Origin of the sequence: Helicobacter anseris (assembly GCF_003364335.1) — a bacterium.
GTDB lineage: Bacteria > Campylobacterota > Campylobacteria > Campylobacterales > Helicobacteraceae > Helicobacter_H > Helicobacter_H anseris.
The window spans coordinates 1-57,671 of record NZ_NXLX01000005.1; the positions used below are offsets into that span (position 1 = coordinate 1).

A 57,671-nucleotide genomic window follows, 5' to 3' on the forward strand; every position below is an offset into this window, starting at 1 on the left:
ACCTTGAGCATTAGCATTCTCTCTTAATTCACCCATTCTTTTATTTAAGCTATTCATATTAGCTAAATAAAGATCATAATTACTTCCAAGAGCTGCTGCACTTGCTTGTTGGATTGCTTGAGTAACACTTTGAATCTTAGCTGTTCCAATGAAATAAGTAAGATAGCCTCCAGTAGAATTTGTCTTACCATATTGATCTGTTTTATCAGTTACAAGAGAAATATCTACAGCACCAGCTCCTTGAGCACTAATACCTCCAATAAAGCTAATATTAGAACCTTCTTTGATAGTAGCTACTGCAATATTTCCTTCTTTATTAGTGCCATCACCTTGATAATCCATTGCACTAATATCTTTAATATCTAAATCACTATTTGCTTTAAGAGTAATAGTATGAGTTTTAGCATCACTTGCTTGAGTATTATTATTGATAATAATTCTATCAGAGTAAGCATAGCCATAACTATTACTATCACTTTGTTTCTTTCCACCTAAAGTAGATTCTGCAGTATTTGTTTGAGTATTGATACTCATAATAAAATTGATAGCTTCTCCTTTAAGAGAATCTATGGTAAGTAATGAGAAGTTATTAGTAATCTTTGCACTATCATTGCTATCTAAACTAGTATCTCTAGTATTTATTCTTAAACCTTTAGATGATTCTAATTGAGCTAGGATAATACTATTATTACTTCCATTACTACTTAAAGTAGTGATGTGATTGTCTTTAGCTAAAAGAGATAAAGAGGCATTAGAGCTATTGAAAGTAATATTTGTTTGTCCAGAATCTTGTGCAGTAACACTACTATTGATTATACCTTTAGAATCTTCATAAAGATTGATATTAGTAACACCACTATTGCTTGTGCTAATACCACTTGCTAGAGTTCCATTGTGATTAAAGTTGATATTAGTGATTCCACCTGTGGTTTTAATATCACTATTGTTTGTATTTTTTACATCACTATTACTAGCATTACTTCTCCAATTTAATGTAGCACCTGAAGTATTTGCAAAGTTAATGTTATTAGTTCCATTAGAGAATACTAAGCCATCATTATTATTGCCACTACCATATTTAAATGTAGTAGTTTTTGCATTTACATTAAAAGTATTGGTAGCATTAGTATTATTTGTTAGTGTTCCAGTGATTGTAGCTGTAGCGGAATTAGAATCATTGCTTCCTAGATTAAAGATAGTGGTTCCTCCAGTAGTGCTTATATTACCATTTAGTGTTCCACTCTCTCCATTGAAGTTAATAGTGGAAGTTTCAGCGGTAGTAGTGATACCTTCACTTAATACTAAAGTTGCACTATTTGCAATATTAGCTATTGTAGAAGCAGAGTTTGTTACTGCTTTAGAGATAGTTGCTTGAGCATTATCTACTAGATTAATAGTAGAAGTTCCACCTGTAGTATTGATACCACCATTTAAACTTCCACTTGCTTCAAAGTTAATCTTTGTTTCTCCACTATTTGTAGTGATACTGCCATTATTATTGCTATTCATTGTTAGAGTTTTACTTGCTCCAATATTGATAATATTTCCACCATCTCCTGTAACATCACTTCCTGAGAAACTTAAATCATTGCTAATAGTTGCACTCTTAGTTGATAAATCAAAGATGTTTTGTCCTTCTCCTTGAGTAGAGAGCGTTCCAGTGATACTATAAGTTCCATTATCATTTGTAAAGCTAAATGTTGTAGTTCCACCACTTGTGCTTACATTACCACTGAAAGTTCCGCTACTTCCATTAGAATCCCCCAAGAAGTTAATCTCTGTTGCTCCACTATTTGTAGTAAGGGTTTTTGCAGTGCTATTACTATCAGATAGTGTTAGAGATTTAGCATTTGAGATATTAAAGATGTTTTTACCAGTTGCATTCTCTTCACTTCTTTGTGCTATAAGATTTGAAGTAACTTTTGTATCTCCTTGGATATTGAAAGTATTGTTTCCATTACCGCCAATAGAAAGAGTGCTTGAATCTTCAGTCATAGAGAAAGTTGAATCACTTCCAGCAAAGTTAAGAGTATTGCTTCCAGCATTAGCTGTAATATTACCTGAGACACTATGAGTTGCATTTGCACCATTGAAAGTGAGAGTGTTTGCTCCACCATTGTTGGTGATATCACCAGATACTGTTGTATTACTACCCACAATGATAGCGTTTGTCCCACGATTTGTCGTGATGTTGCTTACAGAAAAAGTGCCTGCTGTGGCAAGATTGTTTCGTCCTTCGTTATCAACAGTAGTGTCTGCGATTAGATCTCCTCCAATACTGATCGCACCCACATTGATATAATTTCGTCCTTTTGAAGTGTAGATGTTGTTTGTAACATTAAGTGTAAGCTGACTAGCTTGATAGGTATTATCACTCCAAGTGCTATCAGTAAAGTTTGTGCTAAGGGCTAGAGTTCTACCGCTTGCATCTCCAGTTGTTAAATCTTTTCCAATATAGTTATAGCCTGTTTTGTTGCTACCAATAGTTGTTTGTTTGTTAATATCGGTGATTGTGATTGTAGTGGGAGAAGTTAGATTGTCAAGACTTAAAATATTGGCTGTATTTTTTAGATGATTTTGATCTCCATCTCCACTTGATGCACGAATCTCTATAATTTGTGTGCCACTACTAATAGTATTTAGAGCAAGTATGTTTTTGCCACCACCACTTGCTGTGATAGACGCACCAGTCAAGGTGTTTGATGTAGCACTGCTAGTAGAGATAAGATTACTCCCATTATTTGCTGTAATGTTTCCAGAGATGCTAGTTGTTCCATTGCCTGTGAGTGTAATAGCATTTGATCCTGCATTTATATAGATATTTCCTGTGATAGAGATACTTGTTGATGCACTGATTGTATTTCCTGATCCACTTGCCCATACCCCTCCAGATTGGATTGTGATACTTCCAGCTTGTGCTTCAATCGTGTTACCCTTATAGCCCCCAACAGTATTTGCATGCACACCTTTTGTTACAATAAGGCTCCCAGTAGTTAAGGTAATAGAATTTGTGTTTCTTGTGCCTGAAGCAACGATGCTATAGTCTGAGAAATTGCCTGACAACTCTCCTATATTTAAATCCCCAGAAGTAGCATTTATTGTATTACTAACATCAATCTTTGACATAAATTGATTTGCAAGAACTCCTCCAGTGATAGAATGGCTTGTTCCAGCAAAAGTGATAGAGTTGGTTCCTCCACTAGCTTGAACTACTCCATTGATGGAGTTTGTTCCTTGTGTGAATGCAATAATGTTTTTAGCAACTGTTGCAGCAGAATTGATGTCGGTAGCAGAGGCAGTGATATTGCCATTGATAGTATTGTTTCCTGAACCAGAAAAGGTAACATTGTTTGTTATGGTAGTTGAATAAGATCCTGTTGATGCATTGATTGCCCCAGTTGTGTTGTCTTGAGAGCCCGTGTCAAATAGAATGGTATTTGTAGAGCTTCCTCCATTATTTGCTGAAGTTGCTGTTGCACTGATTGCTCCTACTTGATTGGTTGCGGTGCTAAATGTAACATTATTGCTTCCACCATTTCCACTTACACTAATTCCATTGGTTACCGTGCTTTGAGTTCCTGAGAACTGAACTGTATTGGATCCTGTATTTGCAAAAATTGAACCCTGTACTTCATTTGTGGCTGATGTTCCTTGAAAATAAACTTTGTTTGTTCCAGTATAATCAGCTTGAATATTACCTTTAATTGTGTTTGTTGTCGTTTCAGCTTTAAAATAAATGCTATTTACAACTTGCTTTGCATAAATTTTATTAACGTTGCTTGTTCCAGAGGTAAAGTTTATTGTTGTTCCACCAGTTGCACCCCCTTCTTTTGGATCCCAAGTAAGCGTATTATTTGCCCCATTAAAATTAATCGTTACACCATTTCCTTTGTTGTTTTTGAGAGTGTCAATAGTGAGATTGGCATTATTGCTTGCAATTTTAAAAGTCAAGCCATTGGCATTATATTGAGAAAAAATAGTTCCAAGATGAATAGTTGCATTATCTGTAGCAGTAAAATCAAAAATTGTGCCTCCAGAGGAACTGTTTGGTGTTGTAATATTTCCTTGAATATCAATATTTGTTCCATTAAAAGTTAGTGTATTCCCAGTGCTTTGTATATAGATTCCATGATGGATTGTTAGTGAGTTGCTTCCTGTATAAAAATTAATATTTCCATTATTCCCATTTACATTTACACCATATCCACTTGTAAGGCTAGATCCGATGCTCCCTCCGTTACTAAAAGTCAAATTAAAGCTTCCACTACTGGTCTTGGAGAGATTGCCTGTGATTAATCCACCACTTTCATTAAAGACAACACTTGTATCCTCGTATCCTACACTAAGATTACCTTCTAGCTTTGCACCGTTATTAAAGGTGAGAGCATCAGGGGTGCTATCTGCTCCAGTTGCTTTACCTCCACTATTGAGTGTAATATTCCCCTTAACATTTGCGCCAAAAATGGCTTTGAAATATCTAGTATTGGCATAGTTTGTTCCAGAAGTTGTAATGTTTCCTTTGAAAGCATAGCTTGTGCCATCAGTATTTGTAACTTGGCTTAGATCTAGGAAAAAAGTATTTGCATTTTTTTGACTCCCAAAATTTATGTTGAGAGTTCCTGTGCCACTATCTCCCATTTGTAGAGCTTTCCCATTGCTGTTGAGTGTCAATGATGTTCCAGTTTGTGCTACCTCAACTGTATAGGTACTTCCACTTCCAGAATTTGAAGTAGAACCATTGTAGTTAAAATTCAATGTTTCAATGCTTGTATTTGCATTATATGTGGGTTTATATGCAGTTCCTGGTACAGTTCCAGGATCTACGGCTTGCCAAGTAATTCCATATTGTTGTTCAGAATCACCTAAACATATCAATGGATTTCCATTTGAATTTGTGCATGCTCCGCTTGCCACACTCATTCCAAGAGCTAAAGCTAGAGAACTAGCAACTAAAGGTTTAAAAAATCTTTTTAAATTGTTTGAAGAGAAAGAGGCATTTAAAGAATTATTTGTATCCCCCCCCCCCTAATAGTGAAATATTTCTTTTCATCTTATTAACTCCTTGTTTTTTTTAATGTTTTTTAAAAGAATTTAAAAAATAAAATGCAATGATAATAAAAATAAACTTAAGATTTTCTTATACCCCCCCCCCCAATTTTTTGATTTTTTTGCTTTAAACACTAAAGTTTTGATTCTTCTCAAAATCAAGATACTGATAGATAGTATCTTTTTGGAGTTTTTGTTGAATGCTTTCAAAATATTCTTTGGCACTAGGGATTCTTCCAAGTTTTGCACATACTGCACCAAGCTCCGCACTTCCTAGATAAACTTGAGCATTTTTACCCATACGATTATCAAAATTTCTTGTAGAGGTTGAAAAGACGACTGCATTATCTCTTACTCTTGCTTGATTTCCCATACAAAGACTGCATCCAGCAGGCTCTATTCTTGCTCCTGCAAGCCCAAAGGTCGCAAAATATCCCTCATTGCTTAGTTGTTGCGCATCCATTTTGGTTGGAGGTGCTATCCATATTTGTGTCGGAGAGATTCCATTTTCTTTGATGATTTCACCAAAAGCCCTAAAGTGTCCTATGTTTGTCATACAGCTACCAATAAAAACTTCATCAATATTTTTTGGTCTTTTGTTATCTTGCAAAATTTCTGAGAGTGTTGCGACATCATCAGGGTCATTTGGACAAGCAAGGATAGGTTCTTTTATCTCATCAAGATTGATTTCTAGGATTGCGCTATATTGTGCATCTTTATCTGCTTGTAGTAGTGTGGGGTTTTTTATCCACTCTCTCATCGCATTTGCTCTTTTTTGCAAGGTTTTTGCATCTTTGTAGCCATTGGCAATCATTTTTTCAATTAGAGCAATATTGCTTTGTAGATATTCTATGATAGGTTCTTTATCTAGTTTGATGACACAGGCCGCTGCACTTCTTTCAGCACTTGCATCGCTAAGCTCAAATGCCTGTTCTACTTTGATGTGCTCTAATCCTTCAATCTCTAAGATTCTGCCATTAAAGATATTTTTCTTCCCTTTTTTTTCTGTGGTGAGCAATCCTTGTTTGATAGCATAATAGGGAATAGCATTGACTAAATCCCTTAGAGTGATACCTTGTTGTAAGGAGCCTTTGAATCTTACAAGCACAGATTCTGGCATATTTAAGGGCATAGAGCCTGTAACCGCAGCAAAGGCTACAAGCCCACTTCCTGCAGGAAAACTAATGCCAATAGGGAATCTTGTATGGCTATCTCCCCCTGTGCCTAGAGTATCTGGGAGGCAAAAGCGATTAAGCCAAGAGTGTATCACACCATCTTTGGGTTTAAGCGCTACCCCACCCCTTGAGGTGATAAAATCTGGTAGTGTTGCGTGTAGGCTTACATCAGAGGGTTTTGGATATGCGGCAGTGTGGCAGAAACTTTGCATTACAAAATCTGCACTAAAGCTTAAACTTGCAAGCTCTTTGATTTCATCTCTTGTCATCGCACCTGTGGTATCTTGACTTCCAACAGTGCTTGTTTTTGGCTCACAATAAGTATGCGGTAAGATTCCTTCTACTCCACAGGCTTTGCCTACGATTTTTTGTGCAAGGGTATAGCCTTTTGCTTGTGTATTTGGTGCTTCTATGGTGCTAAAGACATCTGATGGGGGTAATTTTAGAAATGCTCTTGCTTGATTGGTGAGCTTTCTGCCTATGATAAGTGGGATTCTCCCTCCTGCTCTTATCTCATCAAAAAGAGTATTTGGAGTGATTTTAAACTTTGTGATTTCTTGATTATCTTTAGTGATGATGCCCTTGTAGGGATAGAGCTCAATAATATCTCCATTTTGTAATTTTGAAACATCAGCAATAATTGGTAAAGCACCGCTATCTTGGCAAGTATTAAAAAAAATAGGCGCAATCACGCTTCCTATGACAATGCTACCTGTCCTTTTATTGGGAATGTAGGGAATATCCTCTCCAAAATGCCACATAATAGAATTGCACGCAGATTTTCTTGAGCTTCCTGTCCCTACCACATCCCCGACATAAGCAACTTTATAGCCTTTTTGTTTGATAGATTGGATAGCATCTTCAGAATTTGGAATACGATTTTTTAACATTGCTTTTGCATGTAGGGGAATATCACTTCTGCTAAAGGCATCGCTTGCTGGGGAGAGGTCATCTGTATTGGTTTCTCCATCGACCTTAAAGACGCAAAGAGTGATTTTTTCTTCTAGGGGTTGTTTTTGTAAAAACCATTCTGCATCTGCCCAAGATTGCAAGATCTCTTTTGCAAGAGGCAAGGTTTGTGATAGCTTTGCTATGGTATCAAAACTATCATATACTAAAAGAGTGTGTTTGAGAGCTTTGGCACTTTCTTTGGCTACTTCTTGATTGCTAGATTGCAATGCTTTGATGAGATAGGTGACATTGTAACCCCCAAGCATTGTTCCAAGATATTTTGTCGCTTCTTGCGGGGTGAATGTATCGCATTTTATTTCTTCTAGGGCTATTTTTCCTAAAAAATCTGCTTTGATTTTTGCAGAATCATCAACGCCTGCATTGATTCTATGGATAAGCAAGTCTTTTGCAAAGGCTTTTTGCTCTTTATCTTGTGATTGGAGTAGTAGGGTGATGAGTGCTTGGGTTTGTGTGGAATCTAAAGGGAGGGGCGGGATTTTTAATGCTTGTCTTTGTGCTACTTGTTGTTTGTAATCTTGTATAAAATTTTGCATAAGATGTCCTTAGGATTGGGTTAATGCAAGCATTATACTATGAGAGTTTAAAAATAAAATTTATTTTTTATAGCAAGAGGTTTTAGAGATAATCTTGGAGATTTTTAAAAACAAAACCTTGATTTTTTAAAAGAGGAATAAGAGATTTTAATCCTTCATAGGTTTGTGATTTAGGGTGATTGAGATGGAAGATTAGGATAGAGCCATTGCGCACTTTTTTGGCTTGGTGTAAGATTTGCTCCTTGCTAAAAGTAGCTCCAGCATCGCCTATAACATCAAATCCTATGATTTGATATCCTAAATCTTTTGCAATATCTAGGGCAATATCATCATAATATGCAGTTCCTGAACGAAAAAATTTTGGCTTTTTGCCTATAAGTTGTTGGATATTTTGGCTAGTAATGGTAATTTCTTCATAAATTTCTTGAATATTTTTTGTTCCTTGTATGTGATAAATCCCTTTGCCATTACTGCTTAGGGGCTTGTGAGAATTACCGTGATTTTGGATAGAAAAAAGAGAATCTTGAGAGATGTCAAAAAGCTCTTGCGTGTGTGATTGTAGCCATTTTGTAGTGACAAAAATCATCGCAGGAATTTTTTCTTGTTGTAAAAGCTCTATAATTCTTTTGTCATATTTACCACTGCAAGCATCAAGAGTAAGAAAAATAATTGATTCTTGCGTGTGGATTTTAGAGATAATGTTTTTGTGTTTTTCTCCCCAAAAAGAGGGAGTTTTATTTTGGTATTTTTGTTCTAAAAGCTGTAAAGTATCGCTACTTTTTAGTAATGCAAAAAATGCAATACTAAAAAACAACAGTTTTATTGCCATAAACAAAAATCCTATTTTGCAATGCCAAATCAATGGCCTTTGCAAAGACAATTTTTTCTATATCCCTCCCAGCTTTTTGCATATCTTTCCAAGTATATGTATGGTTGATATTGATGACATCTTGAGCGATTATTGGACCTTCATCAAGGTGATTATTTACAAAATGTGCTGTAGCACCGATGATTTTTACTCCTCTCTCAAAGGCTTGCTTGTAAGGATTTGCTCCAATAAATGCAGGCAAAAAGCTATGATGAATATTGATGATTTTTTGTTCAAATTTTTGGACAAAATTTGGAGAGAGAATACGCATATATTTTGCCAAGACAAGATAATCTACCTCATATTTTGCACATTCTTGCAAAATAAGCTCCTCGTGTTTTTCTCTTGTGATGTCAGAATGTGAAATATGCACAAAGTGGATTCCAAATTTTCTTACTAAATCTCCCAAATCAGCATAATTGCTAATCACTGCTTTGATATTGACATCAAGTTCTTTGCTTTCATATCTTAAGAGCAAATCCCCAAGACAATGGTTTTCTTTTGTGCAAAAGATAATGATAGATTTTTTTGTTTGAGGAATAATTTGGATTTGAGAATTTTGAGGCAAAATACTTTTTAGCTTCTGTAAAAGAGTGTCATATTGGAGATCACCACTAACTTCTGTCCGCATAAAAAACATATTTTGATCTTTATCTACAAATTCATCATTTTTTTCAATATTGAGATGAGATTCAAATAAAATTGAGGAGATTTTAAAAATAAGCCCCTGCATATCAGGGGACATTACCAAGATAGTGTGTTTATTTAATGGTGATGTTTTCAAAGGATTCCTTTTCTTGTGCATCAAGATTGAGTGCTTGAGGTTTGATAGTTTCAAAATTGATGGTTTTAAGATCTATTTTTCTAATTTGAGAGTTATACATTGTTTTATAAAAAAACTCTTTATCGCTTTGATTACTTACGGCTGTCCATTGTGTAGCACTTGGTAAATTTGGTATTTTATTTTTATCTTCAAATTCTGTGCCTATTGGTAAATCAAAGAGATTGAGGATGTGAAAAGCTTGTGTTACCCCAGCATAAGAATCTTTTGGTGTTGGTGCTGTGTGTAAAAAGAAAGCAGCACGCACAAATCTTGATGGAGGAGTAAAATCCCCAGGTAGTCCCAGCATACCACTACCAGCCCCAACAGGAAAAATTTCTTGATTTCTTATAGAAAAATTTTTAGCAGAGCCAGCTTTGAGATTGACATAGTTATTGAGGTTTGTAAGTTGCCATTGAAAATCAGGAGAGTTAGTAAGCACTCCTATAGGATTTGTGTGGATTTGAACCTTTCCTTGCATAATCTCAATAACAATACTTTTTCCTTGAGCATCGCTTACTCTCCAGTGTGCTGTTGGAGGTGCTTTTCCATCTTTGAGTAACATAAATGGAACTACAACAATATGCTTAAAGGCTTCTCTCACTTCATCTGTGGTTTCAAAATTTGAGAGAATATAAGTTACTAATTCCATATCAGCAATGGATTGATGTGCTTTTGTGGAATCAAAGCTTGCAAGACTTCCATAGTGTGCAAAGTAAAAAAGCCCCGCATTTAACCCTTTTTCATTCATTCCCTCACCAATGAAATTATCTTGAGCAACACTAATACCTACAAAACCATATTTTGCTTTCCACTTGATTCCATTTCTTCCTTGAGGGGTGAGAGATTGGAACTCTTGATTTCTTGGAGAGATAATAAGTTTGCTTTGCAAGGAAAATTCTCCCCATTCAATCGTGCGTGCTTGGATATATTTGTTGTCTAGTGTATGGATGGCAATTCCTGTGCAGGCAACAAGGGGATTAAAAATCAAGCAAAAGGTGCAACAAAAAAGTATAAGTCTTTTCATTTCTTTCTCCTTAATAAAAATTATTGAAGTTTATATGTAAAATTTTGCAAAATAATTTGTGTGCTTGAATTGATGATTTTTTCAAGATAAGCATCAAATTTGCTTTTTTCAAGCCAAATGGGATTTTCTACTTGTGCTAAATCTTGCAATGTTGCAATTGCATCATCAAGTGTGCCAATTTCATCAATCAATCCTAGTTTTTTTGCATTTCTTGCACTAAAAACTTTTCCTTCAGCAAATTGTTGGTAATTTTTTGCATTTAGATTTCTTGCATCTGCTACATCATCGATAAACATTTTATATTCTTCTTGTAGCAATTCTTTTAAGAATGCTTCTTCTTTTGGATTCCATTTGCGTGTAGGGGTTCCTATTTCTTTATAAGCACCCATTGCAAGAGTTTGTGTTTTTATGCCAATTTTATCCATAAGCTCTGCGAGATTTACGCCATTGAAAATGACACCAATAGAGCCAATCATCGCTCCGCGATTTGCATAAATCTTTGTAGCATACATTCCACCATAATAACTCCCACTAGCCATTGTGCCTTGCACATAGGCTACTACAGGGATTTTTAAGTTGAGGTCTTTTATCATATCACTGATTTCTACACTTGCACTGATTGCTCCACCTGGAGAGTTGATAAGCAATAGGGCACCTTTAATTTTTGGATTTTGATTGATTTTTTTGATTTGCTCATAAATACTTGCAGAATCAAGAATAGGTCCTTGTAGGTAGATTTTTGCTAGATTTGCATCCTTATTGGGTTGCTCTTGATTTTTTGTGCTAATGAGAATAAGCACTACAATGAGTAAAAATACACAAGCCTTAAAATATTTGGTAATAAAGGCAAATGGCGCGATAAGTATAGAGGCGATTTTTTTCATTTTTTCTCCTTTTTTAAAGGTGGATTATATCGATTTGTTTTTATAATTTGCGTGAAAAAACTTGCTTTCTTGAAGTTTTTGTATCATCATAAAAAAATAAAAGGAGTGTGCGGTTTGAGAAAATTAACACAGCAAGAATCTTTTATTCTTTTAGAAAAAGGAACAGAACCACCTTTTAGCGGAGAGTATTGGAATCATTTTGAAAAAGGGGTGTATTGTTGCAAGCAATGTGATAGTATGTTATTTGATTGGCAGTCAAAATTTCATTCAGGTTGTGGATGGCCTAGCTTTGATGATTGTATTCAAGGGGCAATAAAGCAAGTCTTAGATGCAGATGGCAAGAGGATTGAGATTTTATGTGCAAATTGTGGAGGACATTTAGGACATGTATTTTTTAATGAGGGTTATACGCACAAAAATACGCGTCATTGTGTAAATTCTTTGGCATTGCAATTTAAAAAGGTCTAATAATGATAGAGATTTATCGTGATAAAAAAGCATTGGATTGTAGGTGTATCACTCAATTTGAATTAAGTGAAGAAATTTTGATGGAAAATGCGGGTATTGCACTTAAGAATCTTCTCCAAAAACTTACGCATAAAGGCAGTGTAATAAGTATAGTTTGTGGGGGTGGAGATAATGGAGGAGATGGGTATGTCTTAGCAAGACATCTTGTAGGTGATTATAAGGTTAGGGTTTTGGTTGCAAAAGAACCTAAGAGCGATTTGTGCCTTAAGCAATATCATCGTGCTTTGGCAGTGGGTGTGGAGTGTGTAAAAAAACTTTTGCCTTGCGATGTGGTGGTGGATTGCTTTATTGGTAGTGGTATGAAATCGCAATTAAATCAAGAGGCACAAAAGATAATTGCAATGATGCAATCTGTTGGAAGAATTAAAATTGCATGTGATATTCCTAGTGGTATTGATAATAATGGGGTTGTGAGAGATATTGCTTTTTGTGCAGATTATACAGTTGCGATGGGAGGCATACATCTTGGATTATTGAGTGATGTGGCTAAGGATTTTATCGGGGAGATTGTAGTGGGTGATCTTGGTATAAGCTCTCAAAAATATTGTATTCTTTCGCAAATTAAACTTTTGCAAAAAGAAGATTTTATGCCCCCTGATAGAAAGGAGAAAAATTCTCATAAAGGTAGTTTTGGGCATTTGAGTGTTTATGCTGGAGCAAAAAGTGGGGCTGGAAATTTATGCGCTATGGCAGGACTTGGTTTTGGGGTAGGCAGTGTAAGTGTGGTTGGGGATTTGCATCCTTATTTTGCAGAATTGATGTATGAAGAGCAAATACCTAAAAAAACTACGGCATTTTGTATTGGTATGGGAATGGGGAGTGAGATTCCAAAGGAATTTTTCCTATTATCTAAAGATTTGCCTTGTGTTTTAGATGCGGATATTTTGAGAAATCAAAAAATAGTAGAAATTTTACAAGAGGGTAAAAATTTGGTTTTAACGCCTCATTATGGTGAATTTTTAAATCTTTGGGAATTAGTATTTTGTGAGAAGCTAGATAAAGAAAAATTTTTAGAAAATAAAATAGAAATTCTACTTCAATGGAGTGAAAGATTCCCACATATTGTTACTTTGCTAAAGGGTGCAAATGTTTGCATTGCTCAAAAAGGGAAAATTTTTATCAATCCTTTTGGGAATGTGGCTTTAGCAAAAGCAGGGAGCGGAGATGTATTGGCAGGATTGATTGGGGCTTTATTGGCACAAGGAAAACAGCCATTACAAGCCACGATACAAGCAAGCTTAGCGCATAGCTTTTGTGCAAAAGATTTTGAAAGCAGAAACTATGCTTTAAGGCCTTTGGATTTGATAGAGCAACTTGCTTCTTTATAGTTAAAGTGGATAAAATTATATTTTGATGAAATTAAGAATGTGTTTTTAAGGATAAAAAGGATTATTTATGGCAGAAATTAGTCAAAGTTATTATGCAAGTTTGGAACGCACGATTATTGCATCAATTATTTTTGATCCTAGTGGTTTTGATGATATCTTAGATCAATTGCAACCAAAGGATTTTTCTTACCCCTCACATCGTAATATTTTTGAAGTATGTATGCAACTACATCAGCAAGATAATCCTTTGGATGAGGAATTTATCAAAAATAAGATGGATAAAAAGATTGTGAGTGAAGAGGAATTTTTGTTTATTTTAGGGACAAATCCTATTGCAAATATTGAAGCATATATAAAAGAATTGAAAAATGCTTCTTTAAAAAGAGAATTGCATCATCTTGCAAATATGATGCGTGAGCAGTCTTTGAGTAGTGAGTATAGCAGCTCTGATATTTTAGAAGTTGTAGAAAAAAAGATTTATGAAATTTCTACAGAAAGCGTGCAAAGTGAATTTAGGCACGCAAAGGATATTGTGTATTCTACGATTGAGAGAATGCGTGAGCTTAAAGAGCTTGGTAATCAAGAGATTACAGGCATTACCACAGGTTTTGATGAACTCAATAGGGTTACTACAGGATTTAATAAGGGGGATTTGATAATTATTGGTGCAAGACCTGGTATGGGAAAAACTACTCTAGCCTTAAATATCGTGCAACATATTTTAAATCATAATAAAGGAGTAGCATTTTTTAGCTTAGAGATGCCAGCAGAGCAATTGATGCTAAGAATGCTCTCAGCCATCACTTCTATTCCACTCTCTGATTTAAAAATAGGCAAATTAGATGATGAGCAATGGAGTGAATTAAGTAGATCTACAAATTTTATGATGGAAAAAGATTTTTATGTAGATGATGGGAGTTCTTTAAATATAGCACAACTAAGATCTAAATTAAGAAAGCTTAAATCAAGGAATCCAAATATTGAAATAGCGGTGGTAGATTATTTGCAGTTAATGCGAGGTGGTAGCAAGGAGAGACATATAGAAGTAGGGGAAATTTCAAGAGGATTAAAGATTTTAGCAAGGGAATTGCAGATTCCAATCGTTGCTTTATCTCAGTTAAATCGTGGAGTTGAGGGGAGAGATGATAAGCGTCCTTTACTTTCAGATTTAAGGGAATCTGGCTCTATTGAGCAAGATGCAGACATTATTTTATTTGTTTATCGTGAAGATGTTTATAAAGAAAGGGAGCAAAAACAAAAGATTGCAAAACTTGAAAATGATGGCAAAAAGGATGAAGCAAGAAATTTAAAAAAGGCAATGGCAGATGAGTTTATGAAAAATAATGGTGTGTATCCTGTTGAAATCATTGTGGCAAAAAATCGAAATGGTGAAACAAAGGATGTGAATATTCAATTTAATAAGCGTTATACAAGATTTGAAAATAAGGCATCAGCTAGACAAACAGAAGTGGTTTATACCCCCACAAGAGATAATGATTTAGAAAATGTCAGTATGCCTGGAATCATCCAATAAAAGATATGCACCTCTTGCTTTAGCATTATTTGACAACAAGAAGCAAAAAGGAATTTTTGTTTTTTGTTGCATTGTGATATTTTTTCTTAGTCTTTGGAAAATTTATGCAGATTATCAGACTTATTTGAGTAATACAAATTATGAAATCATTGCTCAAGTAAAATCCCAATATACCAAAATCAAAAATCAAAGAGAATATTTTGTCTTGCGTGTGCAAGATACTAAAGGGTATTATTTTTATATCACCTCATTTTTAGATTTAAAATCTTTGGTAAATAGGGAAATTAGAATCTATGGGAAAATGAAGCAGTGCAGCTTTTTTGAGTTTTTAAAAAGTTGTTATTTTTCTGCTTATAATATTGCCTTGATGCCACAAGAAGGCTTTAAGGCAAAACTACAAGATTTTATTGACAAGCAGCATCAGGATATAAGACACTCTATGCTATATCGTGCTTTATTTTTTGCAGATTCTTTGAGTAAGGAATATAGAGATAGAGTAAATGCCTTAGGAATTGCACATCTAGTAGCAATTAGTGGTTTTCATTTAGGGATTTTAAGTGCATTGTTATTCTTTATTTTTCAGCCCATTTATGGATTTTTTCATAAGAGGTATTTTACATATCGCAATAGAATCTATGATTTAAGCGCTATGGTGCTTTTTTGTATGTTTTTGTATCTTATTTTGCTTGATTTTCAAGCCTCTTTTTTGAGAGCTTTTGTTATGAGTGTTTTTGGTTTTTTGCTCTTTTTTGGAAATATGAGGATTTTTTCTTTTGAAATGCTTTTTGTTATTGTGGGGTGTATTCTTGCTGTTTTTCCAAGATTGGTATTTAATGTAGGATTTGTGCTTTCTGTATCTGGTGTTTTTTATATTTTTTTGATTTTAAGACATTTTCCAAAAATGCCTTGGTATCTTTGGATTATAGCTTTTAATAGCAGTATCTTTTTTCTTATGGGAATTATTGTGCATTTTTATTTTCCTTATTTTTCTTTTTATCAATATTTTTCTATGGTTTTATCTGTGTTGTTTGTAGTATTTTTTCCTCTGATGTTGTTTTTGCATACCATTTTTCTAGGAGGTATCTTTGATTCTTTTTTGGATTTATTTTTAATAATGCAATTTAGAGTAATTGAGTTTTATACCCCTTGGTTTTTATTAGTATCTTATGTTTTACTTTCTTTTTTTGCAATTTTTAGTAAAAAATGTTTTTATGTGTTATTGGCTTGTAGTATTTGTTTTTATTGCTATTTGAGTTATTTGTTTTTAGCTTAAAGTGTTTTTGAGCTATAATTTTTGTTTTTTTAAAGGAGTAGGATTTGCAGGGAATTTTTCGTTTATTGGGCAAAGGACTTTTGGTAATCTTGCCTTTTTTGATTTTAGTTTGGATACTTTCATTTTTTTATGGGATTATTCAGCATTTAGTGCAATTTGTTTTCAATACAACAGCAAATAGTATTTTTGCCACTTCAGTTATTTTTGTTATTATATTTTTGATTGTGCTTTATGCGGGATATTTATTTGAGAAAAAGCGTGAATTTATTTTGTTAAAAATTTCAGAGATTTTTATTGCAAAGATTCCTGGTATAGGTTCTATTTATGGAGTTTTGAAAGATGTGGTAAAAATGTTTTCAGGCTCTGGAGGTGAAAGCTATCTAGGGGTTGCTATGATAGATTTGGCAGGAAGTGATGTAATTGGCTTTATGACAAAAGAAGAGGAAGACTTTTTTTGGGTTTTTGTCCCTACTACACCAAATCCTACATCTGGAATTTTACTTAGAGTGCCAAAAGATAAGATACGAAAGACAGATATGAGTGTTTCTGATGGATTGAAAAAAGTAGTTTCATTAGGGATAAAATAAGTTTGGAGCATAAAAGTGTTTAATTTAATAGCAAAAAAAATTAAAAATTTTAGTGAGTTGGTAATGTTTGAACATACCATTTTTTCTGCTTCTTTTAGTTTTATGGCAATTTGTGTTGCCTTGATGTATAAATATTTTGCAAATTCTTTTGATGTATTCTCAGAAATAAAAATTTTTTTCTTATGTATTATTGCTCTTGTGAGTGCGAGAAATTTTGCAATGGGTTTTAATCGATTGTGTGATAGGGATATTGATAGGAAAAATCAAAGAACAAAGAATCGCCCAAGCGTAGATGGTAGAATAAGTCTTTTTACGATGATATTATTTTGTAGTCTCAATGCATTGATCTTTATTGCTGTGAGTTTTTTTATCAATCAATTGGCCTTTTATCTTTCTTTTCCTTTCTTGATAATTTTGGCATTTTATTCTTTTATGAAGCGTTTTAGTGTTTTGGCACATTTTATTTTAGGACTTTCCTTGGGATTGGCTCCTATTGCTGGAGCAGTAGCTATTTTGGGAGCAATACCTTTATGGAGCATTTTTTTGGCATTGGGGGTTTTATTTTGGGTTGCAGGGTTTGATTTATTGTATTCTTTGCAAGATATAGAGTTTGATAAAAAAGAAGGGCTTTTTTCATTTCCTGCAAAATTTGGGATAGAAAAAACATTGTTTTACTCAAGAGTTTCACATTTTTTTGCAGTATTTTTTTGGTTTTGGTTTTTATGGAGTATCAATAGCGGAATTTTTGGATTTCTTGGAATCTTGTGTGCAACAGGAATGCTATGCTATGAGCAATATATCGTTGCAAGGGATTTAAAAAATATTCCCAAAGCTTTTTTTGTGACTAATGGATATTTGGGATTTGTATTTTTGGTATTTATTATTTTAGAAGTTGTAGCAAGGATTTATTATGCATGAACTTTTGAGTGTATGTAGAGATAATGGCATTCAAACAAGGGTTGTGGATTGCTTTTTGGATGTAGATTTTTCATTGTGTGAAAATGAAGAAAAATTTATGGAAGAATTTTATACATTGCATTTAGCCCATCAGAGTTTGCAACAATGGTTTGAGAGATTACAAAATAAAGATAAGGGTGAAAATGCTGCAGTTTTAGAGATACTAATAGAGTTGTATAAAAAAGTTTTAGATTTAGAAAAAAAGATTCAGGGTGATCAAAAAAAGCTGATTGCTTTAGATTCTAAAAGTGTTATTTTAGGTTTAGGGCATGAGGTAATGTGGATAGAGAAAGATGTGCTTGAAGTGGGAAAGAGCTATTATCTGCGTTTTGTTTTGCCAAATTTTTCTGATAGAATAATAGCTATTTTTGCAAAGGCTTTAAGTAAGAATGCATTACGCGTGACAAAAATGCATTCTAGGGATATACAGGATTTTGATAGTTATGTAGTTGCAAAAGAAATGGAAAAAATAAGATGGCAAAAGCATTCCAAGAGGGAAGAAGATGAGTAATGAGGTATTATTTGGCATTTGTGTAGCAAGTATTGTTGTGGCACTTTTTGTGCTTTTTTTTGCTCTTATTAAAATTAAAGAGTTTAATAGACAGCTAAAATTATTAGAGAGTGCTATTGAAAAGGCAACTAATGACAATCACCAATTGCAAAAAATATTGCAAGCTAGCAAGGAAAAAGAGCGTTTTGATACAGCAATGAATGCTGAGGAAATCAATAGTGTATATAGAGAAATAAAAGAAATACGAGAAATGCTAAAAAGTGACCGAACTTATTTTGAAGAAAAGTTTGTGAGATTAGATGGAAAAGTTAGAGATTATGGGCATTTGAGTGGCAGTAGTGATATAGATGAAAAACGCATTATTAGCTTATTCCAAGAGGGGTGGAGCATTGATTCTATTGCAAAAGAATTACGAATAGGTCGTGGCGAAGTGGAATTTACTCTTAAATTGGCAGATATTACTGATTTTTAATCGTTTTGAAACTGATTGAATTTTTTCCACCTGATGCACCTTGTAGTTATTTGGAGGGATATAGGAGTAGTTTTAGGTATTTTTATATTGAAGAGTGTAGTGAGTATTTCTATCAAGGATTATTAGAGAGGGGTTATAGGCGTTTTGGATTGCATTTTTTTGTTCCTATTTGCAAAGGATGTAATGCGTGCAAAACTATTAGGCAAGATGTTGCAAAATTTTCTCCCACAAAAAGCCATAAAAGAGTTTTGCAAAAAAATATGCATATTAGAGTAGAGATAAAAAAACCAACACTTACTCAAGAAAAACTCTTGCTTTATGATAAATATCATAAAAATATGCAGATAAAAAAGGGGTGGAATTATCAAGGTGTTAGCACGGATTATTATAATGAGACTTTTATTTTGGGAAGTTTAAATTTTGGCTATGAATTTGATTATTACCTTGAAGATAGGCTAATTGGCGTAGGCTTTACAGATATCTTAAAAGATTCTATTAGCGCAATTTATTTTTTCTATGATCATGATTTTCAAAAACAAAGTCTTGGAGTATTTAATATTTTGATGCAACTTTATTTTGCAAAACAAAAGCAAATAAAATATTTTTATCCTGGTTATTGGATACCAAATCATCGTAGTCTTGGATATAAATCTCAATTTATGCCTTTTGAAATTTTGTATAATACGCCAGATTTATTTGAAGCCTTAGATTATCGAATTTTTCAAGGAGTATAAGTGACCAATAAAGTTTCAAAGATTTTTGGAAAAGTCGCTTCTTTTGCATTTCCAAGACCTATACAATGCTTTATTAATAAAGTTTATATAAGAATTTTTAATATTGATTTGAGTGATTTTGATGCTATTGAAAATTATAAAACCCTTAATGCCCTTTTTACGCGTGCTCTTAAGAAAAAACGAGTTTTTGATGAGAATCATCAAATAGTTATTGCTCCTACAGATAGTCTTATTACAGAAATAGGTGAGGTTAGAGATGATAGGGCATTGCAAATTAAGGGAATGGAGTATAGTGTAGAGGAATTATTGGGCGAAAAAATTTCCTCTCAATATATTTTTGTAAATTTTTATCTCTCTCCTAGTGATTATCATCGTTATCATAGCCCTTGTGATTTAGAAGTGCTTGAAGTGCGATATTTTGGAGGAGAGTTGCTCCCTGTAAATTTTCCATCTTTAAGAAAAAATAAGAATCTTTTTGTTAAAAATGAGCGTGTAGTTGTTGTGGCAAGGGATAAGAATAATCAGAAATTCTTTTTTGTAGCAATTGGTGCATTAAATGTTGGAAAAATGTCTTTGCATTTTGAAACAAGAGTGCAGACAAATGCCATAGCAAATCAAAAATGTAGTTTTGCTTATAATAATCCCATTAAGATAAAAAAAGGGGAGGAAATGGGAATGTTTGAAATGGGATCTACTGTGGTGCTTTTTGCAAAAGATTTTAAGAGCAATCTGCAAGTGAATCAAAAAGTTAAGTTTGGAGATAGTATAGGAATTTTTTAATGCAAGAGAGAACAAAAGAAAAAATACAAGAATTATTAGAAAAACACAATGCACTATTGGTAGCACATTTTTATCAAAAAGATGAGGTTGTAGAGCTTGCACATTTTTGTGGGGATAGTTTGGAGCTTGCAAGAAAGGCATCTAAGGATTCTAGAAATTTAGTAGTTTTTTGTGGTGTGGGATTTATGGGGGAGAGTGTAAAGATACTTGCACCAAATAAAAGAGTGATTATGCCAAAGATTGCTTGTTGTTCTATGGCAAGAATGATTAGTAGTGATTATTATGATAGATCTATGGAGCTTTTAAAAAGTTATGGCATTGAAGATATTTTCCCTATGACTTATATCAATTCTAGTGCAGAAGTAAAGGCCAAAGTAGGAGCTATGGGTGGAGTGGTCTGCACAAGTGCAAATGCTAAGAAAATTTTTGAATATGCTAGAAGTGCAAACAAGAGGATATTCTTTTTGCCTGATAAATGTTTAGGTGCAAATCTTGCAGATATGTTTAATTTAAAATATAGTATTTTAGGTATGGATTCCAAAGAGGATATTTTGCAATCTGATGTTATTTGTTACAATGGTTTTTGCTCAGTTCATCAGCTTTTTAGTGTAGATGATATTGATTTTTATCGTCAAAAATATGAGGATATCTTGATTGCGGTGCATCCAGAGTGCAAGCCAGAAGTTGTAAAAAAAGCAGATTTTGTGGGTTCTACTAGCCAGATTATTGCGTATGTTAAAGGATTGCCAGATTCTCAGGCTGTTGCAGTTGGAACAGAATTTAATCTTGTCTCAAGATTGCGTCCTCAAAGTAATAATACTTTTGTGCTCTCTAGCACTATTCCAGAGTGTCCAACGATGAATGAAACAAGTCCAGAAGATGTGTTGAAGCTTTTGGAGGCTTATGATCAAGGAAGAGTGCATAATGAAATCTTACTAGATAAAGAAATTGCAGATATGGCCAAAAGGGCTTTGGATAAAATGTTGGAGCTTTCATAATGGATGTTGAAGATTTTGTTAAAGAAATCTACAGAGAGGATATTGGGCGAGGGGATTTATTTGAGCGTTTGATACAAGAAGATTTTCATGTGAAGGCTTTGATAAAGGCTAAGGCTGATGGAGTGCTATCTGGGGTTGTGTATGTAGAGCAAATTTGCAAAACATATGGCATTGAAGCAAAATTTTTTAGAAAAGATAGAGAGAGTTTTAAAAAAGCTGATGGAATTATTGAATTAAGTGGTTCTTATACAAAACTTTTAAAACTTGAGCGTTGTATTTTGAATCTTTTGCAACATTCAAGCGGTATTGCTACATTAACAAGGAATTATGTTGAGCTTTTAAAAGACTATCAAGTGGAACTGCTAGATACTAGAAAAACAAGACCTTTGCTTCGTGTTTTTGAGAAATATTCTGTGCGCAATGGTGGAGGTAAGAATCATCGCTTGGGGTTAGATGATGCGTTGATGTTAAAAGATACGCATCTAAAATATATCACTAATTTAAAGGATTTTTTACAAAAAGCAAGGAAGCAGATGCCTTGGACAAGTAAGATTGAGATTGAGAGTGAGGATATTGCTTTTGCAAAACTAGCAATGGAGTGTGGGGCAGATATTGTAATGTGTGACAATATGGAAATTGAAGACATCAAAGAAGTGGTGGAATTTAGAAATAGTTTTTATCCTCATGTTTTATTAGAAGCTAGTGGAAATATCACAAAAGAGACTTTGATTCAATATGCAGAGACAGGAGTAGATGCTATTAGTTCTGGTGCTTTGATACATCAAGCTACTTGGATTGATATGAGCATGAAAATGCTTTAGATTTAAAGTAGATTTTATAAACAAAAAAAGGAAATTAATGTATCAAACAGAGATTTTAGTTTTAGATTTTGGGAGTCAATATACACAGCTTATTGCAAGGAGATTACGAGAGATAGGAGTTTATACAGAAATTGTTCCTTATTTTGAAAAACTAGATTCTATTAAATCTAAAAATCCTCAAAAAGCAATACAAAACTACAAAACTCACGATCTAAACTCTCCACTTCTTTTAGGTGAGGTTAGAGAAGGGGATACGATCACTCAAGGCGTGCAAAAATCATTTCTCAAACCCAAACAAACTCATTTATTTGATTTGAGAGGGGAGCAATGCTAGAGATAAAAGAGATTCAAACCAAAAGCATACTTTCTCAATCTAACCTCCCTGTATGCGATTACTCAGCAAATCCTTATACAGGTTGCACTTTTGCGTGTAAGTATTGCTATGCGTGTTTTATGAAAAGATTTAGCAATCACCCTGAAGTGTGGGGAGAGTTTTTGGATGTAAAGTATTGGCAACCTTTGAAAAATACTCAAAAATATGCCAACAAAGAGCTTTTCATCGGCTCAGTAACTGATCCTTACAATCCTCAAGAGAGGACATATCAACGCACAAAAGCACTCCTTGAAGAGCTTAAAGATAGTGGGATAAAGCTTAGCATTGCTACAAAGTCAGACTTGATTCTTAGAGATTTAGAGCTGATAAAAAGTTTTAAAAACGCTAGAGTGTCTTTCTCAATCAATACTTTAGATGAGAATTTTAGAAGAGATATGGATAGAGCAGTACCGATAAAAAGGCGACTTGAAGCGATGAGGATACTCTATAATGAAGGAATTACCACAACTTGTTTCATCTCTCCTATCTTCCCACAAATCACTGATGTGGAGGCGATTATCAATGAGGCTCAGAGCTATTGTCATTTTATTTGGCTTGAAAACCTTAATCTTAGAGGAAGCTATAAACCTGTGATTATGGAGTATATTCGCACCAAATACCCCAAACTTCTCCCTCTCTATCAAGAGATTTACACTCAAGGCAAGAAAAACTATTGGCAGTGGCTAGATTCAAAACTCAAAGTATTTGCAGAGGGCAAGGGGATAGAGTATGTCTATAATGATGATACCCTCATCCCACGCTCTAAGCCTATCATAGTCAATTATTTTTATCATGAGCTAATCAAGAAAAATGCCAAAGTGATTAAGAGGGAGAATCAAAAAGAATGGGGGATTTGAGATTGAAATAATATGGAAAATAATCTATAATTTCCCCTTAGAAACTTCCTTTAAGGACTAGAAATGTTACAAACGATCAATCTCACAATGCGTTATGCGACAAAAAAACTCTTTGAACATATCCAAAAAGCTGATAGCAACGAGATTAGAGGCAATCTTTGGAAAAATTCTTTGGCGGAGAGAAACATAGAATGGTACTAAGTAATCCTATGTTTGAGAGTGAAAACTTTTTAGTCCTTGATAAGTTTATCAATCACCTAGATTTTGAGAGTATCATTGCTTGGGTGAAGTGTTGTATAAATTTAGTGGTAATGCGATTTATATAAGTCATAATAGAGGGCTTATTGATGCCATATGCTAACTGAATTATTGAGCTAAGGTTTAAAAAATATAGCAGAGGTAATTGACTTTAGGGGGACTATGAGGAGTATTTGGAGAAAAATAAGTAGGGAAAGCTCCAAATATTCCTTATAATTTGAGTAATTATTTTTTAAAAGGTGTGAAATGTATCAAACAGAGATTTTAGTTTTAGATTTTGGGAGTCAATATACACAGCTTATTGCAAGGAGATTACGAGAAATAGGAGTTTATACAGAAATTGTTCCTTATTTTGAAAAACTAGATTCTATTAAATCTAAAAATCCTAAAGGAATCATTCTTAGTGGAGGTCCTGCAAGTGTATATGAAGAAGGAGCATATAAACCTGATGAAAAAATATTTGATTTAGGTATTCCTATCCTTGGTATTTGCTATGGAATGCAATATATCGCTCATCATTTTGGTGGTTCTGTAATTAGGGCTGAAGCTCAAGAATTTGGTAAGGCCAAGCTAGAGTTGTTGAGAGAAAAATTTATCACTTCTTGTGAGGATTTGGAAGTTTTGCATCAAGTTTGGGAAAAAAGTTTTGTGGCAAGACATGGCTTTATGGATGCTAAGACTATTAAAATGATTGTAAAAAATGTCAAAAATACTTTGCAAAGCGCTCAAAAAATCTATATGCTACAAAAGCAAGATGCTATTTTGGGCTTTTGTATCGTCAATAAAGAGCATTTTGAATGTTATGGTATTGATAAGACACAGAATCTAAAAGATATGTGCGAGGAATTTTTGGATTTTATTATCACTAATAAAATTATTGAGAGTGATGTGATTTTATCAAGATGGGACAAGAATGATAAAAATGGATTAAACGCTTATCAAGAGATCGGCTTTGAGGTTACTGGGCAAAAAGGAGAGTTAGTAGAACTAGCATTGGATATTAAGAAAAAAGCACTAAAGCAAGATCTTTTTATGGGGGTAAAACAAGATTCTATCGTATGGATGAGCCATGCTGATAAAGTAGAGAAAATCCCCGAGGGGTTTGTCGAACTAGCCAAAAGTGGCAATACGCATTATTGTGCGATTGCTGATTTTGAGAGAAAAATTTATGCAATCCAATTTCACCCAGAAGTCGTGCATAGTGAGTGCGGAGGAGAAATGCTTAAAAACTTTGCAGTAAATATCTGTGGAGCAAAGACAAGTTGGAATATGCATAACTTTGCTGAGAGTGAGATTGCCAAACTTCGTGAGATTGCCAAAGATGGCAAGGTGCTTTGTGCTGTGAGTGGGGGAGTGGATAGCTCTGTGGTAGCGACATTGCTCTATCGAGCTATCGGGGAGAGGGTGATCCCTGTCTTTGTAGATCACGGACTTTTGAGGGCTGATGAGAGAGAGGCAGTAGAAGAGATGTTTAGAGAAAATCTAGGTGTGCCACTCATCACCGTGGATGCTAGGGAGATTTTCTTAGGTAAGCTAAAGGGTGTGAGAGATCCTGAAGTGAAGCGAAAAATCATCGGAGAAACATTTATTGAGGTGTTTGAGGCTGAAGCTAAAAAACACAATGCTAATGGAGAGATGAAATTCCTAGCTCAAGGCACACTCTATCCTGATGTGATCGAATCTGTGAGTGTCAAAGGACCAAGCAAGACGATTAAATCTCATCACAATGTAGGTGGATTGCCTGATTGGATGAAGTTTGAACTCATTGAGCCACTCAGAGAGTTATTTAAAGATGAAGTGAGGGCTTTAGGAAGAGAGCTTGGAATGCCTGAATCTATGCTAATGCGACACCCTTTCCCAGGGCCAGGACTCGCTATAAGGATTATGGGAGAGGTGAATGAAGAGGATTTAGAGCTTTTAAGAAAGGCTGATAGAATCTTCCTTCAAGAGCTTCATTCTAGCGGGTATTATGACAAGGTATGGCAAGCGTTTTGTGTGCTTCTCAATGTCAAGAGCGTGGGAGTAATGGGAGATAATCGCACCTATGACAATACAATCTGTGTGAGAGCTGTGGAAGCACTAGATGGAATGACAGCGACTTTTGCTCATCTTCCTCACGACTTGCTAGAGAGGATTTCTAATCGCATTATCAACGAAGTGGAGGGAATCAATCGCGTAGTGTATGACATCACAAGCAAACCACCAGGCACAATTGAGTGGGAGTAAGGGGGTGTATTATGGCAAAAAAAGAAGCGCAAACAGATTTATGGGTATATGAGCTTTTAAAAGAGGCAAAAATTAGATTGACTTATCAGGGTTCGGATATTAAGGAATTGAACGAGGCTTTAAGTAGTGCTTCTAAAAAAGGGACAAATAAACAAGGATATCCTGAATATTGTGGTGTGGTAAAAGATTTTGTTATTGTGATTGAGAATAAGGCTGACATAGATAAGCACATAAAGCTTGATAATAATCATCTTATCTCACAAGAGCAAAAAGATATAGAAAATTATGCACTCAATGGTGCTTTATGGTATGCAAAGCAAATTATTAAAAATCAAAATACTTATAAAAAAGTTTTTGCCATTGCTGTAAGTGGAGATAGTAAAAAACATAGAATCACACCGATATTTGTAGATAATGGAGCATTGATAAAAGAGCCTTTAGAAGACATTGAAACTTTTATGCTTTTAAATGAAGCAAATATTGAGGAATATTATAAAAGAGAAGTACTAAAAGAAGAAACTAGCAGACAAAAAACAAAGGAAGAGATTGAAAAAATTGCTGCTGCCTTACATGAAGATTTAAGAAATTATGGGGCTCTAGATGATAGAAATAAACCATTAGTAGTAGCAGGAATCTTACTTGCATTAGATGAGATGAAAGCTAAAGGTTTGGATTTAGAGTATTTGAACAATGATGAAATTGATACTGATGGAAGTAAGATTTATGAGCTTATTAAATCAAATCTCAAGCGTTCTCATCTTGCACCTCAAATCAAATATGATAAGGTTCTAACACAATTTTCTGTAATTAAAGATACCAAAAAGATTAATGAGCTTTGTGAAATCACTGATAAAAAAGGCTTAAAAATCAACTGCACCCCCTTAAAGCATTATGCAAAATTTATTAAAGAAAATATTTTTGATTCTATTCATACTATAAAGAATTCTAATGATTATTTGGGGATATTTTATAGTGAGTTCATGCGTTTTAGCGGTGGCGATGGACAGACTTTGGGTATTGTGCTTACGCCTACGCATATTACAGAGTTATTTTGTGATTTGATAAATTTAAAAGCTAGCGACAAAGTGCTTGATCCATGTTGTGGAACAGGTAGCTTTTTAATTACTGCTATGGATTATATGTTATTAAAAGCAAAAAATGAAAGACAGAAAGAAGAGATTAAAAAGAATCAGCTTTTTGGCTTTGAATTGCAATCTTTTATGTTTGCTGTTGCTACTGCAAATATGGTTTTAAGAGGAGATGGCAAAAGTAATCTATATGATGAAGATTTTTTAAAGCAAAATCCATTAAACCTCCAAGAAAACTTTATGGCAAATGTAGGTTTTATGAATCCACCTTATTCTCAAGGTAAGATTGATAAAAACTTAACTGAAATTGCATTTACTGAACATCTTTTAAATTCTATTTTAAAAGATGGAAAAGTCGTTGTGATAGTTCCACAATCTGCCATGACAGGTAAAAGCAAAGAAGAAAAAGCTATCAAGGCAAATATTTTAAAGCACCACACCTTAGAGGGTGTAATAACTTTAAATAAAAATACTTTTTATGGTGTAGGGACTAATCCTTGTATAGCTGTCTTTACCACAGGAATGCCTCATAGCAAGGATAAGATTTGCAAGTTTATTAATTTTGAAGATGATGGCTTTGAAGTGCAAAAGCATAAGGGCTTGGTTGAAACTATACATGCCAAAGATAAAAAAGCGTATTTATTAAAGGTTTGGCATGATGAGCTGGAGTCCCCAAGTAAATTTTGCGTAAAAACCACTATAGAAGCAGATGATGAATGGTTGCATAGTTTTTATTATTTTAATGATGAGATTCCAACTCATGAAGAGTTTGAAAAAACAATGGCAGATTATCTTACTTTTGAATTCAATATGATAACACATGGCAGAGGTTATTTGTTTGGATTGGAGGATGAAAAAGATGCAAAATGACTTAACTAGTGTAGAGTGGAGAGAATTTAAGCTTAGTGAGATTTTTATAAATTATCATGGAAAGAGATTGATTGAAAAGCAAAGAGTTAAGGGAAAAATTCCTTTGCTTACGGCTGGAGAGAGCAATAATGGAATTACTTCTTTTATAGGTAATAAAATTGTAAGTTATAAGAATTTTATTTCTATAGATATGTTTGGAAATTCTTTTTACCATCCTTATGAAGCTTGTGGAGATGATAATATATATTTCTTCTTAAATGAGGAAGTATCTAAATATGTAAAAATATTTTTTGTTTGTTGTATTAACAAACAAAAAAGGAAATACTCATATGGTAAACAATTTAGGCAAAAAAATGCTGATAATTGCAAGGTTATGCTTCCCATAGATTCCAAGGGTAATCCAAACTGGCAGTTTATGGAAAACTATATGAAAAATATAGAACAGAAATATATTAACAATATCGTAAATTATTATAATAAAAAATTAGCTAGTAGCTATGGAGAGACAATATCAATTGATGAATATAGAAATTAAGTAAAAAAGTTAAAAGGTATTCAATGGAAAGAATTTAGTTTTGATTTTGTTTTTAAAGAAATAAAGCGAGGAAAAAGATTAATTAAAGACAACCAGTTTCAAGGTAAAACCCCTTATGTTTCTTCAAGTGCTCTTAATAATGGTGTTGATAATTTTATAAACAATAGTGAGAATATAAGAAAATTTAGTAATTGTATTTCTTTGGCAAATAGTGGAAGTGTCGGGAGTGCATTTTTCTATTCTTATGAATTTGTTGCAAGCGATCATGTTGCACAACTTATACAGCCCAAGTTTAGTAAGTATGTTTATTTGTTTTTGCTTCCAATCATTGCTCGTTTAAGCGAAAAATATAGCTTTAATCGTGAAATTAATGATAAAAGAATCAACAGGGAAAAGTTACTACTCCCTATAGATTCTAAAGGCAATCCAGATTATGCATTTATGGAATCCTATATGAGAGTGATAGAAAAAAACATCTAGACAAAATTATAGCTTTTTATTGCTCTAAAATTGCCTAGTTTTATTATTATTTCTTTTTTTATGGTTCTATCAAGTATAATGACATTTAAAGATAGTTAAAAGAGAGAATAATGAAAAGGTTACTCAATCAACCTCTTGATATCTGTGGCTTGGAGCTTCTTTCTCAAGTAAAAAATCAGAGCATTGCCCTAGCATTTTTTGATCCTCAGTATCGAGGAGTGTTAGATAAGATGAAGTATGGCAATGAGGGGGAGAGGCAAAAGGGGAGAAGTGAGCTTTTTCAAATGAGTGAAGAGATGATCATTAAATTTATTTTGCAGATTCACAGGGTATTAAAGCCAAGTGCCTATCTTATGCTTTGGATTGATAAGTTCCATCTCTGTGAGGGAGTGCAAAAATGGCTAGAAAACACTACATTTCAAAGTGTAGATCTTATTACTTGGGATAAGGGAAAAATGGGAATGGGATACCGCACAAGAAGACAAAGTGAATATCTACTTATCTTGCAAAAAAAGCCCATCAAAGCCAAAGGCACTTGGAATCTTCATAATATCCGAGATGTATGGAGTGAAAAACTCTCAAAAGAAGAGTTAAGGGCTCACCCCCACAGCAAACCAAAAGGGCTTCAAAAAGCCTTGATTCTTGCTTGCACACAAGAGGGGGATATCGTGCTAGATCCTGCGGCTGGGAGTTTTAGTGTGTTTGAGTGTTGCAAAGAGCTTAAGCGTAATTTTTTAGGGACTAATTTATCTTAGATCTATTTTCTTTGAAAGTTGGCTTGCTGCTAGCATTGCACCTACATTTTCATGTGCATATGGAGGATTGAGGGCGGTATTGAGATTGGCAAATTTTATGGAGCCTTGAGGATGTCCGATAAGTGCTACAATATTGGAAGCATTGAAAGAAAAATGATTTTCTATATAAACATTTTCCCAAAAATTTACACATTTTAAGGGTTTAGGGCTTGAATAAGAAATGCTATCAAGTGTCAAGAGATATTTTATTGGAGTTTGAGTTTTAAAGAGTGTTTTGATGCTATTGCAAGCACCCCAGCTATGTGCAATGATATATATTTCTAAACCTTGAGTTTCTAATAATTTAAAAATATCCAAGAAATATTCTAATCCATCATAGGTGCTGTAGAATTTGCAGAAATCTTCTTGCTCAAATGTATAAAAATGATTAAAAACTACTTTTGTAAAACTATCACAAAAACCACCAGCAAATATAATTGCTTTTTTACAATCAGAATCTATTGCTTTGACAAAAGATTCTGATTGTGATATTCCATCGCCAAAGCTTTTTACTTTGTTTTTATTAGGGTAGTCAAAATTACTTGGAGTGATGATGATTGGTGGAAAAAGCATAAGATCCCTTTATTTTTTTTAAAACATTTTAGCATTAAAAGTAATTCCAAGGATAATGGTTCCAATATCTTGGGGTTTAAAAGAATTAAGATATGCAATATCTAAAGAGATATTGTCTTTATGGATTAAAAAAGAAGCACCGACTTGATAAAAAGAAGAGTTTAAGAGTATGTGAGGATTATTAGAAGTGCTGATTTCTGAAACAAGCCAAATTTTATCGGTGATATTGCCACTAATGCTTCCACTTAAGGTCAAGAGATGTTGTTGTGTGCTTGTGTGATAAGCCCATCCTATATTTAGAGTAGTGCGCATTTTTGCATCAAACCAATTAAAGCTTAAAGGGATATAGGAATAAAAATTGTTGTTTCTATGAGAAATATCTGTGTTGATGATATTGCCCCCAATAATACCAATATTAAAAAAGTTATCAGGTGTTGTGTAAAATCCTTGTTCTATTTCGATAAATCCTTTATTTTCAAAGCTTTGGGTTGAGGCATTGTTTGCAACCTGTATGGAAGTATATTTTAAAATTACACAATCTCCATAGAAGCCAAGATTTTGTGATTGTTCTGATGTGTTAAGCCAGATATCAAACTCGCAAGTTCCCTTTTCTCCCGTGAAAGTATCTCCAACAATTGTCCATCCTGCGGCAAATGTTTGACAAAAACAAACACAAAATAAACAAATTTTTTTTATCATTTTTTAATTCCAAATTTGAGGGTTTTGGAAAATTATACTAGTTTTTAGGTTTTTGTGATTGGTAGCTTTTAGATTTATTTACTTATTTGTTTTTTGTTTTTGTTTCATTTATTCTCAAGATATTACAAAGCAGGATAACGCAGTTGTTCCTTATAAGAAATTTTTTCTCTCTATCATTACTCAAAATGATTCTTATTTTAATGTGTTTATTGATCGCTATTATACCGCTGGACATGGATTGCTTTTTAGTTCTAAAGAGGGAGAGTATGGGTTTTTAGATTCTTTGGGTTTTATCAAGGGGGCTAGCTCTTTTAGTGTTGCAATCAATCAGAGCATTTATGCACCAAAAGATAGAAGAGCTACTCAGCCATCTTATGGAAGCCATCCTTATGGAGGTTATGCAAATATTGGATTTTTTTGGCACCATAGAACAAGGGATATTTTAGAAAATATTGGTATTAGGGTTGGAATCACTGGAAATGCATCGTTTGCAAGAGAGGCTCAGGATTTTGTGCATAGTGTTATAGGAAGCATTCTTTTAAAAGGATGGGGGACACAAATTAAAAATGAATTTATTTTCAATACTCACTATGACTGGACATATAGGCATAAAATCAGGGATTTTGGTATTTTTTCTATTGATGTTTTGCCAAATTTTGAAATTGCTATGGGAAATGCCAATATTTATACCAAAGGAGGAGCGGTTTTTAGAATAGGCAGAAACTTACAAAGCACTTTTTTGCCACAAGGGATTGCTGGAGAAAATGGAGGACTTAATACAGGCAGGGTTTATGCTGATGGTTTGGGATATTATTTTTTCTTAGGTGTAAATGGTGGATATGTTGCTCGTAAGCTTTTTATTCAAGGTAATACACTAGATGCCTATCGCAGGGCAGATTTGGTGCATTGGGTAGGGAATTTTATCAGTGGATTTGCCATTGTATCTGGAAGAATGTCTTTTACCTATCAAGCAATTTATACATCAAGGGAGTTTGCAAAGCAGGAAAAAGCTCATGGTGTGGGTAGTTTTAATTTTGCGTGGAGTTTTTAATTTAGATTTTTTAGAGCATCAATATCTTGAATTTTAATTTCTTTTCTTAGGTTTTTTACAATCCCTTGTTTTTCTAATTTTTTTAGAAGTCTAGTAAGAGATTCTCGTGTGCTTCCAAGATGATTGGAAAGTTCTTGATGTGTAATATAAAGTGAGTTATTTTGCATATTTTTTAAAGCAAATTGTGAAAATTTATAAGAAAGAGATTTGAAATTCGTAATATTTAATGTAGTGATTGTTTGACTTAATCTTTTTGTTAATAAATGGGTTAAAAAATTTTGAAAAATAATATTATCTTTTAATATATGCAAAATTGAACTAGGGAGTATTGCAGTCTTTGTGTCTTGCATAAATTCCAAAATAATATCCATTTCAACGCTATTATAAACACAATTTGCAGATAAAATGCAACATTCTCCAGCATCAAGATAAAAAAGATCAATTTCTCTTCCTTGCTTTGATAAACTAAAGATTCTAGCTTTTCCATCAAGAATAAAAAGTAATCCTTTGCACATTTGCGTGTCAATATAAAGTCTCTCTTTATTTATAAAATTCTTATTGACTAGAGCCTTAAGAATGTGTTGTTTTAAATCTAAGTCTTTTAACATAAGTGAGTCTATCCAGTGTGCGATAAAAGAATGCATTTCTAATCCTCTATTTGAATTCATATTGTAACAATATCACAAAATAAAAATTTTGAATTTTTTATAATTTTTTATCAAATTTAAGGAAAATAAGGTGAATGAACGAAGAAAATTTTTTAAAAAAGTAGCTTTTGCAACAAGTGTATTAAGTATTGCAAGTGCAGATGCTAGTATTGGTAAGAATGAAGCAAAAGCTAGTTTAATCGATTTAAGTTTGTGTGATGGTTGCAAAGATTATTCTATGCCTTTATGTGTGGCTGGTTGTAGGGAAAAGAATTTACAAAATTATCCAAATCCAATCAAAGAAATACCAGATTATTATCCTAAAAAAATTAAAGAAGATTTTTCGAATAATAAAGATGATATCGGCAAACTTACTCCCTATAACTGGATTTTTATTCAACATATAAAGGTTGAGGATCAAGAGATCTTTATTCCTAGAAGATGTATGCATTGTGATGATGCTAGCTGTCAAAAAGTCTGTCCATTTGGGGTAATTAAAAAGTTTTCAGATGGTGCCGTAAGGATTGATGAAAAATATTGTTTTGGAGGAGCAAAATGCGGGGATATGTGTCCTTGGGGCATTCCACAAAGACAGGCTGGAGTTGGAATTTATCTCAAGCTTGCACCAAAATTTGCTGGAGGCGGAGTGATGTATAAATGTGACATGTGTCATGATATGTTGATAAAAGGGCAAAAACCTATGTGTGAGCAAAGATGTCCAAAACAAGCAATTATTTTTGATGATAGAGAAAAAATTTATCATTTAGCTCATGAAAAAGTAAAAAGGCAAGGAGGTTATATTTATGGAGATATCCAAAATGGGGGAACTTCAACTTTATATTATTCAAAAATACCTTTTGAGAAAATTAATTTGGCATTAGAGGAAAAATATCAAAACAAAAAGGGAACACCACATATGCAAGTAGAAGTAGAAAATAAAGTGTTAAGTCAGGAAAAATTAATAAAAAGTGTCTTAGCTGCTCCATTTATAGGCGCTATTGCAGGGATTATTGCTGTTAAAAGGAGTAAAGATGAGCAAGATAGTTAGACAAAGCTTACTAAATAGGATAATTCATTGGGGAATAGCAATAAATGTTTTTCTTTTGATAATAACAGGAATTTTTCAACTTCCTGTAGCAAAAAGATATGGAATTAATGAAATATTTTTAATGCATTGGAGTGGAGATTATTCTTTTAATCTAGTTTTACACTATATAGCTTCATTTTTTTTGATTGTGTTTGTATTTTTTCATATTGTATTTCATATTGTAAGAAAAGAGTTTGATATTTTTCCTAAAAAAGGAGATTTAAAACAGAGTTTTTTAATTATAAAATCCATGTTACTAAAACAAAAAGAACCACCTAGTGCTAAATATTTAGCAGAACAAAGGATTGCTTACTTTGTGATAGGCAGTACCCTTTTGTTGCTTATTATTACAGGATTGCTTAAGAGCTTGAAAAATTTAGCAGGGTTTAATCTTAATAATGAAATGTATTTTTATGTGGCTACCTTGCATAATATTGGGTTATTTTTAATAATTCTTGCTATTTTTGGACATTTAAGTGCTTTTATTTTTAAAGAGAATCGAAAACTTTTGAGTGCAATGTTTAGTGGCAAAGTTGATGCAAAATATGTATTGCACAGGCATGGCTTGTGGCATAAAGGGATTAAGGAAGCTAAAAAAGTGTTGCAAGAAAGCATAGATAAAAGACCTAAGTAAATATAATAAGGATATTTTTGCTAGAATTGTGCGTTTTATAACTTAAGAAGTTTAGAGGATTAAAATGCTACAAACAATAAATCTTACAATGAATTATGCGACAAAAAAGCTTTTTGAAAATATCAATTTAAAATTAGATTCTGGAAAAAGATACGGATTGATCGGTGCTAATGGCGCTGGAAAATCTACTTTTTTAAAAATTCTTTGTGGAATTTATGAGGCAAGTAGTGGGGAGATTGTTGTCAATCCAAATGCAAAACTTGGAGTTTTAGGGCAAGATCAGTATGCTTTTGAGGATTTGAGTTTAAAAGATGCTGTTTTGATTGGAAATAAAAGACTTTTTGATGCTATCAAAGAGAAAGAAAAACTTTATCTTGAAGGGGATTTAAGTGATGATAAGGTGAATGAGAGACTTGGTGAGCTAGAAATAATATGTGCAGAAGAAGACCCCATGTATGAATATGAGGTTGTGATTGAGAAAATTTTACAAGATTTGGGCTTTCCTACCTCTCAGCATGATGATTTGATGAAAACTTTAACAGGTAGTGATAAATTTAAGATTTTATTAGCACAAGTTTTATTTCCAAAACCTGATATTTTGCTTTTAGATGAGCCTACAAACAATCTTGATTTGCCTGCAATTGCCTGGCTTGAGGAAAATTTAAAGCGTCATGAAGGAACAATGATTGTTATTAGCCATGATAGGCATTTTTTAAATACAGTTTGCACACATATTTTAGATTTAGATTTTAAGACAATTAGAGAATTTGCCGGTAATTATGATGATTGGTATATTGCTGCAACTTTGATTGCAAAGCAACAAGAAATGGAGCGCAATAAAAAATTAAAGGAAAAAGAGGAATTAGAAAATTTTATTGCAAGATTCTCTGCAAATGCAAGTAAAGCAAAACAGGCTACTTCTCGCCAAAAACAATTGGAAAAACTAGATATTAAAGCACTTGAAGTTTCAAGCAGAAGAGATCCTAGCATTGTTTTTAAACCAAAACGCACTATTGGAAATGAGGCTTTAGAGTGTGAGGGGATATCCAAGTCTTATGATGATAAGGTTGTGTTAAAAAATGTGAGTTTAAAGATTTTACCAGGTGATAAAATCGCTCTTATTGGTGGAAATGGTGTTGGCAAAAGCACTTTATGTAAGATTTTGGTAGAAGAAATGCAACCAGATAGTGGGAGTGTAAAATGGGGGGCTACTACAGAGCGTGGATATTTTCCTCAAAATGTTAGCGAAACAATCAAGGGTGAGGAAACGCTTTATGAGTGGTTGAGAGGCTTTGATAAAAAAGCTGATAGCGGGGAGATACGCAATGCATTAGGTAGAATGCTATTTAATGGGGAAGAACAGGAAAAAAGTATCAATGCTCTTAGTGGAGGAGAGAAGCATAGGATGGTTTTATCAAAATTGATGCTTGAGGGAGGAAACTTTTTAGTATTAGATGAGCCAAGTAACCATTTGGACTTGGAATCTATTGTTGCATTGGGGGAAGCATTGTATAAGTTTAATGGAAATGTGATTTGTGTAAGTCATGATAGGGAGTTGATAGGTGCCTTTGCAAATCGTATTATTGAACTTGTTGATGATGGTGATAATGGAGCTAGAGTGATTGATTTTAGAGGGAGTTATGAGGAATACCTTTTGAGTCAAAAGTAGTATAATTGCATAATCAACTTTTTAGAGGAAGTTTTGTGTTAAGAGCGATATTTTTTATTGTAAGTATTTTTCTTTTTGGTTTAACAAAAGATTTAAGTATGCAGGAGGCTTGGCATTATGTTTTAGAACATAATGATGGGATTAAGGCTGAAGAATTAGGAGTGAAAAGACAAGAGAAGCTTACTTTGGGTTCCAAACTTTCTTTTTTGCCAAATATTGATTTTAGTGCTTTTTATATACATTTAGCAGATCCGGTAAATATTGATACCACCGCAACAAAACAAAAAATTGTAAATACGATTTCTAGTGGTAATGGAGCAGGCACAGCACTTGCTCCATTGTTTCAAGGGGCATTGAGTCACATTCCTGATCAAATCAATGTGATTAAACAAGATGTGATTGTAGGTTCGCTTAATATCATTTATCCTCTTTATACTGGTGGTAAAAGAATCTATGCTGCAAAAATTGCTAAATTACAAGAGGTTGATGCAAATGAGGCATTGCGTCTAAAAAAATTAGCCACTTTTGAGGAATTGACAAAAATTTATTATGGTGTATGGCTACAACAGCAAATTTTACAAACCTTGCAAGATATTGAGAGTGGATCAAAAAATCATTATGAAAATGCACAAAAGCTTCAGAAAGCAGGGCAAATTGCAAAGCTTGAAGTTTTGAGTGCGCAAGTAGCTTTAGATAAGGCTAAAAATAAAACAAAAGAAGCTCAAAATGCCCTAGAAGTATCCCAAATGGCTCTTGACCTTGTTTTGGGATTACAGAATGTAAATCCAAGTTCAAAAATTATTATGCCTCATACGGCATTAAAGGAGAGTGAAGGGTATTTTGTCCAAAAAACTTTAGATTCTTATCCCATTTTAAAAAGTCTTGATCAAAAAATTTTAATTACCAAAGAGATGAAGAAAATTGAAATTTCTAAATTTTTACCCGAGGTTACATTGATTGGATCTTATTTTGTTGATAATAATTTTTTATTTAATCAATCCTTGCCCTCATGGTATGCTGGAATTGCAGCACGTATGCCTTTGGTTACAATAGGAGGTAGAATCCCTCAGATTCAGGCAACAAAAATTGCACAAATGCAACTAGATAAGACCAAATCTCAAGTCTCAAAAGATATGGAATTGCTTGTGAAGAGAACTTATAAGGAAATGCAGTTTGCTCAAGAAGAGTATTGGAGTTTGGATTCTAGTATTGATTTAGCAAAAGAGAATCTTAAATTACAAGAAAAAGCTTTTGCACAAGGGCTTGCTACAAGTTTGCAGGTTGTAGATGCGAGAAATGCATTGGCATCAGTTTTGATTGAACAAAAAAGCATTGCTTATAAATACATTGTATTGCTCTCAAAACTTATGGCAGTAAGTGATAGTGTTTCAATGTTTTATGAAATTCAACAATAAGGTAGAAAAATTATGGAAAAAGACAAAAAACAAAATAAAAAAGTAAAAAAAGATAAAAATAAAGAGCAAGCATCACAAACTATAAATAAAAAAAATAATAAAAAGAAACTAGAACTTTTGTTTTTTGGTGCTTTGGTGCTTTGTATTATTGTGTGGCTAGGATTAACTTTTTATAGAGCTTATCAGCCAAAACCAGAATTTATTCAAGGGCAAATACAAGCAAGAGAATATAGTGTAAGCTCAAAATTGGCAGGAAGGGTTGAGGGGATTAGAGTAAAAAAGGGAGATATGGTTAAAAAAGGTGACTTGATCTATCAGATTCATAGTCCTGAGGTCGAGGCAAAATTAACCCAAGCACAAGCAGGATATGAGGCTGCAAAAGCATTGAGTGAGGAGGCAAATAAGGGCTCAAGACAGGAAGCAATAATAGCAGCAAAAGATGTTTGGTCTTCAGCAAAAGCAATGGCAGATTTATCAGAAAAAACCTATAAGAGAATCAAAGAGCTTTATGAAAGTGGTGTTGTGAGTTTGCAAAGAAAAGATGAGGCTTTTGCTGCATTTGAAAGTGCAAAACATAATGAAGATGCGGCTTATCAGCAATATAAGATTGCTTTAGAAGGTATGCGAGATGAAACCAAGCGCGCAGTTTTTGAAAAAGAGAATGCTGCAAAAGGTCAGGTGAGTGAAGTCCAAGCTTATATCAAAGATATCAATGCTTATGCTCCTATCTCTGGAGAAGTGAGTAATGTGTTATTGCATGATGGAGAGCTTAGTCCTAGCGGGTTTCCTGTAGTTTTGCTGATAGACTTGGAGGATTCTTGGCTAAAAATTAGCATTAGCGAACAGCATCTTATGAAATTTCAAAAAGATACTGTGTTTGAAGGATATATTCCTGCATTGCAAAAGAAAGTAAAATTTAAAGTGCATTATATCTCTGTAATGGGTGATTTTGCAACTTGGAAAGCTACTGCAAGTAATAGGGGATATGATATGAAAAGTTATGAGATTGAAGCAAAGCCTTTAGAAAAAATTGAAGGTTTTAGAGTGGGAATGAGTGTGTTGGTTAGGGTAGATTGATGCCTCCATTATTTTGGATACTTGCACGCAATAAATTCCTTTGGATTGTTTATATCTTAATGCCCATTTTGTTGAGCGCAATAATTTATAGTATTTTTGCTGATGCATTACCTAGAAAGCTCCCTGTTGGTGTGGTGGATATGGATAAAAGCACCCTTTCGCAAGAATTGATTTATGATATGCAAGTATCTCCCACTTTTTTGTTAAAGCAACATTATAACTCTATTGCTGAAGCAAAAAAAGATTTAAGCGATGGTAATATTTATGCTCTAGCAGTAATTCCCTATGGACTGCAAAGAGGTGTAAAAATGGGGGTAGAGCAAAAAGTTGCTTTTTATTACAATACGCAGTTTATTTTGATTGGCAAGGCACTGGATAATGCATTTTTACAAATTATGACTATTTTAAATGCAAAGATTCAAACCGGTAACAATCTTGTAAAAACAAAAAATATGAATATGGCACTAGGTCAAAGCGTGCCTATTTTACCCCATATAAATCCATTGTTTAATAGTAAAAGTAGTTATGCGCAATTTTTGGTTACTTTGATATTGCCATGCATGTGGCAAATTTTAGTAGCTTTGGGTTTATTAAATCTATTGAAATATCCCTTAAGAGATTCCTTGGATTTATGGGCAAGATTTTCTTTTAATCTCTTTGTCTTCACATTTTGGGGCATGGCAATGGTTTTTTTCTTTAGTATTTTGGGTTATCCTTTAGTTGGGAATGTTACTTTTTTATTTTTAGGATTCTTAATGCTTGGTATTTGTGTTAGTGGTATTGTCTTAACATTGCAAGGAGCTTATCAGAATGCTACCAAATCCATAGGATTGATTGCAGCTTATACAGCACCTAGTTTAGCATTTGCAGGAGTTACTTATCCACAAAGTGCGATGGATAATTTTGCAATTTTTTGGAGCAATATTCTTCCTATCTCTTATTTTATGAAATTTTATTTTCAACAAGCAAATTATGGAGGCAATATACTTGATGGATTGAAAATTCTCTCACAAATGTTGCCTTTTTTATTATTTATTCCGCTTGGATTTTTGTTTTATAAATTAAAGGGGAAAATTTGAATTTTTTTCGCATTCTTATAGAGGAATTTAAGGCCGTATTTAGCAACGGAACTATTTTGCTTATAGTGCTTGGCGGTTCTTTGATGTATGCTTTTTTATATCCCACACCTTATAAAAAAGATGTGATTAGAAAGCAACAAATTGCAATAATAGATATGGATAAAACAAATACATCAAGAGAATTGATATTTTTTGTAAGCGCCTTACCGCAAGTGAGTATTGAGTATGTTTTAGATTCTCAAAAAGCAGCAAAGGATTTGTTGTTAGAAAATAAGATTTTTGGATATTTGGTAATACCAGAGGGATTTGAATCTAATGTACATAAGGGAATACCTATCTATCTTGGGTATGTTGCAAATGCTTCTTATTTTTCTGTCTATGGAACAATTGTAGAAGGATTAAATAATGCTGCAAACGCGCTAGGGGATCAAATAAAAATTGAAATGAAAATGATTCAAAATCATTATTTGGTGCATGAAGCCAATCTTTTAACAAAGGATTCTATCCCATTATTCAATTCAAGTATCGGATATTTAAATTATGCTTTAGCAGCAGTGCTAATTTTTATTTTACATCAAACTGCTATCGGCGGAACAATGCTAATTGGGGCTTTTCAAAATTATGAAAATAATCCAGATAGCTATTACATCAAAGCATCATCTTTGCAACTGATAATAGCTAGATTTTTGGTGTTTGGAGCAATATACTTTATTTTATTTTTATTATTTTTTGGTTTTTTCTTTCAGATGTATCATGTTAATATTCAAGCAAATTGGCTAGATTTTTGGTGTTTTGCATTTGTATTTATTTTTGCAATTCTTTCTCTTGGAATCTTTTTGGGATTTTTGATTAAAGACACTTCTTTGCCAACCCAAATTGTGCTTGTTTCATCATTGCCCATTGTGTTTGTTTTAGGGTTTATTTGGCCAAGTGATTTGATTCCAGATTTTTTAAAGTATTTGGCAAATTTTATTCCAGCATACCATGGTATCAATGGTTTTTTGAGATTAAATCAAATGGGTGCGCATCTTGAGCAGATTATGCCCCATTTCTTTTGGTTACTTGCTTTAGGGGGAATATTTAGCAGTTTTGCATATTTTTATAGAAATAGAAAAATAAAGCGGATGAAGAATTAGTTATTAAGATTCAGGGTTACTATGATAAAATAGAAATATCATATTAAAAACAAGGAGAATAAAATGTTTCACGAATATAGAGATGAAATTTCAAAATTAAAACAACAAAATGCACATTTTGAGAAGATTTTTAATGAGCATAATGAACTAGATCAAAAGATTACAAATGCAGAAAATGGTATTGAGCCTTTAGGTAATCTTGAAATTGAAACCTTAAAAAAGCAAAAATTGCTTTTAAAAGATCAAGTATATGCAATGATAATGGAGTATAAAAAATCTAATTAGTATTTTTGATAGGGTTTTTGCCCTATCTCATAGAAGTTGTTTCCAAAACAATCAATAGCCACGATAGCAGGAAAGTCTTTTATTGTGAGTTTTGCTATTGCTTCTGGTCCTAATTCTTTGTAAGCAAGTATTTCATATTCTAATATACACTGAGAAATAAGAGCCGCAGCCCCTCCAACAGCTACCATATAAACTACCTGGTTTGCAATCATACAATCAATAACTTCTTGACTTCTATATCCCTTTCCAATCATGCCACTGATTCCATTTTCTATCATCATGGGGGTGTATTTATCCATTCTACCACTTGTTGTAGGTCCTGCTGAACCAATAATTTGATTAGGTTTTGCTGGACTTGGACCTAAGTAATAAATAATTTGATTTTTCAAATCTATGGGAAATTTTTCTTGTCGTTGATAAGCTTCAAATAGTGCTTTATGTGCCGCATCTCTTGCAGCTAGTATATTTCCAGAGATAAGAACTTTATCCCCAGCTTTAAGTTTTTGGCAGACCTGTTTATTAAAAGGTGCTTGTAAATGTATAGTTTGCATACATGACTCCTAGATTATCGCATGTGCATGCCGTGCTGCATGACAATTTATATTGATGGCAACAGGAAGACCTGCAATGTGCGTAGGATACCACTCAATATTTACTCCAAAAGCGGTGGTATTGCCTCCTAAACCTTGTGGCCCAATACCTGTTTGATTTGCCAATAGGAGTAAATCCTCTTCAAGTTGCGCATACAAAGGATGAGGATTTTTGGAATCTATTGGGCGTATAGCAGCTTGTTTTGCTAGGATGGCTGCTTTTTCTATTGTTCCTCCAATGCCCACCCCAATCACCATAGGAGGGCAGGCATTTGGTCCTGCTAGTTTTATGGCTTCTAAAAATATTTTTTTAACACCATCTATCCCATCTGCAGGGACAAGCATTTTTAAAATACTTTTATTTTCACTACCAAAACCCTTTGCCGCAACAATAAAATCTATATTATTACCCCTTACTATTTGTGTGTAAATAACTGCAGGAGTATTATCTTTTGTATTTTTTCTTTCAAACAATGGCTCATTGACTACAGATTTTCTCAAAAAACCATCAGTATATCCCAAAGCCACACCCTTTTGTATCGCTTCTTCAAAATCCCCATCAATAATTCTAACATCTTGTCCTACTTTAGCAAAAATAACACACATACCTGTATCTTGGCAAATTGGCATCATTTTATTTTTTGCAATTTTTGCATTTTCAATCAAGGTGTCTATGATATTTTTTCCAAGAGGAGAAGTTTCTGTGTGTTGTGCAAGTAAAAAGGCATTTTTAATATCAGGGGTTTGGATACAACAAGCATCTATGCATAGTTTTTTAATCGTTTGTGTAATAAGTGTGCAAGAGATTTCTTTCATTAAAATCCTTTTTGGGGATTATATAGCATTTTTGAAAAATGTATCAAATAATGTTATAAAATACTAAAAAGATATTTTACTTTATTTTTTAAAGTAGGGATTTGGAGTTTAATTTCTATGTTTGGTTTTAGCATTTTTGAAGTTTTAGTTGTTTTGGTTGTGGCAATTATTTTTCTTGGGCCAGATAAATTACCAAAACTTATTGTAGATATCGTAAAATTTTTTAAGGTAGTGAAAAAAACACTTAATGAAGCTAAAGAAACTTTTGATAAAGAATTGCAGATTAGTGAAATCAAAAAAGAAGCCCTAGAATATAAAAAGCAGTTTGAAGATAGTGTTGATTCTGTGACAAAAGATGTGCAACTTTCAGACATTGATACAATGTTTGATGAATATAAAAGCAAAGAGAATCTAGAAGTAGAGCAAAAATCCAATAACAATGAAGTGCAGATAGAATCACATGCTCAAGAAGCAAAACAAAATCCAAAGAATAAAAAAACAACAGTTAAACCAAAAATAGGTAAAACTACAAGTTTTAAAAAGAAAGAGGCAAAAGATGTTTGAAGATTTAAAGCCACATATTCAAGATTTGCGTAAGCGTTTAGTAATTTCTGTGGGAACATTAGTGGTATTTTTTATTTTATGTTTTAGTTTTTGGCGTGAGGTTTTTGAATTTATTAAAAAGCCCCTTGAATTAGCATTTGAACATCAAATTCAAGGTATGTTAATACAGACTGCTCCAGCAGAGGGAATTATTGTAGCAATGAAAGTAAGTTTTTTTGCTGCACTTGGAATTTCTATACCTGTTATTTTTTGGCAAATCTGGGAATTTGTAGCCCCAGGTCTTTATAAGCACGAGAAGAAAGTGGTATTGCCATTTGTCTTTTTTGGTAGTTCTATGTTTGCAATAGGGGTTGTTTTTTCTTATTTTGTTGCCTTTCCTTATGCTTTAAAATATATCTTGATGTTTGGTAATGATGAATTTGTTGCAAATATTACAGCTGCTAATTATGTAACTTTTTTTACGCGTTTTGTATTGGGTTTTGGGATTGCTTTTGAATTGCCTGTTTTGGCGTTCTTTTTGGCAAAAATTGATTTGATTACAGATAAAACACTAACAAAAAATTTTAAGTATGCTGTTGTTTTGATTTTTATTGTTGCAGCAATCGTTACTCCTCCTGATGTTTTATCTCAGATTTTTATGGCATTACCTCTTATACTGCTTTATGGATTCTCAATTTTGATTGTTAAGATGGTAAATCCTGAAGCAAAAAAAGGTTAAATTTTTTGAGAGAATTTGATTTAAAAAGCTATGACTATCATCTTCCAGTAGATTTGATAGCAAAATATCCTGTATCTCCAAAGGAAGATGCAAGGCTCTTAGTTTTTAATAGGAAAGATAAAACAATAGTTCATACAAGTTTTAAATATTTGTTTGATTTTGTGCCAAAAGACTATCTTTTTGTATTTAATGACACAAAAGTAATTAAAGCAAGGGTTTTTGGCAAAAAAACAACAGGTGCAAAAGTTGAAGTTTTATTTCATAAAAAAATAAGCGATGGTTTTTTGGTTCAAATCAGAGGGAAAATAAAGGTCGATGATATTATTATTTTGGATCAAAATTTTTATATAAAAGTTTGTAAATTATTTGAAGATGGATATCGCTTGGTGCGTTGTTTTCATTTGAATCAAGAAATATTTGAAATATCTAAAATGTGCGATCTTATCGGTCATGTTCCATTACCCCCGTATATTAAAAGAGAAGATGAACAATTGGATATAGAGGAATATCAAAGTGTTTTTGCAAAAAATTATGGTGCAGTTGCAGCTCCTACGGCATCATTGCATTTTTCTGAATCTATGATGCGATATGTTTTAGAACATTATAAAAAAGTTTTTTTGACTTTGCATGTTGGTGCTGGAACTTTTGCTAGTGTTGAAAGTAAGGATATCAGAGAGCATAAAATTCATAGTGAAACCCTTTTGGCTTCTAAACAAAGTATTGATAGCATTAAGAAAGCCAAATCTATTATATGTGTAGGCACAACCGCAATGCGATCTGTTGAGTTTCTTGCAAGAATAGGAGATGAGGAATATGAGGGTGAGTGTGATATTTTTTTGCATTTGGGCAATCCTCCTATTAAAACTTCCGCTCTTTTAACAAATTTTCATTTGCCAAAATCTTCTCTTATTATGCTTGTAAGCTCAATGGTGGGTTTGGATACTTGTATGTGGCTTTATGATGAAGCAATAAAACATCAGTATCGATTCTATTCTTATGGCGATGGAATGTTGATTTTATGAGCACAAAATTAGAAGATTTTACAAATTTATTGCTTGAGTGGAATTGTATTCATAATCTTGGAGGTAATTTAGATAAAGCATTGATTGAAAACTATATTTTAGATAGTATCTATCCCTTAGATTTTATACAGCCATTTAGTAAGTGTATGGATATTGGAAGTGGGGCTGGTTTCCCTGCAATTCCTTTGGCCATTAAAAATCCAGATCAAGAGTTTTTTTTAGTGGAGCCTAGAAAAAAAAGAAGTGCTTTTTTGCAATATATTTGCACAGAAATAGGTTTATGCAATGTTGTAGTTTGCAAAAAGAGAATACAGGATATGGATAAAGCAATTAGAGTTGATTTGATTACCTCAAGAGCTTTAATGGCTACAAAAGAGCTGATTAAACTCAGCGGGCATTTTTTGGAACAAGATGGATATTTTTTATTTTACAAAGGTGTAAAATTAGAGGATGAAATTTGCTGTGATATAAAAAAGTATCCTCATAATGACCAAAGAATTTATTTTTATGAAAGGAAAGAGTTTTGCGATTTTTAGTTGTATTTGCTATTGTTGTTGGAGTATTGTGGTATTTTTTAAGGGATAAGAAAGGATTGAAGAAAAATAAAAAATCTAATGAAGAGATGATGGTAGAGTGTAGTGAATGTGGAACTTTTATTAGTGTAAAAGAAGGGATAGTTTATCAAAATAAGTGTTTTTGTTCTAAGGAATGTTTTCAGAAGGATAGAAGATGATTATCATAGGTTATTATCCTATTGTTTCAGAGAGTTTTTCTAAAATTTCAGATATTGAGGGTATAGATAACACACAAGGACTAGTTTGGTTTGATAGTAGTGATGATAAAATGTTTTTTTTATCTAGATTTTGTTTGCAAAATAATGTTCCTTATGCCGTTAAAATTGAAAATATTAAAGATCTTTTAATTTATGCAAACCTTAAGGCAAAGTATGTTTTGTTGCAAAAGTCTCCAGAAAAGTATCAAAAAATAGCAGAAACTTATTTGCTAGATACAAAAATTTTATATATCATTGAAGAGATTGAAGAGATTGAAGAGATTGCAAAGATGGGTATTGATGGGGTAATATTTGAGCAAGTGCTTTGTTAATTTTAAAATCAGTGTTATAATTACTTTCTTAAACTTTAATCAGGTATCAAGGGGAGATGTCCGAGTGGTTGAAGGAGCACGCCTGGAACGCGTGTAAGGTGCAAGCCTTCGAGGGTTCGAATCCCTCTCTCTCCGCCATATTTTCACACACATAAGCTTATCTTTATTTACTTTTTGATACAATCCGCAAAAATAACTTTGGAGTTTTTGGTGGTTAAGTGGATTATTTTTGGTTTTGCATCACTTATCTTAACGGGCTGTTCTATTTTAAATATTTTTCAAGGTAGTTTTGCACAAGATGATTGGGAAATAGAAAAGATTGTTGTTAAGAATAAAGAATATTTGGCTTTAGGAGAGCTGAAAGAATTGGCATTGCAAAAATTACAGCAACAACAAAAAAACACAATGGAAGAGAATCAAGAAGCACAACAAGATGAAAATAATACATCTGAGGGCAATTTGCAAGATTTTGATACTCAAGGTAGTTTATTGCAACAGAGCGATGAACAAGAGACAAAAGAGGATACCTTGCAAGATCTACAGGAACTAGCTCAAATTGATGAGGTATCTACACTAAGGTTTGATACCAAACAGAGTAAAATTTTTGGAGTTGCTGCGTGTAATAATTTTTCTGCAGACTATTCTTGGAAAGATGCAGACAATATAGAGATTTATGAAGTAAATATTACAAGAAAGTTATGTAGCCCATCTCAGGTTATGGGATTTGAACTTCGCTTTGCTAGAAATCTAAAAAATATATTTTTTGTGGAGAAAAAGGGCAAGACAGCAATGATACTTAAAAATAAAGACGTTCAGATTTTTTTAAAAGCAAGATGAAAATTATAACAGAAGAAGTAGTTGCTAATTTTGAATGTAAGAAATCTATTTTTTTAAGTTTTGTTTTCCCTTTTAGTTTTTTTGAAGAGAGAATGATGCAGTTAAGATTGGAGCATTCAAAGGCAGTGCATTTTGTATATGCTTATCGGTTTTTTCAAGATGGACAGATATTAGAGCGTTTTAGTGATGATGGAGAGCCAAAGGGAAGTTCTGGTATGCCTGTTTTAAGTGTGTTGAGGGGTTATAACATGGTAAATACTGCTGCTATTGTTGTTCGTTATTTTGGAGGCACTCTTCTTGGTGTTGGTGGTTTGGTAAGGGCATATACAAATGGAGTTGTTAGCTGTTTAAAGGAAGCTGAAGCAAAAGATAAACTAAAAGATTTTTTAATACAAGAGCAAAGGATTATTCATTGTCCTTATGCTTTATTAAGTAGGGTTGAATATTGCGCTAAAGTTTTAGATATCTCCCTTCAAAAAGAAGAGTTTGGAGTGGATAATGTGGTATTGAGACTTTATGCACAAAAAGATAAACTTGAGTTATTTGAATCTCAATACAAAGAATTGCATTTTAAAGGAGTATCTTAGTCATGGATAATGTAATGTTTTTTAATATTCTAAAAATTCTTCATATTATTTCTGTTGTATCTTGGATGGCAGCACTTTTTTATTTGCCAAGACTTTTTGTTTATCATAGTGAGCATTTTTCCAACAAAGGTTTTTTGGATGTTGTAAAAATTCAAGAAAAAAAATTGTTTGATATGATTGCACAGCCAGCGATGATTGGAACTTTTATTAGCGGAATTGCATTGATGATATTTTATCCAATCAGTATTTTTAAAAGTGGTATGTGGATACATATTAAACTCACAGCAGTAATTTTATTGGTGATTTATCATTATTCTTGCTGGTTTTATCTTAAGAAATTTGAAAAAAGCTCTGTTCCTCCAAGAAGTGGTAAATTTTTTCGTTTTTATAATGAAATCCCTACGATTTTGCTGATTGTAATTGTTGTTTGTGCTGTATTGCGTTTTTAGGGAGGGAAGTTATGGCAAAATTATGGGGCGGTAGATTCCAAGCTGAGAATACAAAGCTTTTGGAACAATTTAATGCGTCTATTCCTTTTGATTACAAGCTTTGGAAATATGATATCTTAGGCTCTAAGATACATTCTAAAATGCTTTGCAAAATAGGAGTTTTGAGTGAAGAGGAGCTTATGTTAATCCATCAGGGACTTGATAGAATTGCCAAAGATATTCAAGATAATCTTTTTAATTTTGATATCGCAGATGAAGACATTCATATGGCAATTGAAAGTGCTTTGATTAGGGATATAGGTGAGGTGGGAAAAAAATTACATACCGCAAGAAGCAGAAATGATCAAGTGGCTCTTGATTTTAGGCTTTATGTATTGGATTCTAATCAACAAATACAGCAACTTTTAATAACTCTAATGCAAACTCTCCTAGAAATTGCAAAAGATCATATACATACTATTATGCCCGGTATGACACATTTGCAACATGCTCAACCAGTTAATTTTGGGTTTCATATTGTTGCTTGGTGTATGAATTTTAAAAGAGATTTAGAGCGATTGAGTAATAGCTATGCGAGGAATAATTATATGCCTCTTGGTGTTGGGGCGATGGCAGGAACTCCATATAAAAATGATAGAGATATGATGGCAAAAGATTTAGGATTTATAGCTCCAACTTTAAATGCTATGGATACTGTGAGTGATAGGGATTTTGCTTTGGATTTGCTTTATGATCTTTCTATGATTGCTATGCATATTTCAAGAATTGCTGAAGAACTTGTTCTTTGGAGTAGCTATGAGTTTAAATTTATTGATATTTCAGATGCCTATGCTACAGGTAGCTCCATTATGCCTCAAAAGAAAAATCCAGATGTGCCAGAGTTGTTAAGAGGAAAGAGCGGAAGAGTTTTTGGAAATTTATTTGCGCTTTTAAGTGTGATGAAAGGTTTACCTTTTGCATATAATAAAGATACTCAAGAAGATAAAGAAAGAGTATTTGATAGTGTGGAAACTATTAGTTTGTCTTTGGAAATATTAAATGAAGTATTAAACACCATGAGTATATCTAAAGAAAATATGCTTAGAATGGCTCAAGTAGGGCACTTAAGTGCTACTGACTTAGCAGATTTTTTAGTTAGAGAGTGTGGAATTGCTTTCAGAGAGGCGCATCATATTACTGGAAAAATTGTAGCCTATGCAGAATCAAAAAATCAAGATATCAGTATGTTGGATGAAGAAGAGATGCTTGGTCTTGATAGTCGTATAAAAAAAGGTGTCAAAGCTGTTTTAAATCTAGAGGCTTCTATGAATGCTAGAGATTCTATAGGAGGTACAGCAAGTATTCAAACACAAAAACAAATAGAGACATTACAAGAATGGATAAATCATTATAATGAAAAGTAATCAAGAACAAATTATTAAGATGTTTGATGCAATTTCATCAAGCTATGATTTAACAAATCGTGTATTAAGTCTTGGAATTGATGTTTCTTGGAGAAAGGAGGCTTGCAGGAAGGCTTTAGAATTGCAAAAAGGCAATGATTTGGTGATTGCAGATATTGCTTGTGGAACAGGAGATATGATTTTACATTGGCAGGATTTTACAAAAGATAAAAAAGTAAAATTCATCGGAATAGATCCGTCAAGTGGTATGCTAGAAATCGCAAAAGATAAGTTAAAAGATTTACTTCTTTTAGAAAAATTACAATTGTTTTTGGCACAAGCGCAGGAGTTAAAAATTTTAAAGAATCAAAGTGTAGATATATTATCGATTGCTTATGGTATTAGAAATGTTGTAGATATAGATCAAGCATTAGTAGAATTTGCAAGAGTATTAAAAAAGGATGGTGTGTTGGTAATATTAGAATTTACCAAGAATGAAAGTGAGGGTATTTTAGATAGATTGGCACAGTTTTATACAAAAAGAATATTGCCCATTATTGGCGGCCTAGTTTCACGAAATTATAAAGCCTATAAGTATCTTCCAGATTCAATTCAAGATTTTTTAAGTACTGATGTATTAGTAGAAAAATTATGCAAAAATGGTTTTAGAATGCACATAATAAAGAGCTATAGTGCAAATATTTCAACACTTATTATTGCTATTAAGGAATAAAAATGCAGAGTAATTTTTTTCAAAACTTTTTAATGCTCTCTGAATATCAAACTTATGGTGTTTTATTTTGTCTTTTTGCATTTTTTTATTTGCTCAAAAAGATGCAAAATAGGCAGATAGATTTTTCTATAAGAATGCTTACAGGTCTTTTTGGAGGCATTTTATTTGGCCTTATTTTGCAATTTTTTGCGGGATATCCTAATGGCGAAGCAAGTTCTCAGATTGTCTGGTTAATTGAGGTTAGAAATTGGTTTGGTTTTTTTGCAGATGCCTTTATAGCCTGTATTAAAATGCTTGTGATTCCTATTGTAGGTGTTTCAATTATCAAAGTACTTTTAGAGCTTGATAAAGACGTAAAGATAGCAGAACTTTTTGGTCGTTCTTTATTTTGGATACTTTTTAGCACAGGTATTGCTGCTATTATAGGTGTTGGCTTGGCTTTGGTTTTTGATTTGGGGGCTCAAATCCAAAATATTGATTCTCAAAGAGAGATTAGGGAAGTAAAAAATATTATGCAGATATTATTAGGGTTAATCCCGAGCAATATTATAGATTCTATGTCAAAAAACAATGTAATTGCTTTGGTTTTTTTCTGTTTTGTTATAGGTTTTGGTGCTAGAGCTATCGCAAAAGAAGAGCAGGCTAAAGACTTTTATCAGGTTTTTGAAAAATTTATTTTAGCCTTACATCAAATTATAATGAATGTCACGCTTTTTATTATTAGATTTATGCCTTATGCTATTGTATGTATGATGGCAGAGGTTTTATTAACTAATGGTATGGATGCAATAAAAAGTGCAATTAGTTTTGTTGTATTGATTTATATTGCCATGTTTGCAATGTTTATTGTGCATATTTTAATGATTGCCTCTCAGGGGTTAAATCCATTGATTTTTATAAAAAAAGCACTTCCAGTCTGGATTTTTGCTTTTAGTAGTAGATCTTCTGTTGGGACTTTACCCTTAACTATTTCTACATTGCAACAAAAGATGGGGGTTAGTGGCGGAGTTGCTAATTTTGTTGCTTCAATTGGAACTACTATTGGATTAAATGGGTGTGCAGGTTATTTTCCAGCAATGGTTGCTATTTTTATAGCTTTTAGCGTGGGGGTGCCGATAGATTTTTCATTTATAGTAATGGTTGTTTTGATGGCAATTCTTGGTTCTTTGGGCATTGCTGGTATTCCAGGTAGTGCGACAATGGCGGCTTCTATTATGCTTACAGGTATAGGTTTTGGAGAATATTTTATGCTTTTGAGTATTATTTTGGCAATTGATCCAATTATTGATATGGCAAGGACGGCAAGTAATGTTTCTGGTGCTATGACTGCAGCAGTTTGCACAGATAAGGGATTAAAAACTTTGAATTTGAAAGTTTTTAATGCATAATGGAGATTTTGTATGAAAAGTTTTGAGGAGAAAATTGAGTGTATTAAAGAAATACTAACAAAGTTAAATGCAAATGATTTGAATCTTAAAGATGGAGTTTCTCTTTATAAAGAAGGATTGAAGCAATTAAATGAAGCGCAAGAAATGTTGGAAAAAGCACAACTAGAATACGAAGAAATTAAAAATACTCTAAAGGATAAGAATTGAAGATTGCAATTTGTCAGACTAATACTTTGCCCCTAAAAGAAAACGCATTGATGAATTACTTCAAACATTTTCAGAGGGATAGTTTGGTAGTGTTTAGTGAGTATGCCTTTGATTTGTTTTTTACAGACTTGCAAAAAACATCTAAAGAATTGATCGCCCAACTAAGCTCTCAAAAGATTTTGCTTTTACAAAAAATTGCTAAAACGTTTAAAATTACAATTGTTATGCCACTAATTATTGCTAAAGAAAGCAAGATTTTTAAAAAGATTGCAGTTATTGATTCTAAAAAAACACAATTTTATATGCAACAAAAACTTATCAATTACCCTCATTGGAATGAAGAGATTTTTTTTGATAATCCGAAAGTTAAAACTCTTAAAACACCTCTGATTTTTGAAAAAAATGGTTTTAAGATTGCGGTTTTATTTGGTTTTGAGTTGCATTTTGATGCATTATGGTTAAAGTTAAAAGATAAAGATGTCGATATAGTTTTGATTCCAACAGCATCAACCCTTAATAGCCACGAGAGATGGCAAATGTTATGTAGAAGCAGAGCATTTTGTAATAGTTGCCTTGTAGTTCGCATAAATCGTGTAGGAAAAGTAGTTTTAGAAGATAGGGAATTTGATTTCTACGGGGAAAGTCTAGTGGTAAATCCCAATGCAGAAATTGAAGAAAAATTGGATCATAAAGAAAGTGTTGCATACATAGAAATTGATAAGAATGATTTGGATGCACAGGCTGTAGAGTGGGGTTTTAGAAAAAGAAATATAAAGGAGAAATGATGGCAACAAAAGATGTTAATCAAAAGCTAGAAGCTATTTTTGAGGATAATAAGGGGGATTTTTTATCCTTTGAGAAAATTGCAGAAATTTTGAGCAAAATGCCTACCATTGCTCAGGTGAAAAAAATAAGAGAATTGTGCGAAAAATATGAAGTAAAACTCATAAGCTCATCTGAACTTGCAAAAAAGCTAAATACAAAAGATAGAATCCGTCAAGCAGAGGAAAAGAAAAGATTTTTAGACGAAGAATTAAATAATGAATTTGATCTTATGAAAGAAAGAGAGCTGCTTGAATGGAGCAGAAGCGATAGTCCTGTTCGTATGTATTTAAGAGAAATGGGGCAAATTGAGTTATTAACAAAAGAAGATGAAGTTGAATTGAGCAAGCAAATTGAATTAGGAGAAAATATAATACTTGATGCTATTTGTTCAGTTCCTTACTTAATTGATTTTATTTATGATTATCGCGAAGCTTTAATCAATAGAGAAAGAAGAGTTAAAGAATTATTTAAAAGTTTTGATGATGAGGATGAGGAGAGTTCTGGAGATACAAGTGTAGATGATGATGAGGATGAGGATGGCGATGAGGATGGTAAAAAACCTATATCAAAAAAAGATCAAAAAAGGGTTGAAAAAGTTTTAGAGAGTTTTAAAGCTTTAGATCTTGCAAAAAAAGATTGGTTGAAATTTTTGGAAGCTCAAAAGAATGAGGAAGAAGATGAGTGGATTTATGTTTTAGGTCTTGCACATAAGCAGCAAATACTCAAAGAAAAACTTTTAGATTTGGGTCCAACAAGTAAATTGATTACAGAATTAGTTAAGGCCATGGAAAATAGTCTTAAGAGTGATGATGGTTTTGAGAAAGAGTTAAAACGCTTAGAATATCGACTACCTCTTTTTAATGAAATGCTAGTTCAAAATCACCAAAAAATACTTTCAAATATTACAAATATGACAAGAGATGATATTTTAGCATCTGTTCCAGAGGCAACCATGGTGAATGTGTATATGGATATTAAAAAACTTTTTCAGACACGAGAAGCTAGTGAGGGTGGTTTTGATTTGGATCCAGAAAAGTTAAAAGAAATTTTAGAGCAAATCAAACGTGGAAAGCTTATTTCTGATAAAGCAAAAAATAAAATGGCAAAATCAAATTTGCGTCTAGTTGTTAGTATAGCAAAGCGTTATACCAATAGAGGATTGCCTTTCTTGGATTTGATACAAGAAGGAAATATCGGCTTAATGAAAGCCGTGGATAAATTTGATTATAAGCGTAACTATAAATTTTCTACATATGCTACTTGGTGGATTAGGCAGGCCATTTCTAGAGCAATTGCAGATCAAGCGCGCACAATTAGAATACCAATCCACATGATAGAAACTATCAATAGAATTCATAAAATTATGAGAAAGTATATTCAAGAGACAGGTAAAGAGCCAGATGTAGAAACAATTGCACAAGAGGTGGGATTGAGTGTTGATAAGGTTAAGCATGTAATAAAAATTACAAAAGAGCCTATTAGTCTAGAGGCTCCAATAGGTAGTGATGAAGATGGTAAATTTGGAGATTTTGTAGAAGATAAGAATTCCGCAAATGCTATGGATCAAATTATGAAAGAGGATTTAAGAGCGCAAATTTTTGAAGTTTTAGAACAGTTAAATGATAGAGAACGAGCGGTTATTCGCATGCGTTTTGGGTTACTAGATGATGAAAGTGATAGAACGCTTGAAGAAATTGGCAAAGAGCTAAATGTTACAAGAGAGAGAGTAAGGCAGATAGAATCTAGTGCAATTAAAAAGTTGAAACATCCAAAAGTTGGGCGTAAATTGAAAAATTACATTGAAGAATAAAAAAATACAGAGGGGGAAAATTTGAGAGAGGGTAGAGGGAGGGGTTCTCCCTTGTGTTTATTTTAATTATTAATCTTGTCTTTTTCTCATCCAAGTTGGTTTATCAAGATCTTCTGTATCAAAATCTTCACCACCACTAATTTTTACAATGGTGCTTGTATCAATTTGTTGGGTAAAAAATGTAGGTTCTTGTATTTTTTGTGATGGTTGTGTAGTGTTATTTATTACCTCTTTTTCAAATCCAGTGGCAACAATCGTAATTTTTAATTGATCTTTTGACATATCAGAAATTGTATGAGTTCCAAAAATAATATCAGCATCCTCGCTAGCAGCTTCTCTTACATGGCTTAAAGCTTGATGTATTTCGTGTAAAGGATAATCTGGATGCATCTCAAAACTAAGCAATACTCCTTTAGCACCTTTGATAGAAAGATTATCAAAAAGAGGGGATTCAATGGCTTTTTTTACAGCTTCAGAGGCAGAATCTTCTCCTTGAGCTTCCCCAATACCCATTAGAGCTAATCCCCTGTGCTTCATTACGGTTCTTAAATCAGCAAAATCCGTATTGATATCATTTTCACCATATCCTAAAATAATATTAGAAATACCATTTACAGCTCTTGCTAAGATTGCATCAACTTCCCTAAAACTTTCTTTAATACCTGTGCTTCTACTAATAATTGTTAGAAGTTTATCATTAGGAATAACCACAATTCCATCGCTATGTTTTCTAAGCTCCTTCAATCCTTCTTCTGCAATTTTGCTTCTTTTATTACCTTCCATCAAAAAAGGCTTTGTAACCACAGCAATAGTAAGTGCACCAACTTCTTGTGCTGCTTGTGCTACTACTGGAGCTGCTCCAGTTCCAGTTCCTCCACCAAGTCCAGCAGATACAAATACAATATCTGCACCTTGTAATGCTGCTTTAATATCCTCATAACTTTCTTGTGCAGATTCTTTACCCACTTCCGGAAGCATTCCTGCACCTAAACCTTTTGTAAGTTTTTCTCCTAGCTTTATTTTATTTTTTGCTGGAGAATTATTGAGATGTTGGATATCTGTATTTGCTGCAATGAGTGTGATGGCATCATGTGTGCCAGTATTAATAAGATGTGCAATCATATTGGAGCCACCCCCTCCTACGCCAACAGCAACAATTTTTGCTCCAGCGGTATTTGGGATTTCTTTTAAGTCAAATTGCATTTGTCCTTGAATCATGCTAGTCCTTTAGAAAATTTTATTGGCTATTTTTTTTATAAACTGTAATACTTTGCTATCATCTTTTTGATTTTGAGCAACTATTATATCAATTTTTTCTACACTTTCTTCACTTTTTTTGAAATTGCCACCAAGGTTTCTTAAGTCGGTATGGCTGATTTCATCGTTTTTTGAGAGTTCTAAATTGTGTACATTGCGACATTTTTTATAGCGTATATTTTTTTGAGAATCTCTCTCATAATTTGTGTGTTTGCCCATACCATAAAGAATGAGCCCTATGATGGTTGCATTGCTTTCATCTTGCAAGGCTTCTGGTAGCACGCTATCAATAGCAATAGGCTTTGCAATACGGATAGGAATTCTAAAGAATACTTCAGCAATTTTTAGAATATTTGTCATTTTTGACATACCGCCAGTTAGAACCAAAGTACCAATTTGATCCTCTAAGCCACTTCTTTTGATAGCCTGTGAAAGAATATTAAAAGTTTCAACAACACGCATACTCACGACTTTTTGTATAGCGGCCAAAGAAACATGATGTTTTTTTGTTGTGCCCATAGATGGAACCTCTAAGCTTTTCCCATTCATTTCATCATTTTCATCATATTTAGGATCAGCGTATTTGATTTTGATTTCTTCTGCTGCGGAGATAGAGGTATGGATAGCCTCAGCTATATCGCTTGTAATATGTTGAGATCCTACGCCCAAAAAGTGGTTATAACGCATAGAACTACCTAAGTAAATCATTGTTTCACAAGTGCTTCCACCCATATCAATACAAGCAACTCCTAATTCTTTTTCATCTTCAAGCAATGTAGCAATAGAAGAGGCATAAGGAGATAAGACAATATTTTCTACTTCAACACCAGCAAGCCTTACTACTTTTTTAAGATTTTCTAAAATCGCTTTTTTTGCAGTAATGATATGAGTAAAAACCTCCAATCTTGAACCAGTCATTCCATCAGGATCCTCTATGAAATCTTGATCATCTAGTTTGAATTTATAAGGTAGTATATGGATAACCTCACATTCTGTGGGGATTGTTGAATTGTATAATGCAGTTTCTAGTGCACGACTGATTTCTTTTATTGTAATTTCTCCACCATTTGCTATGCTTACGACACCAGAGCTATCTAAACTTTTTGTATAGGAACTAGAAATGGATACGATCGCTTTAGTGATATTTTCTGCATCAGCCATTCTTTTGGCATCAATAAGTGCATTTCTAATTGCTTGACTTGCTAATTCTATATTTACAATAGTGCCTTTTTTAATCCCTTGTGATTTTTGTGTTCCAAAACCTATAATTTTTGGCTCTTCATTTCTTATTTCTGCTATGGCAACGCAAATTTTACTTGAACCAATATCAATTGCTAAAATTTTATTATCCAATGTTTGCTCCTATTTAAAGATTTGTTTATTATAGATTTTTGCCGGATACTTATTTTCAAGAAAATGCATAAGAGTTTTGTCAATAAATTGAGATTTTGTATCTTGAACCAATTTTATTAAATTGTCCGGTATATCTTGAGGTAAAACTTGCTTGGTAATCCGATAAAGAAAGGCTCTGGAATCTAGCATTATAATACCTTGGGTGTTTTGTGAAGCAAATATTTGATGTATGATAAATTGCACTTGATTCTTATCCAACTCTTCTATGGATATAGGATTTAAGTTGTTGATTGTTATCACCTTTCCACTAAAAGAGTCTAATTGTTTTTGCGCTTCTTCTTTTAGTTCTTCAAATTGAAGAGATTTTTCCAATGTGCTTACGACTTCTTTTTTTGCTTCCTGAAGGGTTTTAATGCTTTGAGGTTTAAAATTAAGTATTTCGCCTATAATGTAGAAATTTTCATTATAAAGAGTTGGCTTTATAAATCCATTTTCAGGAGTATTGCTTAGCTGATTGCTCAATTCTTCGCTAATATTCTGATTGATAGAAATTACTATCTCTTGAGATTTTAAGTTAGAAAATCCTTCTTCTTTAAGTTTTTGATTCATTTTTATAGCTTGCTTTTTTGCTTCTTGTAATTGAAAATCATATTGCACTTTTTCCTTGACTTTCTCAAAAGATGGTAATTCTCCATTTTCATTAAGATAAAGTGTTTTGTCTTCATTGTAGAATTGTTGTAAATCCTTAAGTGTAAAAGGTTGTTGTCTGATATCTATCAAGACAGCTTTAATTTTGGCTTCAGCATCTTTTTTATACTGTTCTTTATTTTTTTCCCAAAAATCTTGAATTTGCTGAGAAGTAATCTTTTGTTTTAATGGAGAAGTTTCTATCATTTTATATTCAATAGTATCTGTTAGCTGAATTGTTGATCCAATAGTTTTTTGTTCTAATTCTGTGATATTGGGTGAAAATAATGTGAGAAGTTTTTGAATGAGTAGGGCATCTTTGATGGATTGTTCAAAGAATTTTATAGATAAATTATTTTCTTTCAAAAGTCTGCGATAGATTTGTTCATCAAATATACCTTGATTTGAGAAAAAAGTTTTATCTTGAGTAATTGTCGTGATTACTTCTTGATTGCTGACGCGTAAGCCAAGATCATATGCAAAATTTTGTAATTGTGCTTTTTGTATGAGTTGTCGGAGTGCAATTTGTTCAATACCAAAAGATTTGGCTTGTTCTAGATCTAGCTGACCGCCAAGAAGTTGATTATATTCGTTAAAAACTCTTTGATAAGAATTTTGAAATTCTTGCTGGTTTATTTTAATTTTTCCTACTTTGGCTATA

The 57,671-nt window shown here is 33.1% G+C and carries 57 protein-coding genes, 1 tRNA gene and 2 pseudogenes (1 of these 60 running past the window's edge); 46 read left to right on the top strand and 14 right to left on the bottom strand.

Translation table 11 applies throughout. The features are described from left to right. The 6 genes from CQA57_RS02905 to sppA form a co-directional block, all read right to left on the bottom strand. Positions 1–4,914, bottom strand: a 4,914-nt coding sequence (locus tag CQA57_RS02905) for a beta strand repeat-containing protein (protein ID WP_147288343.1), incomplete at its 3' end; no start/stop codon positions are given. Between the two features lie 259 nt (positions 4,915–5,173). Next, complete coding sequence (gene acnB, locus CQA57_RS02910) at positions 5,174–7,726, bottom strand: bifunctional aconitate hydratase 2/2-methylisocitrate dehydratase (protein ID WP_115578742.1); 2,553 nt, start codon at positions 7,724–7,726, stop codon at positions 5,174–5,176. An 82-nt stretch (positions 7,727–7,808) separates the two neighbouring features. Continuing rightward, on the bottom strand, positions 7,809–8,555 hold the full coding sequence (locus CQA57_RS02915) for a polysaccharide deacetylase family protein (RefSeq protein WP_115578743.1): 747 nt from the start codon (positions 8,553–8,555) through the stop codon (positions 7,809–7,811). Next, positions 8,530–9,378, bottom strand: a complete 849-nt coding sequence (purU, locus tag CQA57_RS02920; protein WP_342767474.1) for a formyltetrahydrofolate deformylase — start codon at positions 9,376–9,378, stop codon at positions 8,530–8,532. The genes CQA57_RS02915 and purU overlap by 26 nt, the downstream gene beginning before the upstream one ends. Continuing rightward, positions 9,356–10,441 carry a linear amide C-N hydrolase gene (locus tag CQA57_RS02925; protein ID WP_115578745.1) on the bottom strand — a complete coding sequence of 362 codons (1,086 nt, stop codon included), beginning with the start codon at positions 10,439–10,441 and terminating at the stop codon, positions 9,356–9,358. The genes purU and CQA57_RS02925 overlap by 23 nt, the downstream gene beginning before the upstream one ends. A gap of 20 nt (positions 10,442–10,461) precedes the next feature. Further along, positions 10,462–11,325 carry a signal peptide peptidase SppA gene (sppA, locus tag CQA57_RS02930; protein WP_115578746.1) on the bottom strand — a complete coding sequence of 288 codons (864 nt, stop codon included), beginning with the start codon at positions 11,323–11,325 and terminating at the stop codon, positions 10,462–10,464. A gap of 114 nt (positions 11,326–11,439) precedes the next feature. Here sppA and CQA57_RS02935 point away from each other — a divergent pair, with 114 nt between their 5' ends. The 21 genes and pseudogenes from CQA57_RS02935 to CQA57_RS03035 all read left to right on the top strand — a co-directional run bounded on the left by CQA57_RS02935 (position 11,440) and on the right by CQA57_RS03035 (position 29,290). Next, positions 11,440–11,793 carry a methionine-R-sulfoxide reductase gene (locus tag CQA57_RS02935; RefSeq protein WP_115578811.1) on the top strand — a complete coding sequence of 118 codons (354 nt, stop codon included), beginning with the start codon at positions 11,440–11,442 and terminating at the stop codon, positions 11,791–11,793. Positions 11,794–11,795: 2 nt separating this feature from the next. Beyond that, positions 11,796–13,181: an NAD(P)H-hydrate dehydratase gene (locus CQA57_RS02940; protein ID WP_115578747.1), complete on the top strand. Its 1,386-nt coding sequence runs from the start codon at positions 11,796–11,798 to the stop codon at positions 13,179–13,181. A 67-nt stretch (positions 13,182–13,248) separates the two neighbouring features. After that, entirely contained in the window at positions 13,249–14,715 is a 1,467-nt protein-coding gene (locus CQA57_RS02945) for a replicative DNA helicase (RefSeq protein ID WP_115578748.1), read from the top strand. After that, positions 14,687–15,988, top strand: a complete 1,302-nt coding sequence (locus tag CQA57_RS02950) for a ComEC/Rec2 family competence protein (protein ID WP_115578749.1) — start codon at positions 14,687–14,689, stop codon at positions 15,986–15,988. The genes CQA57_RS02945 and CQA57_RS02950 overlap by 29 nt, the downstream gene beginning before the upstream one ends. Positions 15,989–16,032: 44 nt before the next feature. Further along, a complete protein-coding gene (locus tag CQA57_RS02955) occupies positions 16,033–16,575 on the top strand; it encodes a DUF502 domain-containing protein (protein WP_115578750.1) in 543 nt (180 codons plus the stop codon). Between the two features lie 9 nt (positions 16,576–16,584). Further along, complete coding sequence (gene mqnP, locus CQA57_RS02960; protein ID WP_407918730.1) at positions 16,585–17,493, top strand: menaquinone biosynthesis prenyltransferase MqnP; 909 nt, start codon at positions 16,585–16,587, stop codon at positions 17,491–17,493. Next, entirely contained in the window at positions 17,486–18,043 is a 558-nt protein-coding gene (locus tag CQA57_RS02965) for a hypothetical protein (protein WP_115578751.1), read from the top strand. Before mqnP ends, CQA57_RS02965 begins: the two co-directional genes overlap by 8 nt. Next, on the top strand, positions 18,036–18,515 hold the full coding sequence (locus CQA57_RS02970; RefSeq protein ID WP_115578752.1) for a DUF6115 domain-containing protein: 480 nt from the start codon (positions 18,036–18,038) through the stop codon (positions 18,513–18,515). The genes CQA57_RS02965 and CQA57_RS02970 overlap by 8 nt, the downstream gene beginning before the upstream one ends. A 50-nt stretch (positions 18,516–18,565) precedes the next feature. Further along, a complete protein-coding gene (locus CQA57_RS02975) occupies positions 18,566–19,249 on the top strand; it encodes an arginyltransferase (protein ID WP_407918731.1) in 684 nt (227 codons plus the stop codon). Continuing rightward, positions 19,250–20,029 (top strand): phosphatidylserine decarboxylase, encoded by a 780-nt coding sequence (locus tag CQA57_RS02980; RefSeq protein ID WP_115578754.1) that lies wholly within the window; start codon positions 19,250–19,252, stop codon positions 20,027–20,029. Further along, a complete protein-coding gene (nadA, locus tag CQA57_RS02985; protein ID WP_115578755.1) occupies positions 20,029–21,027 on the top strand; it encodes a quinolinate synthase NadA in 999 nt (332 codons plus the stop codon). Before CQA57_RS02980 ends, nadA begins: the two co-directional genes overlap by 1 nt. Next, a complete protein-coding gene (nadC, locus tag CQA57_RS02990) occupies positions 21,027–21,848 on the top strand; it encodes a carboxylating nicotinate-nucleotide diphosphorylase (protein WP_115578756.1) in 822 nt (273 codons plus the stop codon). Before nadA ends, nadC begins: the two co-directional genes overlap by 1 nt. A gap of 37 nt (positions 21,849–21,885) precedes the next feature. Then, a pseudogene (locus CQA57_RS08345) lies at positions 21,886–22,038 on the top strand (glutamine amidotransferase-related protein); the annotation flags it as partial. A 137-nt stretch (positions 22,039–22,175) separates the two neighbouring features. After that, complete coding sequence (locus tag CQA57_RS03000) at positions 22,176–23,078, top strand: radical SAM protein (RefSeq protein ID WP_115578758.1); 903 nt, start codon at positions 22,176–22,178, stop codon at positions 23,076–23,078. 63 nt (positions 23,079–23,141) lie between these two features. Further along, positions 23,142–23,279 carry a hypothetical protein gene (locus CQA57_RS08145; RefSeq protein WP_170126808.1) on the top strand — a complete coding sequence of 46 codons (138 nt, stop codon included), beginning with the start codon at positions 23,142–23,144 and terminating at the stop codon, positions 23,277–23,279. Beyond that, positions 23,252–23,430, top strand: a pseudogene (locus tag CQA57_RS03005) (ABC transporter ATP-binding protein); the annotation flags it as partial. The gene CQA57_RS08145 and the pseudogene CQA57_RS03005, both read left to right, overlap by 28 nt. Before the next feature lie 152 nt (positions 23,431–23,582). Beyond that, a complete protein-coding gene (guaA, locus tag CQA57_RS03015) occupies positions 23,583–25,562 on the top strand; it encodes a glutamine-hydrolyzing GMP synthase (RefSeq protein ID WP_245941841.1) in 1,980 nt (659 codons plus the stop codon). Positions 25,563–25,573: 11 nt separating this feature from the next. Beyond that, the gene (locus CQA57_RS03020; RefSeq protein ID WP_115578759.1) at positions 25,574–27,520 is read left to right on the top strand and encodes an HsdM family class I SAM-dependent methyltransferase; all 1,947 of its coding nucleotides are present in this window, start codon (positions 25,574–25,576) and stop codon (positions 27,518–27,520) included. Then, positions 27,510–28,055 carry a restriction endonuclease subunit S gene (locus CQA57_RS03025; protein ID WP_170126809.1) on the top strand — a complete coding sequence of 182 codons (546 nt, stop codon included), beginning with the start codon at positions 27,510–27,512 and terminating at the stop codon, positions 28,053–28,055. Before CQA57_RS03020 ends, CQA57_RS03025 begins: the two co-directional genes overlap by 11 nt. An 81-nt stretch (positions 28,056–28,136) precedes the next feature. Continuing rightward, complete coding sequence (locus CQA57_RS03030; protein ID WP_245941847.1) at positions 28,137–28,535, top strand: restriction endonuclease subunit S; 399 nt, start codon at positions 28,137–28,139, stop codon at positions 28,533–28,535. 110 nt (positions 28,536–28,645) lie between these two features. Next, a complete protein-coding gene (locus CQA57_RS03035) occupies positions 28,646–29,290 on the top strand; it encodes a DNA-methyltransferase (RefSeq protein ID WP_115578762.1) in 645 nt (214 codons plus the stop codon). Here CQA57_RS03035 and CQA57_RS03040 read toward each other — a convergent pair. After that, complete coding sequence (locus tag CQA57_RS03040; protein WP_115578763.1) at positions 29,282–29,902, bottom strand: hypothetical protein; 621 nt, start codon at positions 29,900–29,902, stop codon at positions 29,282–29,284. The genes CQA57_RS03035 and CQA57_RS03040 overlap by 9 nt on opposite strands. An 18-nt stretch (positions 29,903–29,920) precedes the next feature. Beyond that, positions 29,921–30,601, bottom strand: coding sequence for a hypothetical protein (locus CQA57_RS03045; RefSeq protein ID WP_115578764.1), 681 nt, complete (start codon positions 30,599–30,601; stop codon positions 29,921–29,923). Between the two features lie 58 nt (positions 30,602–30,659). On the opposite strand from CQA57_RS03045, the gene CQA57_RS03050 reads away from it, so the two are divergent. Next, positions 30,660–31,652 carry a lipid A deacylase LpxR family protein gene (locus tag CQA57_RS03050; protein WP_115578765.1) on the top strand — a complete coding sequence of 331 codons (993 nt, stop codon included), beginning with the start codon at positions 30,660–30,662 and terminating at the stop codon, positions 31,650–31,652. Here the strand turns inward: CQA57_RS03050 and CQA57_RS03055 are convergent. Continuing rightward, positions 31,649–32,296 (bottom strand): Crp/Fnr family transcriptional regulator, encoded by a 648-nt coding sequence (locus CQA57_RS03055; RefSeq protein WP_170126810.1) that lies wholly within the window; start codon positions 32,294–32,296, stop codon positions 31,649–31,651. The genes CQA57_RS03050 and CQA57_RS03055 overlap by 4 nt on opposite strands. Before the next feature lie 94 nt (positions 32,297–32,390). On the opposite strand from CQA57_RS03055, the gene CQA57_RS03060 reads away from it, so the two are divergent. The 8 genes from CQA57_RS03060 (at position 32,391) to CQA57_RS03095 (ending at position 40,681) form a co-directional block, all read left to right on the top strand. Further along, positions 32,391–33,347, top strand: coding sequence for a 4Fe-4S dicluster domain-containing protein (locus CQA57_RS03060; protein ID WP_115578767.1), 957 nt, complete (start codon positions 32,391–32,393; stop codon positions 33,345–33,347). Beyond that, positions 33,331–34,020 (top strand): cytochrome b/b6 domain-containing protein, encoded by a 690-nt coding sequence (locus CQA57_RS03065; protein WP_115578768.1) that lies wholly within the window; start codon positions 33,331–33,333, stop codon positions 34,018–34,020. The genes CQA57_RS03060 and CQA57_RS03065 overlap by 17 nt, the downstream gene beginning before the upstream one ends. A gap of 64 nt (positions 34,021–34,084) precedes the next feature. Beyond that, positions 34,085–35,689 (top strand): ABC-F family ATP-binding cassette domain-containing protein, encoded by a 1,605-nt coding sequence (locus CQA57_RS03070; RefSeq protein ID WP_115578769.1) that lies wholly within the window; start codon positions 34,085–34,087, stop codon positions 35,687–35,689. A 35-nt stretch (positions 35,690–35,724) separates the two neighbouring features. Continuing rightward, positions 35,725–37,104: a TolC family protein gene (locus CQA57_RS03075; RefSeq protein WP_115578770.1), complete on the top strand. Its 1,380-nt coding sequence runs from the start codon at positions 35,725–35,727 to the stop codon at positions 37,102–37,104. 12 nt (positions 37,105–37,116) lie between these two features. After that, positions 37,117–38,181, top strand: coding sequence for an HlyD family secretion protein (locus CQA57_RS03080; RefSeq protein WP_115578771.1), 1,065 nt, complete (start codon positions 37,117–37,119; stop codon positions 38,179–38,181). Continuing rightward, positions 38,181–39,260, top strand: a complete 1,080-nt coding sequence (locus CQA57_RS03085; RefSeq protein WP_115578772.1) for an ABC transporter permease — start codon at positions 38,181–38,183, stop codon at positions 39,258–39,260. Before CQA57_RS03080 ends, CQA57_RS03085 begins: the two co-directional genes overlap by 1 nt. Then, a complete protein-coding gene (locus tag CQA57_RS03090; protein WP_115578773.1) occupies positions 39,257–40,396 on the top strand; it encodes an ABC transporter permease in 1,140 nt (379 codons plus the stop codon). The genes CQA57_RS03085 and CQA57_RS03090 overlap by 4 nt, the downstream gene beginning before the upstream one ends. A 63-nt stretch (positions 40,397–40,459) precedes the next feature. Beyond that, positions 40,460–40,681: a YdcH family protein gene (locus CQA57_RS03095; protein ID WP_115578774.1), complete on the top strand. Its 222-nt coding sequence runs from the start codon at positions 40,460–40,462 to the stop codon at positions 40,679–40,681. On the opposite strand, the gene CQA57_RS03100 is transcribed toward CQA57_RS03095, so the two are convergent. Both CQA57_RS03100 and CQA57_RS03105 read right to left on the bottom strand, forming a co-directional pair. After that, positions 40,678–41,232, bottom strand: coding sequence for a Fe-S-containing hydro-lyase (locus tag CQA57_RS03100; protein ID WP_115578775.1), 555 nt, complete (start codon positions 41,230–41,232; stop codon positions 40,678–40,680). The genes CQA57_RS03095 and CQA57_RS03100 overlap by 4 nt on opposite strands. A 9-nt stretch (positions 41,233–41,241) precedes the next feature. Further along, positions 41,242–42,087, bottom strand: coding sequence for a fumarate hydratase (locus CQA57_RS03105; protein ID WP_115578776.1), 846 nt, complete (start codon positions 42,085–42,087; stop codon positions 41,242–41,244). Positions 42,088–42,204: 117 nt separating this feature from the next. On the opposite strand from CQA57_RS03105, the gene tatB reads away from it, so the two are divergent. From tatB to rpoD, 16 genes are all read left to right on the top strand, one after another. After that, entirely contained in the window at positions 42,205–42,651 is a 447-nt protein-coding gene (gene tatB / locus CQA57_RS03110) for a Sec-independent protein translocase protein TatB (RefSeq protein WP_115578777.1), read from the top strand. Beyond that, positions 42,644–43,369, top strand: coding sequence for a twin-arginine translocase subunit TatC (gene tatC, locus CQA57_RS03115; protein ID WP_115578778.1), 726 nt, complete (start codon positions 42,644–42,646; stop codon positions 43,367–43,369). Before tatB ends, tatC begins: the two co-directional genes overlap by 8 nt. 5 nt (positions 43,370–43,374) lie before the next feature. After that, positions 43,375–44,391 carry a tRNA preQ1(34) S-adenosylmethionine ribosyltransferase-isomerase QueA gene (gene queA, locus CQA57_RS03120; RefSeq protein WP_115578779.1) on the top strand — a complete coding sequence of 339 codons (1,017 nt, stop codon included), beginning with the start codon at positions 43,375–43,377 and terminating at the stop codon, positions 44,389–44,391. Next, positions 44,388–44,927, top strand: a complete 540-nt coding sequence (gene rsmG / locus CQA57_RS03125; protein ID WP_115578780.1) for a 16S rRNA (guanine(527)-N(7))-methyltransferase RsmG — start codon at positions 44,388–44,390, stop codon at positions 44,925–44,927. Before queA ends, rsmG begins: the two co-directional genes overlap by 4 nt. Further along, on the top strand, positions 44,915–45,124 hold the full coding sequence (locus CQA57_RS03130; RefSeq protein WP_115578781.1) for a PP0621 family protein: 210 nt from the start codon (positions 44,915–44,917) through the stop codon (positions 45,122–45,124). The genes rsmG and CQA57_RS03130 overlap by 13 nt, the downstream gene beginning before the upstream one ends. Then, positions 45,121–45,495 (top strand): hypothetical protein, encoded by a 375-nt coding sequence (locus CQA57_RS03135; RefSeq protein WP_115578782.1) that lies wholly within the window; start codon positions 45,121–45,123, stop codon positions 45,493–45,495. Before CQA57_RS03130 ends, CQA57_RS03135 begins: the two co-directional genes overlap by 4 nt. A 50-nt stretch (positions 45,496–45,545) precedes the next feature. After that, a tRNA-Ser gene (locus CQA57_RS03140) sits at positions 45,546–45,633 on the top strand. Between the two features lie 72 nt (positions 45,634–45,705). Continuing rightward, positions 45,706–46,332 carry an META domain-containing protein gene (locus CQA57_RS03145; protein ID WP_115578783.1) on the top strand — a complete coding sequence of 209 codons (627 nt, stop codon included), beginning with the start codon at positions 45,706–45,708 and terminating at the stop codon, positions 46,330–46,332. Then, positions 46,329–46,919, top strand: a complete 591-nt coding sequence (locus CQA57_RS03150) for an IMPACT family protein (RefSeq protein ID WP_115578784.1) — start codon at positions 46,329–46,331, stop codon at positions 46,917–46,919. The genes CQA57_RS03145 and CQA57_RS03150 overlap by 4 nt, the downstream gene beginning before the upstream one ends. Before the next feature lie 2 nt (positions 46,920–46,921). Next, positions 46,922–47,368 (top strand): protoporphyrinogen oxidase HemJ, encoded by a 447-nt coding sequence (gene hemJ, locus CQA57_RS03155; protein ID WP_245941842.1) that lies wholly within the window; start codon positions 46,922–46,924, stop codon positions 47,366–47,368. Positions 47,369–47,379: 11 nt separating this feature from the next. Then, complete coding sequence (gene argH / locus CQA57_RS03160; RefSeq protein ID WP_115578785.1) at positions 47,380–48,771, top strand: argininosuccinate lyase; 1,392 nt, start codon at positions 47,380–47,382, stop codon at positions 48,769–48,771. Continuing rightward, positions 48,761–49,483 (top strand): bifunctional demethylmenaquinone methyltransferase/2-methoxy-6-polyprenyl-1,4-benzoquinol methylase UbiE, encoded by a 723-nt coding sequence (gene ubiE / locus CQA57_RS03165; protein ID WP_115578786.1) that lies wholly within the window; start codon positions 48,761–48,763, stop codon positions 49,481–49,483. The genes argH and ubiE overlap by 11 nt, the downstream gene beginning before the upstream one ends. Positions 49,484–49,485: 2 nt before the next feature. Beyond that, positions 49,486–50,871, top strand: a complete 1,386-nt coding sequence (locus tag CQA57_RS03170) for a cation:dicarboxylate symporter family transporter (protein ID WP_115578787.1) — start codon at positions 49,486–49,488, stop codon at positions 50,869–50,871. A gap of 12 nt (positions 50,872–50,883) precedes the next feature. After that, entirely contained in the window at positions 50,884–51,078 is a 195-nt protein-coding gene (gene xseB / locus CQA57_RS03175) for an exodeoxyribonuclease VII small subunit (protein ID WP_115578788.1), read from the top strand. Further along, the gene (locus CQA57_RS03180; protein ID WP_115578789.1) at positions 51,075–51,863 is read left to right on the top strand and encodes a carbon-nitrogen hydrolase family protein; all 789 of its coding nucleotides are present in this window, start codon (positions 51,075–51,077) and stop codon (positions 51,861–51,863) included. Before xseB ends, CQA57_RS03180 begins: the two co-directional genes overlap by 4 nt. After that, on the top strand, positions 51,863–53,713 hold the full coding sequence (rpoD, locus tag CQA57_RS03185; RefSeq protein WP_115578790.1) for an RNA polymerase sigma factor RpoD: 1,851 nt from the start codon (positions 51,863–51,865) through the stop codon (positions 53,711–53,713). The genes CQA57_RS03180 and rpoD overlap by 1 nt, the downstream gene beginning before the upstream one ends. 69 nt (positions 53,714–53,782) lie before the next feature. Here the strand turns inward: rpoD and ftsZ are convergent, their stop codons facing one another. The 3 genes in view from ftsZ to CQA57_RS03200 are tightly spaced (at most 9 nt apart) and all read right to left on the bottom strand, a layout consistent with a single transcriptional unit that may run on beyond the window. Then, positions 53,783–54,931, bottom strand: coding sequence for a cell division protein FtsZ (gene ftsZ, locus CQA57_RS03190; protein WP_115578791.1), 1,149 nt, complete (start codon positions 54,929–54,931; stop codon positions 53,783–53,785). 9 nt (positions 54,932–54,940) lie between these two features. Next, positions 54,941–56,323: a cell division protein FtsA gene (ftsA, locus tag CQA57_RS03195; protein WP_115578792.1), complete on the bottom strand. Its 1,383-nt coding sequence runs from the start codon at positions 56,321–56,323 to the stop codon at positions 54,941–54,943. Between the two features lie 9 nt (positions 56,324–56,332). After that, positions 56,333–57,671: the 3' portion of a peptidylprolyl isomerase gene (locus CQA57_RS03200; protein WP_115578793.1), read on the bottom strand. 125 nt of this gene lie beyond the right edge of the window; the window shows 1,339 of its 1,464 coding nt (coding positions 126–1,464); the start codon falls outside the window, past its right edge; it ends in the stop codon at positions 56,333–56,335.

Excerpts from the sequence above, each read along its gene's own strand:
- acnB (WP_115578742.1), bottom strand. The coding sequence starts at position 7,726 with ATGCAAAATTTTATACAAGATTACAAACAACAAGTAGCACAAAGACAA.
- CQA57_RS02915 (WP_115578743.1), bottom strand. The coding sequence starts at position 8,555 with ATGGCAATAAAACTGTTGTTTTTTAGTATTGCATTTTTTGCATTACTA.
- CQA57_RS02925 (WP_115578745.1), bottom strand. The coding sequence starts at position 10,441 with ATGAAAAGACTTATACTTTTTTGTTGCACCTTTTGCTTGATTTTTAAT.
- sppA (WP_115578746.1), bottom strand. The coding sequence starts at position 11,325 with ATGAAAAAAATCGCCTCTATACTTATCGCGCCATTTGCCTTTATTACC.
- CQA57_RS02940 (WP_115578747.1), top strand. The coding sequence starts at position 11,796 with ATGATAGAGATTTATCGTGATAAAAAAGCATTGGATTGTAGGTGTATC.
- CQA57_RS02945 (WP_115578748.1), top strand. The coding sequence starts at position 13,249 with ATGGCAGAAATTAGTCAAAGTTATTATGCAAGTTTGGAACGCACGATT.
- CQA57_RS02950 (WP_115578749.1), top strand. The coding sequence starts at position 14,687 with ATGTCAGTATGCCTGGAATCATCCAATAAAAGATATGCACCTCTTGCT.
- CQA57_RS02965 (WP_115578751.1), top strand. The coding sequence starts at position 17,486 with ATGCATGAACTTTTGAGTGTATGTAGAGATAATGGCATTCAAACAAGG.
- CQA57_RS02970 (WP_115578752.1), top strand. The coding sequence starts at position 18,036 with ATGAGTAATGAGGTATTATTTGGCATTTGTGTAGCAAGTATTGTTGTG.
- nadA (WP_115578755.1), top strand. The coding sequence starts at position 20,029 with ATGCAAGAGAGAACAAAAGAAAAAATACAAGAATTATTAGAAAAACAC.
- nadC (WP_115578756.1), top strand. The coding sequence starts at position 21,027 with ATGGATGTTGAAGATTTTGTTAAAGAAATCTACAGAGAGGATATTGGG.
- CQA57_RS03000 (WP_115578758.1), top strand. The coding sequence starts at position 22,176 with ATGCTAGAGATAAAAGAGATTCAAACCAAAAGCATACTTTCTCAATCT.
- CQA57_RS08145 (WP_170126808.1), top strand. The coding sequence starts at position 23,142 with ATGTTACAAACGATCAATCTCACAATGCGTTATGCGACAAAAAAACTC.
- guaA (WP_245941841.1), top strand. The coding sequence starts at position 23,583 with ATGTATCAAACAGAGATTTTAGTTTTAGATTTTGGGAGTCAATATACA.
- CQA57_RS03020 (WP_115578759.1), top strand. The coding sequence starts at position 25,574 with ATGGCAAAAAAAGAAGCGCAAACAGATTTATGGGTATATGAGCTTTTA.
- CQA57_RS03025 (WP_170126809.1), top strand. The coding sequence starts at position 27,510 with ATGCAAAATGACTTAACTAGTGTAGAGTGGAGAGAATTTAAGCTTAGT.
- CQA57_RS03035 (WP_115578762.1), top strand. The coding sequence starts at position 28,646 with ATGAAAAGGTTACTCAATCAACCTCTTGATATCTGTGGCTTGGAGCTT.
- CQA57_RS03040 (WP_115578763.1), bottom strand. The coding sequence starts at position 29,902 with ATGCTTTTTCCACCAATCATCATCACTCCAAGTAATTTTGACTACCCT.
- CQA57_RS03045 (WP_115578764.1), bottom strand. The coding sequence starts at position 30,601 with ATGATAAAAAAAATTTGTTTATTTTGTGTTTGTTTTTGTCAAACATTT.
- CQA57_RS03055 (WP_170126810.1), bottom strand. The coding sequence starts at position 32,296 with ATGCATTCTTTTATCGCACACTGGATAGACTCACTTATGTTAAAAGAC.
- CQA57_RS03065 (WP_115578768.1), top strand. The coding sequence starts at position 33,331 with ATGAGCAAGATAGTTAGACAAAGCTTACTAAATAGGATAATTCATTGG.
- CQA57_RS03070 (WP_115578769.1), top strand. The coding sequence starts at position 34,085 with ATGCTACAAACAATAAATCTTACAATGAATTATGCGACAAAAAAGCTT.
- CQA57_RS03080 (WP_115578771.1), top strand. The coding sequence starts at position 37,117 with ATGGAAAAAGACAAAAAACAAAATAAAAAAGTAAAAAAAGATAAAAAT.
- CQA57_RS03085 (WP_115578772.1), top strand. The coding sequence starts at position 38,181 with ATGCCTCCATTATTTTGGATACTTGCACGCAATAAATTCCTTTGGATT.
- CQA57_RS03095 (WP_115578774.1), top strand. The coding sequence starts at position 40,460 with ATGTTTCACGAATATAGAGATGAAATTTCAAAATTAAAACAACAAAAT.
- CQA57_RS03100 (WP_115578775.1), bottom strand. The coding sequence starts at position 41,232 with ATGCAAACTATACATTTACAAGCACCTTTTAATAAACAGGTCTGCCAA.
- CQA57_RS03105 (WP_115578776.1), bottom strand. The coding sequence starts at position 42,087 with ATGAAAGAAATCTCTTGCACACTTATTACACAAACGATTAAAAAACTA.
- tatB (WP_115578777.1), top strand. The coding sequence starts at position 42,205 with ATGTTTGGTTTTAGCATTTTTGAAGTTTTAGTTGTTTTGGTTGTGGCA.
- tatC (WP_115578778.1), top strand. The coding sequence starts at position 42,644 with ATGTTTGAAGATTTAAAGCCACATATTCAAGATTTGCGTAAGCGTTTA.
- rsmG (WP_115578780.1), top strand. The coding sequence starts at position 44,388 with ATGAGCACAAAATTAGAAGATTTTACAAATTTATTGCTTGAGTGGAAT.
- CQA57_RS03135 (WP_115578782.1), top strand. The coding sequence starts at position 45,121 with ATGATTATCATAGGTTATTATCCTATTGTTTCAGAGAGTTTTTCTAAA.
- CQA57_RS03150 (WP_115578784.1), top strand. The coding sequence starts at position 46,329 with ATGAAAATTATAACAGAAGAAGTAGTTGCTAATTTTGAATGTAAGAAA.
- hemJ (WP_245941842.1), top strand. The coding sequence starts at position 46,922 with ATGGATAATGTAATGTTTTTTAATATTCTAAAAATTCTTCATATTATT.
- argH (WP_115578785.1), top strand. The coding sequence starts at position 47,380 with ATGGCAAAATTATGGGGCGGTAGATTCCAAGCTGAGAATACAAAGCTT.
- ubiE (WP_115578786.1), top strand. The coding sequence starts at position 48,761 with ATGAAAAGTAATCAAGAACAAATTATTAAGATGTTTGATGCAATTTCA.
- CQA57_RS03170 (WP_115578787.1), top strand. The coding sequence starts at position 49,486 with ATGCAGAGTAATTTTTTTCAAAACTTTTTAATGCTCTCTGAATATCAA.
- xseB (WP_115578788.1), top strand. The coding sequence starts at position 50,884 with ATGAAAAGTTTTGAGGAGAAAATTGAGTGTATTAAAGAAATACTAACA.
- rpoD (WP_115578790.1), top strand. The coding sequence starts at position 51,863 with ATGGCAACAAAAGATGTTAATCAAAAGCTAGAAGCTATTTTTGAGGAT.
- ftsZ (WP_115578791.1), bottom strand. The coding sequence starts at position 54,931 with ATGATTCAAGGACAAATGCAATTTGACTTAAAAGAAATCCCAAATACC.